At 57.9% G+C, this 56,553-nt stretch carries 55 protein-coding genes and 1 tRNA gene (2 of these 56 only partly in view); 21 read left to right on the top strand and 35 right to left on the bottom strand.

All coding sequences use genetic code 11. The features are described from left to right. Window positions 1-458 carry the 3' portion of a TetR/AcrR family transcriptional regulator gene (locus tag GLP52_RS04520; RefSeq protein ID WP_237272647.1) on the top strand. 160 nt of this gene lie to the left of the window's left edge, so the window shows 458 of its 618 coding nt (coding positions 161-618); its start codon lies beyond the left edge, outside the window; its stop codon occupies window positions 456-458. Between the two features lie 5 nt (window positions 459-463). On the opposite strand, the gene GLP52_RS04525 is transcribed toward GLP52_RS04520, so the two are convergent. From GLP52_RS04525 to GLP52_RS04540, 4 genes are all read right to left on the bottom strand, one after another. Beyond that, entirely contained in the window at window positions 464-1,444 is a 981-nt protein-coding gene (locus tag GLP52_RS04525) for an LLM class flavin-dependent oxidoreductase (RefSeq protein WP_237271670.1), read from the bottom strand. A 177-nt stretch (window positions 1,445-1,621) separates the two neighbouring features. Continuing rightward, on the bottom strand, window positions 1,622-2,122 hold the full coding sequence (rpsI, locus tag GLP52_RS04530) for a 30S ribosomal protein S9 (protein WP_093732203.1): 501 nt from the start codon (window positions 2,120-2,122) through the stop codon (window positions 1,622-1,624). Between the two features lie 2 nt (window positions 2,123-2,124). After that, complete coding sequence (gene rplM, locus GLP52_RS04535) at window positions 2,125-2,586, bottom strand: 50S ribosomal protein L13 (protein ID WP_093732202.1); 462 nt, start codon at window positions 2,584-2,586, stop codon at window positions 2,125-2,127. 162 nt (window positions 2,587-2,748) lie between these two features. Beyond that, window positions 2,749-4,179, bottom strand: a complete 1,431-nt coding sequence (locus GLP52_RS04540; protein WP_237273425.1) for an aminotransferase-like domain-containing protein — start codon at window positions 4,177-4,179, stop codon at window positions 2,749-2,751. Window positions 4,180-4,277: 98 nt separating this feature from the next. On the opposite strand from GLP52_RS04540, the gene GLP52_RS04545 reads away from it, so the two are divergent. Next, entirely contained in the window at window positions 4,278-4,508 is a 231-nt protein-coding gene (locus GLP52_RS04545; RefSeq protein ID WP_093732200.1) for a DUF1127 domain-containing protein, read from the top strand. Window positions 4,509-4,595: 87 nt separating this feature from the next. Here GLP52_RS04545 and GLP52_RS04550 read toward each other — a convergent pair whose 3' ends face one another. Beyond that, on the bottom strand, window positions 4,596-5,015 hold the full coding sequence (locus GLP52_RS04550; RefSeq protein WP_093732199.1) for a PaaI family thioesterase: 420 nt from the start codon (window positions 5,013-5,015) through the stop codon (window positions 4,596-4,598). Between the two features lie 57 nt (window positions 5,016-5,072). Here GLP52_RS04550 and GLP52_RS04555 point away from each other — a divergent pair, with 57 nt between their 5' ends. The 3 genes from GLP52_RS04555 to gluQRS all read left to right on the top strand — a co-directional run bounded on the left by GLP52_RS04555 (window position 5,073) and on the right by gluQRS (window position 8,352). Continuing rightward, window positions 5,073-5,858 (top strand): enoyl-CoA hydratase, encoded by a 786-nt coding sequence (locus tag GLP52_RS04555; RefSeq protein WP_237271672.1) that lies wholly within the window; start codon window positions 5,073-5,075, stop codon window positions 5,856-5,858. Between the two features lie 308 nt (window positions 5,859-6,166). After that, window positions 6,167-7,519 carry a methylenetetrahydrofolate--tRNA-(uracil(54)-C(5))-methyltransferase (FADH(2)-oxidizing) TrmFO gene (gene trmFO / locus GLP52_RS04560; protein ID WP_237271673.1) on the top strand — a complete coding sequence of 451 codons (1,353 nt, stop codon included), beginning with the start codon at window positions 6,167-6,169 and terminating at the stop codon, window positions 7,517-7,519. Then, window positions 7,516-8,352, top strand: coding sequence for a tRNA glutamyl-Q(34) synthetase GluQRS (gene gluQRS, locus GLP52_RS04565; protein WP_237271674.1), 837 nt, complete (start codon window positions 7,516-7,518; stop codon window positions 8,350-8,352). The genes trmFO and gluQRS overlap by 4 nt, the downstream gene beginning before the upstream one ends. A 3-nt stretch (window positions 8,353-8,355) precedes the next feature. Here gluQRS and hisI read toward each other — a convergent pair whose 3' ends face one another. Further along, the gene (gene hisI, locus GLP52_RS04570; RefSeq protein ID WP_093732196.1) at window positions 8,356-8,721 is read right to left on the bottom strand and encodes a phosphoribosyl-AMP cyclohydrolase; all 366 of its coding nucleotides are present in this window, start codon (window positions 8,719-8,721) and stop codon (window positions 8,356-8,358) included. Between the two features lie 75 nt (window positions 8,722-8,796). Here hisI and GLP52_RS04575 point away from each other — a divergent pair, with 75 nt between their 5' ends. Beyond that, window positions 8,797-9,252: an iron-sulfur cluster assembly scaffold protein gene (locus tag GLP52_RS04575; protein WP_237271675.1), complete on the top strand. Its 456-nt coding sequence runs from the start codon at window positions 8,797-8,799 to the stop codon at window positions 9,250-9,252. Window positions 9,253-9,512: 260 nt separating this feature from the next. Here GLP52_RS04575 and GLP52_RS19445 read toward each other — a convergent pair whose 3' ends face one another. The 5 genes from GLP52_RS19445 to sciP all read right to left on the bottom strand — a co-directional run bounded on the left by GLP52_RS19445 (window position 9,513) and on the right by sciP (window position 15,133). Beyond that, on the bottom strand, window positions 9,513-9,641 hold the full coding sequence (locus tag GLP52_RS19445) for a hypothetical protein (protein ID WP_005853439.1): 129 nt from the start codon (window positions 9,639-9,641) through the stop codon (window positions 9,513-9,515). A gap of 98 nt (window positions 9,642-9,739) precedes the next feature. After that, entirely contained in the window at window positions 9,740-11,830 is a 2,091-nt protein-coding gene (gene recG, locus GLP52_RS04580; protein WP_237271676.1) for an ATP-dependent DNA helicase RecG, read from the bottom strand. Continuing rightward, window positions 11,827-13,947: an NAD-dependent DNA ligase LigA gene (ligA, locus tag GLP52_RS04585; protein ID WP_237271677.1), complete on the bottom strand. Its 2,121-nt coding sequence runs from the start codon at window positions 13,945-13,947 to the stop codon at window positions 11,827-11,829. Before ligA ends, recG begins: the two co-directional genes overlap by 4 nt. A gap of 85 nt (window positions 13,948-14,032) precedes the next feature. Beyond that, window positions 14,033-14,752, bottom strand: coding sequence for a response regulator transcription factor CtrA (ctrA, locus tag GLP52_RS04590; protein ID WP_093732192.1), 720 nt, complete (start codon window positions 14,750-14,752; stop codon window positions 14,033-14,035). A gap of 96 nt (window positions 14,753-14,848) precedes the next feature. Continuing rightward, window positions 14,849-15,133, bottom strand: a complete 285-nt coding sequence (gene sciP, locus GLP52_RS04595; protein WP_093732191.1) for a CtrA inhibitor SciP — start codon at window positions 15,131-15,133, stop codon at window positions 14,849-14,851. Window positions 15,134-15,281: 148 nt separating this feature from the next. Between sciP and mnmA the strand changes: the two genes are divergently transcribed. Next, a complete protein-coding gene (mnmA, locus tag GLP52_RS04600) occupies window positions 15,282-16,424 on the top strand; it encodes a tRNA 2-thiouridine(34) synthase MnmA (RefSeq protein ID WP_093732190.1) in 1,143 nt (380 codons plus the stop codon). A gap of 144 nt (window positions 16,425-16,568) precedes the next feature. Here the strand turns inward: mnmA and lpxB are convergent, their stop codons facing one another. From lpxB to pyrH, 13 genes are all read right to left on the bottom strand, one after another. Then, entirely contained in the window at window positions 16,569-17,720 is a 1,152-nt protein-coding gene (gene lpxB / locus GLP52_RS04605; protein WP_237271678.1) for a lipid-A-disaccharide synthase, read from the bottom strand. Continuing rightward, entirely contained in the window at window positions 17,717-18,508 is a 792-nt protein-coding gene (locus tag GLP52_RS04610) for an LpxI family protein (RefSeq protein WP_093732188.1), read from the bottom strand. Before GLP52_RS04610 ends, lpxB begins: the two co-directional genes overlap by 4 nt. Next, window positions 18,508-19,290 (bottom strand): acyl-ACP--UDP-N-acetylglucosamine O-acyltransferase, encoded by a 783-nt coding sequence (lpxA, locus tag GLP52_RS04615; protein ID WP_093732187.1) that lies wholly within the window; start codon window positions 19,288-19,290, stop codon window positions 18,508-18,510. Before lpxA ends, GLP52_RS04610 begins: the two co-directional genes overlap by 1 nt. Next, window positions 19,290-19,748 carry a 3-hydroxyacyl-ACP dehydratase FabZ gene (fabZ, locus tag GLP52_RS04620; protein ID WP_138923362.1) on the bottom strand — a complete coding sequence of 153 codons (459 nt, stop codon included), beginning with the start codon at window positions 19,746-19,748 and terminating at the stop codon, window positions 19,290-19,292. Before fabZ ends, lpxA begins: the two co-directional genes overlap by 1 nt. A 68-nt stretch (window positions 19,749-19,816) precedes the next feature. Continuing rightward, on the bottom strand, window positions 19,817-20,368 hold the full coding sequence (locus GLP52_RS04625) for an OmpH family outer membrane protein (protein ID WP_093732185.1): 552 nt from the start codon (window positions 20,366-20,368) through the stop codon (window positions 19,817-19,819). Between the two features lie 7 nt (window positions 20,369-20,375). After that, complete coding sequence (bamA, locus tag GLP52_RS04630; protein ID WP_237271679.1) at window positions 20,376-22,646, bottom strand: outer membrane protein assembly factor BamA; 2,271 nt, start codon at window positions 22,644-22,646, stop codon at window positions 20,376-20,378. 250 nt (window positions 22,647-22,896) lie between these two features. Further along, on the bottom strand, window positions 22,897-23,019 hold the full coding sequence (locus GLP52_RS19450) for a hypothetical protein (RefSeq protein WP_272903347.1): 123 nt from the start codon (window positions 23,017-23,019) through the stop codon (window positions 22,897-22,899). A 120-nt stretch (window positions 23,020-23,139) separates the two neighbouring features. After that, the gene (gene rseP, locus GLP52_RS04635; protein ID WP_237271680.1) at window positions 23,140-24,492 is read right to left on the bottom strand and encodes an RIP metalloprotease RseP; all 1,353 of its coding nucleotides are present in this window, start codon (window positions 24,490-24,492) and stop codon (window positions 23,140-23,142) included. A gap of 4 nt (window positions 24,493-24,496) precedes the next feature. Continuing rightward, window positions 24,497-25,669, bottom strand: coding sequence for a 1-deoxy-D-xylulose-5-phosphate reductoisomerase (gene dxr, locus GLP52_RS04640; protein WP_093732183.1), 1,173 nt, complete (start codon window positions 25,667-25,669; stop codon window positions 24,497-24,499). A gap of 10 nt (window positions 25,670-25,679) precedes the next feature. Further along, entirely contained in the window at window positions 25,680-26,477 is a 798-nt protein-coding gene (locus GLP52_RS04645) for a phosphatidate cytidylyltransferase (protein WP_093732182.1), read from the bottom strand. Window positions 26,478-26,500: 23 nt separating this feature from the next. Then, complete coding sequence (uppS, locus tag GLP52_RS04650; RefSeq protein WP_237271681.1) at window positions 26,501-27,244, bottom strand: polyprenyl diphosphate synthase; 744 nt, start codon at window positions 27,242-27,244, stop codon at window positions 26,501-26,503. Between the two features lie 63 nt (window positions 27,245-27,307). After that, complete coding sequence (gene frr, locus GLP52_RS04655) at window positions 27,308-27,871, bottom strand: ribosome recycling factor (protein WP_093732180.1); 564 nt, start codon at window positions 27,869-27,871, stop codon at window positions 27,308-27,310. Between the two features lie 99 nt (window positions 27,872-27,970). Further along, entirely contained in the window at window positions 27,971-28,699 is a 729-nt protein-coding gene (gene pyrH / locus GLP52_RS04660; RefSeq protein ID WP_093732179.1) for a UMP kinase, read from the bottom strand. A 99-nt stretch (window positions 28,700-28,798) separates the two neighbouring features. Here pyrH and miaA point away from each other — a divergent pair, with 99 nt between their 5' ends. Continuing rightward, window positions 28,799-29,689: a tRNA (adenosine(37)-N6)-dimethylallyltransferase MiaA gene (gene miaA / locus GLP52_RS04665; RefSeq protein WP_237271682.1), complete on the top strand. Its 891-nt coding sequence runs from the start codon at window positions 28,799-28,801 to the stop codon at window positions 29,687-29,689. 103 nt (window positions 29,690-29,792) lie between these two features. Then, window positions 29,793-30,581: a helix-turn-helix transcriptional regulator gene (locus tag GLP52_RS04670; RefSeq protein ID WP_237271683.1), complete on the top strand. Its 789-nt coding sequence runs from the start codon at window positions 29,793-29,795 to the stop codon at window positions 30,579-30,581. A gap of 110 nt (window positions 30,582-30,691) precedes the next feature. Here GLP52_RS04670 and GLP52_RS04675 read toward each other — a convergent pair whose 3' ends face one another. Together GLP52_RS04675 and GLP52_RS04680 are read right to left on the bottom strand one after the other, a co-directional pair. Then, window positions 30,692-31,219 carry a hypothetical protein gene (locus GLP52_RS04675; RefSeq protein ID WP_237271684.1) on the bottom strand — a complete coding sequence of 176 codons (528 nt, stop codon included), beginning with the start codon at window positions 31,217-31,219 and terminating at the stop codon, window positions 30,692-30,694. A 174-nt stretch (window positions 31,220-31,393) separates the two neighbouring features. Next, the gene (locus GLP52_RS04680) at window positions 31,394-31,978 is read right to left on the bottom strand and encodes a lytic transglycosylase domain-containing protein (protein ID WP_167354507.1); all 585 of its coding nucleotides are present in this window, start codon (window positions 31,976-31,978) and stop codon (window positions 31,394-31,396) included. 222 nt (window positions 31,979-32,200) lie between these two features. On the opposite strand from GLP52_RS04680, the gene GLP52_RS04685 reads away from it, so the two are divergent. Then, on the top strand, window positions 32,201-32,728 hold the full coding sequence (locus tag GLP52_RS04685) for a single-stranded DNA-binding protein (protein ID WP_093732175.1): 528 nt from the start codon (window positions 32,201-32,203) through the stop codon (window positions 32,726-32,728). An 86-nt stretch (window positions 32,729-32,814) separates the two neighbouring features. Here the strand turns inward: GLP52_RS04685 and aroB are convergent, their stop codons facing one another. Next, window positions 32,815-33,930, bottom strand: coding sequence for a 3-dehydroquinate synthase (aroB, locus tag GLP52_RS04690; protein ID WP_237271685.1), 1,116 nt, complete (start codon window positions 33,928-33,930; stop codon window positions 32,815-32,817). Beyond that, window positions 33,930-34,520: a shikimate kinase gene (locus tag GLP52_RS04695; protein ID WP_093732173.1), complete on the bottom strand. Its 591-nt coding sequence runs from the start codon at window positions 34,518-34,520 to the stop codon at window positions 33,930-33,932. Before GLP52_RS04695 ends, aroB begins: the two co-directional genes overlap by 1 nt. Window positions 34,521-34,600: 80 nt before the next feature. On the opposite strand from GLP52_RS04695, the gene GLP52_RS04700 reads away from it, so the two are divergent. The 3 genes from GLP52_RS04700 to GLP52_RS04710 are packed head-to-tail and all read left to right on the top strand — an operon-like array spanning window position 34,601 to window position 37,289. Next, complete coding sequence (locus tag GLP52_RS04700) at window positions 34,601-34,750, top strand: hypothetical protein (protein WP_005853380.1); 150 nt, start codon at window positions 34,601-34,603, stop codon at window positions 34,748-34,750. Further along, a complete protein-coding gene (locus GLP52_RS04705) occupies window positions 34,747-36,315 on the top strand; it encodes a hypothetical protein (RefSeq protein WP_237271686.1) in 1,569 nt (522 codons plus the stop codon). The genes GLP52_RS04700 and GLP52_RS04705 overlap by 4 nt, the downstream gene beginning before the upstream one ends. Further along, on the top strand, window positions 36,315-37,289 hold the full coding sequence (locus GLP52_RS04710) for a site-specific tyrosine recombinase XerD (RefSeq protein WP_237271687.1): 975 nt from the start codon (window positions 36,315-36,317) through the stop codon (window positions 37,287-37,289). Before GLP52_RS04705 ends, GLP52_RS04710 begins: the two co-directional genes overlap by 1 nt. Here GLP52_RS04710 and GLP52_RS04715 read toward each other — a convergent pair. Next, window positions 37,226-38,053: a metallophosphoesterase family protein gene (locus GLP52_RS04715; protein ID WP_237272649.1), complete on the bottom strand. Its 828-nt coding sequence runs from the start codon at window positions 38,051-38,053 to the stop codon at window positions 37,226-37,228. The two genes, GLP52_RS04710 and GLP52_RS04715, sit on opposite strands and share 64 nt — an antisense overlap. A 64-nt stretch (window positions 38,054-38,117) precedes the next feature. Between GLP52_RS04715 and GLP52_RS04720 the strand changes: the two genes are divergently transcribed. Further along, window positions 38,118-39,422, top strand: a complete 1,305-nt coding sequence (locus GLP52_RS04720; protein ID WP_093732169.1) for an HlyC/CorC family transporter — start codon at window positions 38,118-38,120, stop codon at window positions 39,420-39,422. A gap of 23 nt (window positions 39,423-39,445) precedes the next feature. On the opposite strand, the gene GLP52_RS04725 is transcribed toward GLP52_RS04720, so the two are convergent. Then, entirely contained in the window at window positions 39,446-40,813 is a 1,368-nt protein-coding gene (locus GLP52_RS04725) for a DUF2254 domain-containing protein (RefSeq protein ID WP_093732168.1), read from the bottom strand. Window positions 40,814-40,987: 174 nt separating this feature from the next. Between GLP52_RS04725 and GLP52_RS04730 the strand changes: the two genes are divergently transcribed. Next, entirely contained in the window at window positions 40,988-41,590 is a 603-nt protein-coding gene (locus GLP52_RS04730) for a nucleotidyltransferase family protein (RefSeq protein WP_237271688.1), read from the top strand. 117 nt (window positions 41,591-41,707) lie between these two features. Here GLP52_RS04730 and GLP52_RS19455 read toward each other — a convergent pair whose 3' ends face one another. Then, window positions 41,708-47,188, bottom strand: coding sequence for a Hint domain-containing protein (locus tag GLP52_RS19455; protein ID WP_272903348.1), 5,481 nt, complete (start codon window positions 47,186-47,188; stop codon window positions 41,708-41,710). 1,373 nt (window positions 47,189-48,561) lie between these two features. Beyond that, window positions 48,562-48,645, bottom strand: a tRNA-Leu gene (locus GLP52_RS04750). Between the two features lie 124 nt (window positions 48,646-48,769). Between GLP52_RS04750 and GLP52_RS04755 the strand changes: the two genes are divergently transcribed. Both GLP52_RS04755 and GLP52_RS04760 read left to right on the top strand, forming a co-directional pair. Beyond that, a complete protein-coding gene (locus tag GLP52_RS04755) occupies window positions 48,770-49,348 on the top strand; it encodes a YqaA family protein (protein WP_237271690.1) in 579 nt (192 codons plus the stop codon). Then, the gene (locus GLP52_RS04760; RefSeq protein WP_093732164.1) at window positions 49,348-49,815 is read left to right on the top strand and encodes a disulfide bond formation protein B; all 468 of its coding nucleotides are present in this window, start codon (window positions 49,348-49,350) and stop codon (window positions 49,813-49,815) included. The genes GLP52_RS04755 and GLP52_RS04760 overlap by 1 nt, the downstream gene beginning before the upstream one ends. 21 nt (window positions 49,816-49,836) lie before the next feature. On the opposite strand, the gene GLP52_RS04765 is transcribed toward GLP52_RS04760, so the two are convergent. Then, window positions 49,837-50,274, bottom strand: a complete 438-nt coding sequence (locus GLP52_RS04765; protein WP_093732163.1) for an Lrp/AsnC family transcriptional regulator — start codon at window positions 50,272-50,274, stop codon at window positions 49,837-49,839. A 111-nt stretch (window positions 50,275-50,385) separates the two neighbouring features. On the opposite strand from GLP52_RS04765, the gene rocF reads away from it, so the two are divergent. Beyond that, window positions 50,386-51,306, top strand: coding sequence for an arginase (rocF, locus tag GLP52_RS04770; RefSeq protein ID WP_237273426.1), 921 nt, complete (start codon window positions 50,386-50,388; stop codon window positions 51,304-51,306). 22 nt (window positions 51,307-51,328) lie between these two features. Next, window positions 51,329-52,378 carry an ornithine cyclodeaminase gene (locus GLP52_RS04775; protein ID WP_237271692.1) on the top strand — a complete coding sequence of 350 codons (1,050 nt, stop codon included), beginning with the start codon at window positions 51,329-51,331 and terminating at the stop codon, window positions 52,376-52,378. Window positions 52,379-52,392: 14 nt separating this feature from the next. Here GLP52_RS04775 and GLP52_RS04780 read toward each other — a convergent pair whose 3' ends face one another. Both GLP52_RS04780 and dksA read right to left on the bottom strand, forming a co-directional pair. Beyond that, on the bottom strand, window positions 52,393-53,562 hold the full coding sequence (locus GLP52_RS04780) for an FAD-dependent monooxygenase (RefSeq protein ID WP_237271693.1): 1,170 nt from the start codon (window positions 53,560-53,562) through the stop codon (window positions 52,393-52,395). A 113-nt stretch (window positions 53,563-53,675) separates the two neighbouring features. Beyond that, window positions 53,676-54,110: an RNA polymerase-binding protein DksA gene (gene dksA / locus GLP52_RS04785; protein ID WP_093732159.1), complete on the bottom strand. Its 435-nt coding sequence runs from the start codon at window positions 54,108-54,110 to the stop codon at window positions 53,676-53,678. Between the two features lie 152 nt (window positions 54,111-54,262). Here dksA and GLP52_RS04790 point away from each other — a divergent pair, with 152 nt between their 5' ends. Continuing rightward, a complete protein-coding gene (locus GLP52_RS04790) occupies window positions 54,263-55,102 on the top strand; it encodes an AAA family ATPase (protein WP_237272651.1) in 840 nt (279 codons plus the stop codon). 337 nt (window positions 55,103-55,439) lie between these two features. Then, a protein-coding gene (locus tag GLP52_RS04795; protein WP_093732158.1) for a DUF2927 domain-containing protein crosses the window boundary here: on the top strand, window positions 55,440-56,553 show its 5' portion. It continues 251 nt past the right edge of the window; 1,114 of the gene's 1,365 nt are visible here — the first part of the coding sequence; its start codon is at window positions 55,440-55,442; the stop codon falls past the right edge of the window.

Below are 56,553 nucleotides of genomic sequence, written 5' to 3' on the forward strand. Positions count from 1 at the left end.
GCGAAGACCTGATCGCCGAAGGCGCGCTGCAAGGGTATGATATCTTTGCCGAACTGATGGAGGCGGCTTATCAATCCGGCCAACCCTCGGCGTTAAAGGCGTTCGAAGCGACAGGCCGTGCCTACCTCGCATTTGCCCGCGATTACCCCGGCCATTACATCGCAATGTTCGAAAGCGGTATCTCGGTCAACCGCACGACCGATCTGGCCGCTGCAGCGGCGCGTGCCAGTGGGGTGCTTGAGCAGGCCGCGAGCGATCTGAGCCAGCATATCCCTTTCGAAAAACGACCGCCGGCATCCATGTTCTCGGCCCATATTTGGGCACTGAGCCACGGCGTGGTAGAACTTTTTGCGCGCAACTCTCCGGGTCGTGCGTCACCGTTTCCAGCAGATGAACTGCTGGAAAGCGGCATCGGCATTTACCTTCGGGGCCTCGGCCTGATCGGCCCCGACGACTGAACGGCTTATCCGGCCAGTATTTTGGCGGCAATCTCGAACGACTTGAGGCGCGCGGCATGGTCATGGATCTGCCCTGTCAGGATCAGCTCATCAGGTTGATATTTCTCAATCATCTGCGACAGTTGACGCTCTACGCTTTCGGGGCTGCCAACCGCCGTGACCCGCAGCGCCTGATCGACGGCCTGCCGCATCTGAACGCCGACCTCGGCATCAATATCACGGACCGGACGCGGCAGCTTGCCCGGAGTGCCGGTGCGCAGACGCACGAACGCTTGCTGCATGGATGTGCGCAGGTAAGCGCCCTCTTCATCGGTATCGGCAGCGAATACATTCGCCGCGAGCATGAAATGAGGTTTTTCACACTGGGCGGATGGTTTGAAATCGCGGCGGTAGATCGCCACCGCATCCTCCAGTGCGTCTGGCGCGAAATGCGAGGCAAAGGCATAGGGCAGACCAAAATGCGCAGCCAATTGTGCACCATAAAGCGACGACCCCAAGATCCACACCGGCACATGGGTGCCCTGACCAGGATGGGCCAAGACGCGTGCACCGGCAGGGGCGTCGCCCAGATAGCCGATCAGCTCGGCGACATCTTCGGGGAACCGGTCGCCCCCCTGCATCCCACGCCGCAATGCATGATACACCGCCTGATCACCGCCGGGCGCACGGCCAAGGCCCAGGTCGATCCGGTCACCATGGATCGTGGCCAATGTGCCAAATTGCTCTGCAATGGCCAAGGGCGCGTGGTTGGGGAGCATGACCCCCCCCGCGCCGACGCGGATAGTCGATGTATGATCAGCGACATGCCCGATCAATACCGATGTCGCAGCCGAAGCAATACCTGGCATGTTGTGATGCTCTGCCATCCAGTAGCGATGGTAGCCCGCGGCCTCGGCACGTTTGGCCAGATCAATCGTGTTTGCAATGGCTTGGCGGGCATCTGACCCTTCCGGCACGGGGGAAAGATCAAGAACTGAAAATTGCATGGGATGGCTCCGTTTTTACGTATCCTTTACCTAAGCACGCTGCCTTGAAAACAAAACCACCTCGCCCGCTTCATTTTGCGAAATAAACTCTCCCCGAAGGGTCGGCTGGCCCCATGCTCAAACGAAAAAGGCCGCCCCATACCGGAGCGGCCTTTTCCAAATACTGTAAAGTAAAGCTTAACGCTTGGAGAACTGGAAGCTCTTACGCGCTTTAGCACGACCGTACTTCTTACGTTCAACAACACGGCTGTCGCGTGTCAGGAAGCCTGCCGCTTTCAGCGCGCCGCGCAGCGAGGGATCATAAAGCTGCAGTGCTTTGGAAACACCGTGCTTTACCGCGCCCGCTTGACCGGACAGACCGCCACCTTTCACAGTTGCAACAACGTCAAACTGACCGTCGGTGCCTGTGATGGTGAAGGGCTGTGCCAGGATCATCTGCAGAACGGGGCGTGCAAAATATTCGTTTTGCGGCTTGCCATTTACGATGACTTTACCGGAACCTGGTTTGATCCAGACGCGGGCAACCGCATCTTTACGCTTACCGGTTGCATAGGCACGGCCAAGCGCGTCACGAACGGGCTCGCGCGGGGTCATGTCAACTTCTGTACCCTGAACGCCACCGATGTTCTCGGTTACGGCCGCTTCGAGGCCTTCGAGTGTTTTGATTTCATCAGCCATGCTTATGCACTCCGCGTGTTTTTAGAGTTCATGGATTTCACGTCCAGAACCTCGGGGCTTTGCGCCTCGTGGGGGTGTTCGGAACCGGCGTAAACGCGCAGGTTGGTCATGATCTGGCGGCTCAGGCGGTTGCCGGGCAGCATGCGCTTGACCGCTTGGGTCACTACACGCTCGGGGTGCGCACCTTCAAGGATCTGAGCTTTGGTCCGCTCTTTGATCCCGCCGGGGTGACCTGTGTGCCAGTAGAAGTTTTCTTCACGCTTCTTGCCGGTCATCTGGATTTTCTCGGCATTGATGACGATGACGTTGTCGCCGCAATCCATGTGAGGGGTGAAGGAAGGCTTGTGCTTGCCGCGCAGACGAGTGGCAATGATCGATGCAAGACGGCCAAGGACGACGCCTTCAGCGTCGACGATGATCCATTTCTTGTCGATATCTGCCGGTGTTGCAGAAAAGGTTTTCATGTAGGGAATTCCCGTTAGTTTGGTGAAAGGGTCCGAAACCGAACCCCGCTATCTGATTGCTGGGTTATAAACACGCCCCTCGCCACGTCAAGCGTGGGTTCGGCTAATTTAGTGTTTGAAAACAACGGTCTATAAATTAGGTATTATTTTACCCCACGAAAGTTACACGCTTAACTGCTCTGGCGGGGAGTCCAGCAGGTGACGCAGCCGCATGATCGCATCTTCGAAGCTGTGCAGCGCGACGCCGGCGTTGATCGCAAGGCGCACAGCATGAGGAGCGCGGGCGTCACGGCAAACAAATTCTTCGGCTGACCGGATTTGCACGCCTTGCCCCTCTGCCGCCTGACAGAACGCCCCTGCCCGCCAGCCAACAGGCAGGCTCAGCCACAAGAAGGGTACATTGATCCGCCACGCCACATCATAGCCGCCCAGAATATTGACCGCGCTTTGCACATAGGCGTTAAAGCCCTGTCGCGTGCCTTCCGCGATCGCATCAATGTCCGGATGCACAAGCAATTTTGCGCATAGATCAATAAGCGGGGTCGCGAGGCCGAAGCAGTTGTATTCAGCCACACGGCGCAGATCGGACGTGCGCTGACGCGGGCCAATGGCAAAGCCGATGCGCAGCGCGGGTGTCAGGGTTTTAGCCAGCGATGATACATACCACCCCCGCTCGGGCGCCAACATTCGGTAGGTGGGCGCGCGGTCTACCCGCATCCGATAGCAGTCATCCTCAACGATCTGAATGTCATGCCTACGCGCCACCTCGACCAGCGCCTCGCGGCGGGCGACAGGGGTGAAGCCGGCGGTTGGGTTATGTACTTCGGGCGAGGTGCAGAAGATCTGGACGTCATGATTTCGCGCCGCTTCATCTAACGCTTCGGGGATCACGCCGTCTTTGTCCATCGCGATCGGGACAACATCAGCCCGCAGCAATTCCCCCGCCCGTCGGAAGCCAGGGTAAGATAGCGCCTCTATGGCGATGGCGGGCCGGCGTCCTTGCAGAATGGATTGAAACACCAGCGACAGCCCGTTTTGCCCCCCATGAGACAGGATCACATCCGCCTCAGTGAATGACCCCAGCGGTGTCCCGGCCAGCCATTTAACGACCGCTTCGCGTGCGGGACGGGCGCCGGTACGGCTTGGGTAATGCATCACACCCGATGCCGGATCCTGTGCAACCTCTGCCATCAATGTGCGGATCAAGGTGGCCTGCCCTGCGGAGGGCAAGTGAGGCGAGAACATATTCACCGCGTAAGTGTCGGCGGGATAATTCTTGGTACCTTGGTGCACATGGTGGGCGATGACGTCCATTTCGATTGGACTGTTGCGGTCGGGTTTCTTGGGCGGCAGGGCAACAAAGGTGCCGCGCCCGACTTCTGCCTGCAACATCCCGCTGTCAGTCAGCATGGTATAGGCGCGCGCCACGGTCCCCGGCGTTACGCCCAGCTTCCATGCCAGCTCCCGGACCGGGGGCAGCTTTTCACCCGCCGTCAGGCCCCCATTCGCGATGCCGTTTCGTATCATTGTAACAACGGCTTTGTATTTAGGTCCTGGCCCATCAATGCGCTCGGGATGCCAAATTGTACCCATTACAATGTTTTCCTTTTCAAAATGTATCGTATTTTGTACCCCTTCATTACGACAGAACGCAATATTGTGTCAATACAATTCAGAAATAGGAGATTCTCATGACACAGACCCTGACCCTTTCCCACGATACAGTGGCGATCCTGAACCAGCGCAGCACGCCGTTCGCTGCTGTTCTAGCGGTCAAATTTGCGGTTTGTGTTACGAAAATGGCATCGCGTCGCCATACCCGCAAAGCGCTCGCTCAGCTTGAGCCGTGGCAGTTGGCAGACGTGGGACTTACACCGCGACAGGCTCATGATGAGTCTATTCGGGTGTTCTGGAAGGCGTAACGTCCCTGTGGCGCAGTCCAGACCTCTTCACTCGGGCCGGTATATACCGGCCCTTTTTTCGATTGTACCAGTTAAAAATTGATACAATCAGCGTGGCGGAATCGCATAGGTAAGCGAGGCCCGCGCGACTGGCTCTTCCAGCGCGTCGGAATAAACCAGCACATCGCAGATCGACAGCAGCTTACCAAGCTTGAGCAGCCGCGTTTTGGCGATCAGATCAGTATTCGCCGCAGGCTTGCGCATAAAATCGATGGAACAGTTCGTCGTCACTGCCAGCGCTTTTGGCCCGATCCGTGCAAGTGTCATCAGATAGGCACTTACGTCCGCAAGCGCAAAAATCGATGGGCCCGACACGGTTCCGCCGGGGCGCAAGTGGCGGTCGGCGGTCAGCAGGCGCGTCGTTAGATCCGTCTCTCCCACGTGATCAATCGCAAAGTCATCGGCAACCTGCTTGAACACGTCCTTCATAAAAACCGAAAGCGCATCGGCATCCATCATGATCGGCATACTTGTCCTCCCTCATATGTCGCGGTTAGGCTCTGGTAAAAGCGGGAGGGGTGCAAGATGACAATCGTTGAAATGGAATGTGACGGTGCGGTAGCACGGTTAACGATGAACGCGCCGGCACGGCTGAATGCGCTGTCAGACGAAATGCTGGCCGCGTTGCAATCGCGCCTGGACGAGATCGCGCATCGCCCCGATATAAGGGTTGTCATCCTCGCCGGCGCGGGCAAGGCATTTTGCGCCGGTCATGACCTCAAGCAGCTGACGGCATTGCGCACGACGCGCGATAACGGGGCCGCGGGGTTCAAGGATCTGTTCGACCGATGCGCCCGCCTCATGGCGCGCATCCAGTCCCTGCCCCAACCCGTGATCGCTCAGGTCCACGGTATCGCAACCGCCGCAGGATGCCAGCTGGTGGCGACCTGTGATATGGCCGTCGCGGCCGACGACACGCGTTTTGGCGTCAACGGGGTGAACATCGGCCTTTTCTGTTCGACCCCGATGGTCGCGCTAAGCCGCAATATCCCGCGCAAGCAAGCGTTCGAAATGCTGACAACGGGCGCGTTTGTCGACGCCACCCGTGCCCGCGAGCTTGGGTTGATCAACCGCGTCGTCGCGCCGGACCAGCTCAGGGTTGAAACGACGGCTCTTGCTCGGCAGATCGCGGACAAATTGGGCACGGCCGTGAGGATCGGGAAACAGGCCTTCTATGCGCAGCTCGCCCTGCCGGTTGCGCAGGCCTACGTCTATACCGGCGACGTTATGGTAGAGAACATGCTTAATCCTGATACAGCCGAAGGTATCGCTGCATTTCTGGAGAAACGCGCGCCGGAGTGGGATCAGTAGGCCAGAAACAGACTGTTTCCAAAGCCTCGCAGAATGCTCACATTTTCGTGCTTTCAATTCAGGCGCTTTTGTGGCACAAATAAGACAAGGCCGATGCCTTGATGATTTTGGGTCGCCGATGGCGGAAGGTCCCTCCAGGTCAGCCTCTCACTGACCGACCGTTCCCGCAGCGGCGACCCCAAAAATCCCCCCCCTCCTTGATATGCGATGAATTCAGGTGGCTGTGTCGACCGCGGCCTGAGCCATGTTTCACCTCGCAGACACCACTGGCTATTGCGCCGCGCCAGCCCCTGCCCTACATCGCAGGCATGACACATACACTCCATATCATCGGCGGCGGCATGGCCGGATCAGAGGCCGCTTGGCAGGCTGCAAACGCAGGCATTCAGGTTGTGCTGCATGAAATGAGGCCAAAGGTTGGCACATTTGCGCATCAAACGGGACTATTGGGAGAGATGGTTTGCTCCAACTCCTTCCGTTCCGATGACGATGAACAGAACGCTGTGGGCCTGCTTCATTGGGAAATGCGCGCTGCGAACGGGTTGATCATGGCCACAGCGGAAAAGCACCGCCTGCCTGCGGGTGGTGCCTTGGCGGTGGACCGCGATCCTTTTGCGCAATCAGTGACGGATGCGCTGATGGCGCACCCCAATATTTCTGTCGAATACGGAGAGATCACCGACCTGCCCCGCGACGGCCACTGGATTATTGCGACCGGCCCGTTGACCTCGGGTGATATGGCGCAATCTATTGCAGCCCAAACCGGTGCCGAGGCGCTGGCCTTTTTCGACGCCATCGCGCCGATTATCTATCACGACAGCATCGACATGAGCAAAGCGTGGATGCAGTCGCGCTATGACAAGGGCGAAACCGAGGAAGAGCGCACTGCTTACCTCAATTGCCCGATGACCAAGGATCAATACGAGGCGTTCATCGACGCGCTCTTGGCCGCCGATAAAACCGAATTTAAAGAAGGCGAAACCGCCGGCTACTTTGACGGCTGTCTTCCGATCGAGGTGATGGCCGAACGCGGGCGCGAAACCCTCCGCTTTGGTCCGATGAAGCCCGTAGGCCTGACCAACCCCCATGATCCCGAAACCAAAGCCTATGCCGTGGTGCAGTTGCGCCGTGATAACAAGCTGGGAACATTGTATAATATCGTCGGCTTTCAAACCAAGATGAAATACGGGGCCCAGACAGAGGTGCTGCGGATGATTCCGGGGCTGGAAAATGCTTCCTTCGCCCGCCTTGGGGGCATTCACCGGAATACTTTCCTCAATTCGCCCACCTTGCTGGATGAACAGATGCGGCTTCGCAGCCAGCCGAATGTGCGCTTTGCGGGCCAGATCACCGGCGTCGAAGGGTATGTTGAAAGTGCCGCAATGGGATTGCTTGCGGGGCGTCTTGCGGTGGCTGAAATCAACGGCGAGGCAGCAACCCCGCCGCCTCCGACGACGGCGACAGGCGCATTGATCACCCACATCACCGGGGGTGCGGATGCAAAAACCTTCCAGCCGATGAACGTCAACTTCGGTCTGTTCCCACCGGTCGAGGGGCTGAAAGCGGGACGCCGCGGGCGCAAGGATCGCTATAAGGCCTATACTGATCGTGCCAAAGTCGACTGGCAAGACTGGCTGGACAGCAGCGCCCCCACTGCATGAGCTTTTGCACCCGGTTTGCGCCATCACCCACCGGGCCGCTGCATCTGGGGCACGCCTATTCTGCGCTGATAGCTCACGATATAGCGCGCGCACAGGGAGGTAGATTTCTCCTCCGGTTCGAGGACACGGATCTGGAGCGGTCAAAGCCGGAGTATGTGCGCCAAACGCTGGACGATCTGGCGTGGCTTGGCATCACATGGGATGCGCCTCCCTTGATGCAGTCGGCGCATCTTGATATTTATAATCAAAGCGTTGAAGGGCTTACTTCACGTGGCCTGACATACCCATGCAGGTGCAGTCGCAAGGATATCGCCTCCGCATTAGCAGCCCCGCAAGAAGGCGCGCCGCATGCGGTTTACCCCCAAAGCTGCAAAACGCGCAGCATGGTTGAACGTGGTGCCGGCGATGCCGTCCGCCTTCATATGGACCGTGCACTGAAACAAGCTTCGGTTGAGCTGGGTTTCATCGAAGACGGGCCCCTGCACTGTGGCGTACATCCCATTGATCCGGCTGCACTTCTGGATGAAATCGGCGACATCGTAATTGGTCGAAAGGATATCCAGACCGCAGCGTATTTCCTCGCCTCGGCCATCGATGACATCCGCCAGAATATCACCCATGTGGTCCGCGGCGTTGATCTTTTTGAATTCACGCAGGTTCAGATTTTACTGTTGGATTTGCTGGGTCACACGCCGCCGCGCTATCACCATCACGATCTTATTCGTGATGATGATGGCAAGCGACTGGCAAAACGAGACGATGCGCGCGCGATCTCTGTCTATCGGAAAGATGGCGCGTCTCCGGATGATATTCGTTTAATGATAGGTCTTTAGAGGCTATTTATCATCCATCACATCAAGCGTGATGCGTTCAACGCCATCTTCGACAACCGTATAAAAGCAGGTCCGCCGCCCTGTGTGGCACGCCGCACCGGTCTGGTTTACCTTGACCAGCAAACAGTCGCGGTCGCAATCGATGCGCAGTTCAACCAGCTCTTGCACATGGCCGCTGGTATCACCCTTGATCCAGAACGATTGCCGTGACCTGCTCCAGTATGTGACGCGTCCGGTATCCAGCGTCTGGCTTACGGCCTGTGCATTCATCCATGCCATCATCAATACCTCGCCCGAAACCGCATCCTGCGCGATTGCGGGGATCAGCCCTGCTTCGTTGTATTTCAAAGTGCTGGTGTCAAAGTCCATGGCCAAGCCTTCAGTTTATTTTTGCATCATCCACGTGAAAGCTTATGTAGGGATTAACTGCGGAAAGGAACAGCCATGAGTGACGACACAGACCTGATCAAGCTCTATTCAGCGCGGATATTGGGGCTTGCGGCTGATATTCCGCATGTGGGCCGTTTGGACGAACCAGACGCCAGTGTGACACGCCGTTCGCCCCTTTGCGGATCAACAGTGACCGTCGACGTGGTGGTCAAAGACGGAGAGTTGATCCAAATGGGACAAGACGTCAAAGCCTGCGCGCTTGGCCAAGCCTCTGCCGCTGTGACTGGGGCTGCCGCTGTTGGTGCTTCCCTTGGGCAAATTCAAACGGCGCGGGATCAGCTCAAGGCGATGTTAAAAGGCAAAGGCCCTGTGCCAGACGCGCCCTTTGACGGGTTCGAGGTGCTGACCCCCGCTGTCGCCTATAAAAACCGTCATGCGTCGATCTTGCTTTCGATAGAGGCATTGGCCGAAGCGATGGAACAAACCCAAACGGTCGTGCAGAACGGATAAGCTGTATTGCAGGGGCACCAGCCGCTCAGTTGCTGCACCCTTATCGTTCATTTGCCGCTATATAACTGCCGAAAAAAAACGCCGCACATCCCGATAGGATGGCGGCGCAAGGATGCGATGACCGTGAAGGCTCGTTTTGATCCGCGTCAGAGGGGACAACTCTGGCACTGGGACGAAGATATTGCGGACTTCGCCAACGCATAAAGTTTGGGACAGATGCGCGGGCTAGATCAAAACGACACGGGGTACGCAGGCAGAAGTCAAACGAAGGCGGGAAGGTGCAGGCCGACCACGAGAATAACAACCAAGGCAGCCGCCCCTGCGGCGTCTTGTAACAGCGTGTCTTTCGACCGTTTAGCAATGGCTTTGACTGTAAGGATCGTGGTCATGTGCGTTCTCCCGTTTCCGTTGCCTATTTGTTCTCATTTTCACGCTCCCGTGTAAAGAACTTTATGAGAACAAAGGAGAACAAAATGGGATCTACCCGTTAACCCACTGATATTAAACGTATCGCTTCATCCTGCCGCATCAGCCACAAAAGCAGACGTGCTGACGTACCGCGGGGGGTCGTCAAATCAGGGTCCACCGCCAGCAACGCCCGCGCATCTGATTGGGCCACCTGCATAAGAGCGGCCTGCTTTTCTAGGTCTGCAACCCTGAACCGTGGCACGCCCGATTGCGCCGTCCCGATCAGATCGCCGGTGCCGCGCATCTTCAGATCGGTTTCCGCGATTACAAAACCGTCCTCGCTTTCGCGCAGAACCTCGAGCCGCTGACGGCCGGTTTCGCTGAGCGGGGCCTGATACATCAGCAAACAGGTAGAGGCCGCCTGCCCGCGCCCCACACGGCCGCGCAACTGGTGTAGCTGTGCCAGACCAAAGCTTTCGGCGCGTTCAATCACAATGATGCTTGCGTTTGGCACGTCGACGCCAACCTCGATCACGGTCGTAGCAACCAGCAGCTTAGTCTCCCCCTTCTGAAAGGCGCGCATGGCGGCATCTTTGTCCGCAGGGGGCATTTGCCCGTGGACCAATCCAACAACGCCCTCGCCCAAGGCAGCGCGCAGGTGTTTGAACCGCGCCTCTGCAGCGATGAGATCGCTGACCTCGCTTTCCTCGACCAGCGGGCACACCCAATAGCATTGCCGTCCCTCGTTGATTGCGGCGCGCAAACGCGTAACGACCTCCTCCATCCGGTCGGTCGCGATCAGAGCTGTGCGAATGGGTTTCCGACCGGGGGGCTTTTCGTCCAGCACAGAAACGTCCATGTCGCCATATTGCGCCAAAGCCAGCGACCGTGGGATTGGCGTGGCGGTCATGACCAAGACATCAACCGCCTGCCCCTTTCGTCCAAGCTCAAGCCGCTGGCGTACGCCAAAGCGGTGCTGTTCATCGACCACCGCAAGGCGCAAATCGCCAAAGGCGACATCCGCCTGAAACACCGCATGGGTGCCGACCAGGATCTGGATCGCGCCACCTTCCAACGCTGCAAGCTTTGCCCGTCGTTCAGCCCCTTTGTCGCGTCCGGTCAAAAGTTCAAGCACCACACCGGCTTGCTCCGCCAACGGGCGAAGCCCTTCAAGGTGTTGACGCGCAAGGATTTCTGTCGGGGCCATCAAAACACCTTGCCCGCCGGCCTCGACAGCGCACAAAAGCGCCATAAAGGCGACCAAAGTCTTGCCCGCTCCCACGTCCCCCTGAAGTAAGCGGTTCATCCGCGTGCCATACGCCATGTCATTTGTAATCTCGCCAATGGCGCGGGTCTGCGCAGCGGTCGGCGCATAGGGCAACGCCTTGAGCACGCGCTGCTGAAGCGTGCCGTTGCCAACCGTCTCGCGCCCGGCCTTACGCCGGTCTTTGGCCCGCGCGAGGGCAAGGGTCAGTTGATGGGCCAGCAATTCATCATAGGCCAACCGCGCCCGTGCCGGCGCGGCAGAAGACAGATCGGCCATGTCGCGCGGCGCATGGGCCTGCTGCAAGGCGTCGGCGAAATCGGGCCAGTCTTCTTGTTTTTTCTGATTGGGATCAATCCATTCGCCAACCTCTGGCGCACGCGACAGCGCGGCACGGGTGGCTTTGTACATCAGCTTTTGCGTAATCCCGCTGGTCAGCGGATACACCGGTTCAAACGTTGGAATGTCGCCGGCCTCTGCTTCGGGAACGACGAAATCAGGGTGGACCATCTGGGGGATGCCGTCAAAGAGCTCCACCCGTCCCGACACGATACGGCGCGACCCTTCGGGCATCTGCCGTTTCCAGTAATCCCCACGGGCATGGAAAAAAACCAGCTGAAAGGCGGTGGCGCTGTCCTCGACATGAATACGGTAGGCACCGCCTTTATTCGCCGGCGCGCGATGCGCCCCAACGGTAACAGCGACCGTCACCGTCGTGGGCAAGATCGCATCTTGAACCGAGCCTTGGAGCCGCCGGTCGATGCCGGAATAGGGCAATGTAAACAACAGGTCACGCGGTGCCATCACGCCAAGTTGGGCGAAGTTCTGCGCGGTTTTCGGCCCGACCCCTTCAAGCGTTTCCAGCTTGGAAAACAAAGGGAATAGCGCTTCGGGGCGGCCCGTCATGCGTCTGCGATCAGCGCAAGCCAACCGTCCTCATCCATCGTCTGAATGCCTAGATCAGCGGCCTTTTTCGCTTTGGACCCGGCCCCTGGGCCCGCCACCAGAATATCCGTTTTAGCGCTGACAGAACCCGAGACCTTGGCCCCGAGCCGTTCCGCCCGCGCCTTGGCCTCTGCGCGGGTCATCTTTTCCAGCGTGCCGGTAAAGACGACGGTTTTGCCTGCCACAGGCGACCCGTCAGTATCTGGGCGCGCCACATCCTGCACCGAAAGTTGGGCGACCAGACGGTCGATCGATGCGCGCTCGGCCTCTTGGGCGAAAGTGTTGACCAAAGATTGCGCCATCACCTGGCCAACACCATCTACTCCGATCAGATCACTCCAGGCCGGCCCGTCACCTGTTTTGGCCTGCTCCATGGCGCGCTCGAACGTTGTCCAGCTACCGTAATGTTGTGCGATGAGATTTGAGGCCGCTTCCCCGACATGTCGGATACCAAGCGCAAAGATCACGCGGGACAGTGGTATTTTCCGCTTATCATCGATGGCTTGGAACAGCTTGTCAGCGGATTTTTCTCCCCAGCCATCACGGTTTTTCAACTGCTGCATGCCGCTTGCAAAGCGGGACTTCAGCGTGAAAATATCCGCAGGCTCTGCAATCCAGCCGTCGGTATGGAACTGTTCGACCTGTTTTGCGCCCAAGCCGTCAATGTCAAAGGCACCCCGAGAGACGAAATGTTTCAGCTTTTCAACTGCTTGCGCCGGACAAATTAGGCCGCCCGTGCAACGCCGCACAGCGTCGCCTTCTTCGCGTATGGCGTCACTCCCGCATTCGGGGCAAAGCGTGGGGTAGGCGAAAGCGTCGGCGTCCTCGGGTCGTTTGGATAGGTCCACATCCGCGATCTTGGGGATCACATCGCCCGCGCGGTACACCTGCACCCAATCGCCGACGCGCACATCCTTACCTTCGCGTATCGTGGCCCCTTTGCTATCCAGCCCTTTGATGTAATCTTCGTTGTGAAGCGTGGCGTTCGACACGACGACGCCGCCCACGGTTACAGGTTGTAGTCTGGCCACGGGTGACAACGCACCGGTGCGCCCGACCTGAATGGTGATATCCTCGAGCCGGGTCCAAGCAAGTTCGGCGGGGAATTTATGCGCAATCGCCCAACGGGGGGTTGTTGATCGAAAGCCAAGCCGATCTTGCAAAGCAAGGTCATTCACTTTGTAGACCACGCCATCGATATCATAGCCAAGCGTCGCACGTTGCTCTTCGATCTTGCGGTAGTGTGCGATCATTGCTTGCGGACCGTCGCACAGGGTGGTCAGGGGGTTGGTGTCAAATCCGAAGCCTTTCAGTCGCGCGATTGCCTGATACTGCGTTTCGGCCAATGGTTCAGACAACGCGCCCCATGCATAGGCAAAAAAAGCCAAGGGCCGCGCGCGGGTCATTTCAGCATCCAGCTGACGTAATGACCCAGCAGCAGCGTTGCGGGGGTTGGCGAATACCTTACCGCCATTTGCAGTCTGGCGGGCGTTCAGCGCGTCAAAGTCATCGTGCCGCATATAGACTTCGCCGCGCACCTCAAGCAGGTCCGGTGCGCCCTCGATCCGTGTCGGGATTGTTCCGATGGTGCGCGCATTCGCAGTGACATTCTCTCCCACAGCCCCGTCGCCGCGCGTGGCGGCCTGAACCAGATCGCCCTTCTCATAGCGCAACGACAGCGAAAGCCCGTCGATCTTTGGCTCAGCCGTAAACGCCAATGGTGCCCCCGGGGGTAGCCCCAAGTACTTTCGAATGCGTGCGCTAAAATCGACAACGTCATCGTCTTCGAACGCATTCCCCAAGGACAGCATCGGCACATCATGCCGTAGTTTGCTGAACCCTTCCGCTGGCGCAGCACCAACCTTGTCGCTCGGACTGTCGGCGCGTTTAAGGGTTGGAAAACGGCCCTCGATCGTCGTATTCCGTAGCTTCAGGCGATCGTATTCCGCGTCCGACAGTTCTGGCGCATCCTGCGTGTGATACGCCTTATTCGCACGGCTCAGCAGGTCAGCCAGCCGCGCCAATTCGGCCTTTGCATCCTCCTGAGAAAGATCCTGAAGTGCGGTTTTATCAGTCACGGTTTGCCCCAGCCTACTGTTTCGACTGAGGGCTAGATACGCAGGGAGCCACCCGACGTCTACATTATTTCCCTAACTTGAGTGACTAGCCGCCAACCGCCAATCTCTCCGGTTCGGGGAAGCCCATGCTGATCGGATCGCGCAGCACATAGCCACGGCCCCAGACCGTCTCGATATAGTTTTCTCCTCCGGTCGCAATGTTCAACTTTTTACGCAATTTGCAGATAAAAACATCGATGATTTTCAACTCCGGCTCGTCCATTCCCCCGTAAAGATGGTTCAAAAACATTTCTTTCGTCAATGTGGACCCTTTGCGCAGACTCAAAAGCTCGAACATCTGATATTCCTTGCCCGTAAGATGGACCGGTTTGCCCGCCACGGTCACCGACTTGGCGTCAAGGTTAACTGACACCCGTCCGACATTAATGACGGACTGCGAATGGCCCTTCGACCTACGGATGATCGCGTGAATACGGGCGACAAGCTCTTCCCGGTGGAACGGTTTGGTCAGATAATCATCCGCGCCAAATCCAAACCCTTTGATCTTGTTTTCTGTATCATCAGAGCCCGAGAGGATCAAAATGGGCGTCTCAATCTTGCTCAGGCGTAATTGCCGCAAGACGTCGTGCCCATTCATATCGGGCAGATCCAGATCAAGCAGGATAAGGTCGTAGTCATACAGTTTCGCCAGATCGATCCCTTCCTCCCCAAGGTCGGTGGTATAGGTGTTGAGATTGGCATGGGTCAGCATCAGCTCGATGCTCTTGGACGTGGTTGGGTCATCTTCAACCAGCAGTATTCGCATTTTCTCACTCCGCTTAAATGAATTGGGTGTAATATGCACCGTGACCAAAAAGGTTTAACCACTCGTTAATAGTGCTTAAATAGTTAAGCTAGCAACTTAAAGTTGTCTATACTTTTGTAGCGCTGTGGCGCGCAACGCCGTTTCCCCATGATCAGAAACAGCACGTACCCATTCCACAAATTCATCGCGTCCCACCCCGTATCGTTCTTCTGCGTCAGCTTCGGTGATCAACCCATATAGAACGCCGCGCACCACGGCGGCTTTGCGCGATGCCACCCAGCGGCGTGTGTTACAGTCAGGCAGATCAGCGAGGCTAAAACTGGACCCGTCGGGCAATGTCACAGCTCTGGGACGTCCGACTTTTTTCAGATACACAATCATTCCCTTTCTACCCCTTACCAACACCGGCCACGCGACCGGTCATATCGTGTGCAAGCTAGGTCGCGGCGCGTTAACGACTGGTGAAGTCACCCCTTGAGAGTATCGCCAATTTTCCTATATTAAGCCTCAAACCTCCCGGAGTATGACCATGCCGCTTGACCGCACCCCGCCGCTTAATTCGTTGGGCTTTGCAAAAGCCCCTGCCGACACCCGCGTCGTTGTGGCGATGTCTGGTGGCGTCGATAGTTCTGTCGTGGCCGCGATGCTGGCCGAGGAAGGCTATGATGTCGTCGGGGTTACGCTACAGCTTTACGACCACGGTGCCGCGCTGGCGCGCAAAGGGGCGTGTTGTGCCGGAATCGATATCCATGACGCGCGCCGCGTCGCGGAATCCATGGGCTTTCCACATTACGTGCTCGACTATGAAAACGTGTTCAAGGATGCGGTGATCGACGAATTCGCTGACAGCTATCTGGGGGGGGCCACGCCGGTGCCCTGCATCCGCTGTAACGAACGGGTCAAATTCAAGGACCTGCTGGAAACAGCCAAGGATCTGGACGCCGATTGCATGGCCACTGGTCACTACATCCAACGCAAGATGGGGGCAGACGGGGCCGAACTGCATTGTGCGGCAGATGCCAACCGCGATCAAAGCTATTTTTTGTTCTCCACCACGCCCGAACAGCTCGATTATCTGCGCTTTCCCCTAGGGCACCTGCCCTCCAAGAATGACACACGGGCGCTTGCCGCAAAATACGGCCTTAGCGTTGCGGACAAACCGGACAGCCAGGATATCTGCTTTGTCCCAAATGGCGATTATGCGTCAGTGATCCGCAAGCTGCGCCCCGAAGCGGCCAATCCCGGTGATATTGTCGATACTGATGGCACTGTACTTGCCCGGCATGACGGGGTGATTAATTATACCATCGGGCAACGTCGCGGGCTTGGTATCGGCGGGTTGGCCGACCCGCTTTACGTGGTTAAGCTTGACGCGGATAAGGGGCAGGTCATCGTGGGGCCAAAATCGATGCTGGCCACCCGCACCGTCCCTGTAAGAGAGATCAACTGGTTGGGTGAAACCCCGTTAATGTCCCAGTCCGAATGGCCCATTGCCGTGCGTGTCCGCTCAACGCGCCCGCCCATTGATGCAATTCTGCGCCCCATCTCTGATACCGAAGCCACGGTAGAGCTGCTCACCCCCGAGGAAGGCATTTCCCCCGGTCAGGCCTGTGTGTTCTACGACCCCGAAAGCACCCGTATTTTCGGCGGCGGATGGATCCACAAGGGCTGAACCCCTTCCAAATGGCTTAAAATCCCGGGGAGTTTGAGGGGCGGAGCCCTTCATTTGTGTCGTGAGTTTGAGGGGCAGCGCCCCTCATTTACGTCGCGCGTTCGAGGGGCAGCGTCTCTCTTTCAGCGACAATTAGGTGGATACCTACAACCGCGACAGCACCGCTCGCGCTGCGCGTAGGCCAGGTGCGTCGCCGCCCTTGCCTAAACGCTCCATCGTTAGCGCCATAGCGTCTTTTTGTTCTTCGGGATGGGCAAAGACATGCTCCAAACCGCCGGCGATCTTTTGGGGCGTGCAATCGGGGCCTAGAAATTCCGGCACCACCCGCGTGTCAGAGACGAGGTTCACCAGCGTTACTGTATCAATCAGCGCCATCGCCTTGATCAGACGGAAGCTGAGCCAGTTCATCCGATAGGCGATCACCATAGGCAAAGACGCCGCCGCCAGTTCCAGCGAGACAGTCCCAGAGGCCGCTAAAGCGACATCGGCCGCAGCAAAGGCTGCGCGTTTCATCGCGGCACTGCCTGCACGCGTCCCGACGCGCGGGTCAAGGACGATGGGGCGCACGGCCCAGTCTTTGGTCTGTGCGATCACCGCTTCGGCGACAGGACCTGCCGCAGGAATGACGACCCGTGCGTCGGGATGCGTGTGGGCAAAGCCCGCGACGGCGTCGCCAAAGACGCCCGACAGCCGCGCCACCTCTGACCGGCGCGAGCCTGGCAGCACCAAAAGCAGGGGGGCGTCACCAATCTCATGGGCCTGCCGGAATGCAGCGGCTTCACGGTGCGATGCGATTTTTTCTCCGACCACCGGATGACCGACGAAATCACAGGCCATGCCTTCGGCCTCCATCAACGGGGGCTCAAAGGGGAAAAGCGCCAGCACATGATCAATAAACTGTGCCATCTTCTTGGCCCGACCGGGGCGCCATGCCCAGACCGTCGGAGCTACGTAATGCACGGTGCGGATAGTCGACACGGCCTTAACCCGCTTGGCCACGCGGAGCGAGAAATCGGGGCTGTCGATGGTGATCATCACATCGGGCTTGGCGTCCACGACGGCCTGCGCCGTCTCGTTGATCCGTGCCATCAGTGATCTGTACTTGGGCAAAATCTCGGCGATCCCCATGACCGACAGTTCCGACATGTTGAAACGGCTGGCCAGCCCCTCGGCCGCCATATCCGTCCCACCGATCCCTTCGAATGTGATGTCAGGGCGCAGCGACTTTAGTCCCGCCATCAACGCGCCCCCCAGACGGTCGCCCGACGGTTCACCCGCGACGATAAACACCTTCATCCTGCGGTCCTAGCCCATAGTACGAGGTTCACTTCATCTGCCAGCCTCACGCAAACCTCGGGTTCAAGCACGATCAGGGCACCGGCTTCGATCACCACCCCTGACAGCCCTGCCTCATGGGCGCGGCGCAGCGTGTCCGGGCCAATGGTTGGCATATCAACCAGATGGCTCTGGCCCGGTTTCGGTCCTTTGAACAGGATTGCATCAACGCCACGCGCGCGTGTGGGCAACGTAGACAGCAGGTGATCGGTCCCGCCGATCGTCTCTATGCCCATGACCTGTCCTTGGCCGACAACGCAACATTGGCCGACATCCATCGGGGCGAGACAACGTACCAACGCGGCACCGCGGGCGGCGTCGTCATTCATCTGCGCATCCGGCTGACGCTGGCTGAATACGCCTTCGCCTGCCATCAGGTCAGGCACTAGTTCATGTGCGGCTACAACGTCAAAGCCCGCTGTCTCGAAGATATCAACCAAGGCGCGCAAGGCACCGTCATCACCAGCGGCAAGCGCCTTTTGGAACGCCGGCACCAAAGGCAGCGTTGCGGCATCAAGCTTTGAAGGATCGAACGACGGGCGTGTAACCGCGCCACAGAAACAAACCCGCGTGATGCCGCGCGTGCGAAGCGTAACCAAAAGGCTGCCAAGCGTCTCAAGCCGAAACCCCAGATCGGGCACCAGCCCCACTGGTGCAGTCCCCTCGTAGGCGCAAACCAAAGGCGCGTCGGACAGAGATGACACCACCCGTTGAGGCAGTCCGCCGCCTCCTGCGATCAGCGCCAGCATCAACCCGGCGTCAGAAAATGGCGACCTGTGTCGGCGAGAACGAAGTCGACGATCTCGCGCACGTAATCGCTGCCGGTTTCCTCGCCCAAGCGGCGTGCGCGGTCGTGGAAAGTGCCCTCGCCCTGCGCCAGCATCTGAAACGCCGCCCGCAACGCTGTGATATCCGCGCGGGTGACACCGCGCCGTTTGAGCCCGACAAGGTTCAACCCGTCCAGCACGCCACGCGGCGCTTGCACCAGCCCGTAGGGGATCACGTCATTGGTCACCATCGTCACGGCACCGATAATAGCGCCACGCCCGATGCGCACGAACTGGTGGATACCCGCAAGCCCGCCGATCAGTACGTCGTCTTCAATGATGCAATGCCCTGCCACGGCGGCATTGTTCACCACGATCACCCGATCGCCAAGGATCGCGTCGTGTGCAATGTGACAGCCTGCCATGAACAGCCCGTCGTCGCCGATCTTGGTCAGGCCACCCCCACCTTCGGTCCCGCCGTTCATGGTGACATGTTCACGAATCCGGTTGCGTTTCCCGATCACCAGCCGGCTGGTTTCCCCCTTGAACTTAAGGTCTTGAGGGATTTCGCCGATCACCGCGAACGAAAAGATCACCGTGCCTTCACCAACTTCCGTGTCGCCGGTGACGATAGCGTGGGATTTCACCTCCACGTCGTCCTGCAGCACGACCTGGGACCCGATCACGCAGAACGGACCAACCTTGGCAGAGGCCGCAATCTGCGCGCCCTCTTCGATCACCGCACTTGGGTGGACATTGCCCATCAGGACAGGTCCATCATCGCTGTAAATTCAACTTCAGCGGCCATCTCACCCTCGACCGACGCGACGCCGCCGAACTTCCAGACCTTGCCGCCCGGCTTGCCGCGCAGGGTGGTCAGCTCCATCCGGACGACGTCCCCGGGAATGACCTTGCGGCGGAATTTGCACTTGTCGATGGCCATGAAATAAACCTTCATGTCCTTGTCCGCCATTTCGAGCGTGACGCCAACCATCACAGCCGCAGTCTGCGCCATGGCTTCGACGATGGTGACGCCAGGCATGATTGGCATACCGGGAAAATGCCCCTGAAAATGCGGTTCGTTCATCGTGACGTTCTTGATCCCGACGGCGCTTTGCGTGCCTTGGATATCGACCACTTTATCGACCAGCAAAAAGGGATAGCGGTGCGGAATGATCCGTTGGATCATCTGGATATCGGCACTTGGCAGGGTGTCGGTCATTGCATGTCCTGTCTGTTAAAAGCTGTATTGTGGCTACCAATTCTGGCCGCCATGGGCAAGCGGGGGGATCAGTTCTTGCCGCTGCCGACCGACGCATCCAGCCGTTCGATGGCCTCGTCGGTGATGTCGATGGCGTTGGCGCTGACAAAAACCGATCGACGTTCAAGGATCACAGCGGCCCCTGCTTCGCGCATCATTTGTTCCAACACCGGTCCTGCCGCGGCCAGAAACACGTGGCGCTCTTTTTCGACCAGCTCATTCAGTGCACGCCCCTTGGCTGCCTGAGACGCTCGGGTTTTCTGAACTTTTTCGTCAAATGCATCTGCAAGTCCGCTGAAGGCATCGGGACTAAGCTTGCTCCGCTGGTCCGTAAGCTTGCGTTCTTCGGCCTTCAAGTCCGCTTCGATCAGACGGTTTTCAGCAGAGATTTCAGCACTTTGGGTTTCGACGTCGTCCGCGACGCGCAAACCAAAGGCGCTTTCGGTAAAGACGCGGTCGGAATCAATGGTCAGGATCGGGCTTTGCACCAAGCGGCGTTCAGCCTGTTGCTGTGCAAAAACCGGCACCGCCCCAAGGGGCAGCACCGGCAGAAGGCAGATCAAGAGTGCCCGCAGCTTCATATTGACCTCAGAAGTCAGTCCGCAGGGTCACTTCGAACTTCTGTTCTTCGTCGTAGTCTTCTTTTTTCAACGCTTTAGACATGTTGAATTGCAAAGGACCGACCGGTGTATCCCAAAAGAGCGAGACCCCGATCACATGGCGGAACGACCCTGATTCACCAACGATGGACGACCCTGTGGGGATCTCTACATCATCCAGGTTCCAGACATTACCGACGTCATAGAAAACGCCGCCGCTGATCCCGTATTCCTCGGGCAGCCCCAGTGGGAATTCCGCCTCTAAGCTACCGACGACAAACAGGTTACCGCCAATCGAATCGTCCGACCCGTTGCTTTGATCACGCGGGCCGATGCCGCCTGTTTCAAAACCACGCATGATCGACGGACCAATCACAAAACGGTCTGACACGCGGTTGTTGCCTTCGCTCCATGCCAGTGCGCCACCTTGCAGCGTGGCGCGCAATGTCACCTCTTCGTTGAAGATGCGTTTTTCGCCGATGGCCTTGGCTGTGGTTTTTACAAACTTGGTGTCACCACCGATGCCTGCAAAATCCTGACCGAACTGCAGCAAAACGCCCGAGGTCGGGTCCAAACCGGCGCGACGGGTATCATAGTTGTAGTTATAGCCGACCGAAGACGTCACCTGACGGCCCGCCGCAATGTCATTTGCAACAACAAAACCCGTAGTGGTGTCGTCACGCGCGGACATCTCGAGATCGTCGTAGGTATAGTTGAGCCCCAAGCGCCCGTTTTCACTGACGGGGAAAGACAGCGTTGGCTGCACAACGATACGCTCTGTGTCGAATGAGTTATAGGACGAGCTGGTTTCGGCATAATCGAGGTTCAGCCCGAATGCGACGTCGCGACCTAGCAGGCTGGGTTCTACAAAGCTGAACCCATAGCGCTGCGCGGCTTCGGCGGTGCTTACGGTGAGCTTCAGTTTTTGGCCGCGCCCAAGGAAGTTATCCTCCGCAAAGCTAACCGCGATACCGATCCCGTCGCTGGACGAGAATGAACCACCGAAATTCAGCGAGCCTGTAGGCTGTTCAACGACATTCACGTCGACCACGACCTGTTCGGGGGAAGACCCCTCGCGGGCGTTGACTTCGGCACCTTCGAAATAGCCAAGAGCACGGATACGCTCGGCGCTTTCACGGATCTCGCGTGGGTTGAACGGGTCGCCCTCAACGCTGTCAAACTGTCGGCGAATAACACGGTCAAGCGTGGTGGTGTTGCCTTCGATATCGATCCGTTCAACAAAAACGCGTGGACCCCGCGAAATGCGGTATTCGACGTTCAACGTAAGATCGCGATCGTTGCGGGTGATCACAGGTTCGACACGAAGAAAGTCGACGCCATCGCGAATGGCTTTGCGTTCCATCCGCGCGATGTCGGTTTCCACCAGCGACGGTGAATAAACGGCACCCGATTTGGTTTTGACCACACCACGGTAGTCATCCGCATTCACGCCATTGATTGTCGAGGTAACGGTGAGTTCGCCAAATTTGAACTGCTGCCCCTCTTGGACATTGAACTGTACGAAATACCCGTCACGCTCTTGGGTAAGCTGCGCGTTCGCCGCGGCAATACGCATATCGACATAGCCGCGTGACAAATAGAAATCACGTAGCATCTGCTGGTCAGCTTCGATGCGTTCGGGAACAAATGTATCACGTTTGATCAGACGACGGAAAAGGCCGGCCTGCTTGGTCCCCAGAACACGGCGCAGACGCCGGTCGGAATACTCGCGGTTGCCAACAAAGCTAAGACGCTCGATCTCGACGTTGTCACCTTCGAAGACTTCGAAAACCAGATCGACGCGGTTCTGGTCGCGCTTGATGACCTTGGGCTGAACACGGGCAGCAATGCGGCCGTCGTTGCTATAGGCTTGGGCAATGGCGTTTGCGTCTTTTTCCGCTTGGGTCGGATTGAAGACACGGCGTTCGTCTGAATCGACAACCGATGCCAGCGCTTCGTCGTCGATACGCGCGTTGCCTTCAAAGCTGATGCGGTTGATCGTGGGGAATTCCACCACGGTGATGACCAGCGTGCCGCCCCGAGGTTCGATGGCGACGCTTTCGAACAGGCCGGACGCCTGCAATTTCTGATAAGCGTCGTTTAATTCACCCGCGCTAATGGCGCGTCCGCGTGCGATTCCGGCCTGACCAAGAATGGCGCTGTCACCGATGCGTTCGTTGCCGTCGATCTGAACCGTATTAAACTGATAGCTCTGCGCATCGGCATGTGGCGCTGGCACCAGCCAAGCGACTGATAACATTACGCAAAACGAAGCACCCCGAAGGGATTTCGCAAAAGGAGTGAAAACCGCTGTCTCAGTGGGTTTATTCCACCTGTCGTTGTGCATCATCTGCCCTACCCGCTGTCAAAAAACTCTTTCGTACTGACTAGACAGGTTAAGACGCATTGTCAAAACGAAGAGGCCGCCAGACACCTATATAGAGTGTCCGACGGCCTATTTAATCACGATACAGTGCGGCGGCGCCCATCAGCAGCGCGTTTAAGACGCCTTATGCGCCAACCCATGCGCCCGCGGTCAACGCAATCAGCAAAAATCCGAAATACAAAGCACGGTCCCAGTTCAGGTCCATCAACAAGCTCAGTCCGCGATAGTTTGTTTTAAGTGCCATCATAATCTTACCCCTTATTACCCTAGGGCTAAAGATGACAAAGGATTACGGCACAGCTTGGGCCAAATGTGGCAAAAGTAAGATTTTCGCCTCTTTTACCGCCGCATATCGGCAAATTATCGCTTACGGGCAGAACAGGTCATTCCCCAATGCGAATACCATCAGTCCAAGCACCAGTGTCAAACCAATGGTCATCAGCACACGCAGGGCACCATCGCTTGGGGGTTTGCCGGTGACTGCCTCGTAGGCGTAAAACACCAGATGTCCGCCGTCCAACGCAGGGATCGGAAAGAGGTTCAACAACCCCACTGCCGTCGACAGCACGGCGATGAAATAGATAAAGCTTTGTGCCCCTTGCGATGCCATCGCCCCCGATGTCTGCGCAATGCCGACCGGCCCGCTAAGATTACAGGTGCTGATATTGCCCACGATCATGTGTTTGAGGCCCGACAGCGATCCATTGATGATCCGGCCCGTGTTTTCCACCCCGCCCCAAAGCGCGGAAAGGACGCCGGGATTAGTGGTGGCTGTATCAAAGGCGGTGCCACCGACGATACCAATGCGCATCTGCGACTTAAAGCTGCCGTCGGGCTGGGGCTCGTCCGTCACTTTGGGACGCAGCGTTATGTCGAGCATTTGCCCATCGCGCCAGATGTCAAGCTCAAGCGGCGCACCGTCCGAGGCTTCGACCGCGGTCTTCAACTGGCGGAACGCGAAGATTCCGGCCCCGTCGACCGCTGTGATCACGTCACCGCTTTTTAGGCCAGCCTCGTAGGCGGCGGATTGCGGCATGACCTGCTTTATCAGGGACGGCATGACATAAGGCCCGTCCACGGTCACCACCGCGCCCTCGCGATTGACTTCGTAAGGCAGCGGCTGGCTAAGCGGGATGCTAGCAAAAGCGTCGGCATAGGCGGTCGCGTCTGTTATCGGCGGTAGGGCCACCCCCCCGATAGAGACAATCTCGTCGCCTGTGGCCAGATCATTCTGTTCAAACGGGAGCGGGTACAATTCACCGACGGTCATGGGGTCGCGAGGCACGCCCACCGACAGCCCGATGGCTGCAAATACTAGAATGGACAGGGCAAAGTTGAACACCGGCCCCGCCGCAACCGTTGCTGCACGGGCCCACAGCGGCGCGCCATGCATTGTTGCGCGCAAGCGCTTGGGGTCGGTCTCGGCTGCTTCCATTGCGGCGACGTCCTTTCCCGATGCAGCATCCGCATCCCCCGCAAACTTAACATAGCCGCCAAAGGGCAGCGCCGCAATCTGCCAACGTGTGCCGCGTTTATCGACGCGACTATACAGCACCGGCCCGAACCCGAGAGAGAAGACGTCAGCATGGATACCCGACCAGCGACCAACGATATAATGGCCGTACTCATGAATCGCGACGATCACCGATAGGGCGATAACAAAGGCCAGAAGCGTCCAGATCAGCCCGCCAAACTGCGGAATCAATGCGAAAATATCCAAAACTCTACCCTGCCCTTTTTGTTATTGCGGCCCATGCGGCCTGTCTTGCCAGATGGTCCACTTGGGCCACGTTATCAAGAGTGATGGCCGCGTCGATCACCCCATTGTCAGGGAAAAGTGTTTCCATTGTGTCTTCGACAATCTGTGCCATTTGCGGAAAACGCAGTTTGCCGTCTACAAAGCCATCCAGCGCCACTTCTTTAGCGGCGTTGAACACCGCACCGGCCATTCCGCCACGCGCCATCACCTCCCGCGCGAGGCGCAAAGCTGGCCAGCGGGTGTCGTCGGGCGCACGGAACTCAAAACTGCCGATTTTGGCAAGGTCCAGCCGCTCGACCGGCAGATGTGTGCGGCTCGGGTGGTGGAGGGCAAAACCGATGGCATGGCGCATGTCCGGCGGGCCGATATGCGCCATCAACGCGCCATCGTTAAACCCTACAAGCGCGTGGATCATCGACTGCGGATGCACCAAGACTTCGATTTGCTCCGGTGAGACTCCGAAATATTCACGCGTTTCAATGACTTCCATGGCTTTGTTAAACATGGATGCACTGTCGATCGTGATCCGCTGCCCCATATCCCAATTCGGATGGCTAGAGGCCTGCTCTAGCGTCGCATCAGCGAGCTTTTCCAACGGCCAGTCGCGGAACGCCCCCCCGCTGGCGGTGATGATGATCCGCTCGACCGCCGTCATGTCCTCGCCAATCAAGGCCTGAAAGACAGCGGAATGTTCGCTATCCACCGGCAACATGGTCGCGCTGTGGGCAGCAGCGGTTTCCAGCATTAGCTGACCGGCACAGACCAGCGATTCCTTATTGGCCAATGCCAGTGTTGCGCCTTGCTTCAGCGCGGCGACCCCTGGTGCAAGTCCGGCGGCCCCGATGATTGCAGACATAACCCAATCGGCGGGTCGTGTGGCGGCATCATTGATCGCTTGGGTCCCGGCGGCGGCCTCTATCCCGGTGCCAGCCAGTGCGTCGCGCAGGTCTTCCAAAAGGTGGTCATGGGCAGTGACCGCAATTTTCGCGTTCAACCGCTGCGCATCCTTTGCCAGTTGCGCAATGTTGTTTGCCCCCGTCAGTGCCACGACCTCATAGGTATCGGGCGCACGCGCAATCAGATCAATGGTGTTCTGCCCGATAGAGCCGGTAGCCCCGAAAATGCTAATCTTCTTCATGCGGTGCGGATCAGCTGAGCGCGGGTGTAATAGTTAGGAATTGGCCGATGATCAGCAGAAAAAGTGCTGCGCCCAACATGCCGTCGAACCGGTCCAGCAGCCCACCGTGACCCGGGATCAGGTTAGAGCTGTCCTTGACGCCCAAGCGACGTTTCATACCGGATTCAGCAATATCGCCCATCTGCGACGCCATCGACATCGCAATCGACACGCCCACAAGCTGTAAGCCGACACCTGTATTGATCGAAAACAAGAAACCCACGGCCGCCGCGCCGATCCAGCCAGCGGCAGTGCCCGACCATGTCTTTTTAGGGCTGACCTTGGGCCAGAACTTTGGCCCGCCAATGGCGCGACCAGCGAAATAACCGACAACGTCGGTGATCACCACAACCAGCACCAGCCACATCAGCCAGCCAAAGCCATAATCATCGCGCACCTGCGTCAGGCCAAAGCCCGCCAGCATGATCATCACGGTGAAACACATAAAGATGGTGCGGTGTTTTTCGAGCTGCCCAAAGCCCACCAGCGCTGGTGCGAGCAAGACTGGCAAAGCAAACCCAACGGGCAGGTAAATGGACGCAAGCGATGCCGCCCCTACCAATAGCCCCATTTGCATGCGTGCACCGCGGTTTGACGGGTTTAACATGCCCACCAGTTCCCACGCCATCACACCGCAAATCAGTGCGACCAGAACGTGAAATACGGGCCCGCCCAGATAGATGCCGCCCAAACCGACGACGATCATCGCCAGCGCTGAACCAACGCGCGCCGTGAGGTCGGACCAACGCTCCGATGAAGGTGTCGTCATAGTGATTTCCTTTCGTCGTGCGATCATGAGGACACAGCGCCAAAGCGCCGGTCGCGATTGCCGTAGGCCGCGCAAAGATGTCCGAACTCCGCCTTGGTAAAGTCCGGCCAAAGCGTATCAATGAATTCATATTCAGCATACGCCGATTGCCACAGCAGAAAATTCGAAATGCGCGCCTCGCCACTGGTGCGGATCACCAGATCGGGGTCCGGCAACACGTGGGTATCCAGATAGCGTGGCAGCGTTTCTTCGTCTACGTCATCGGGGTGTAGCAGGCCCGACGCCACATCCTGCGCCAGACGCTGCGTGGCCCGCGCGACCTCGTCGCGGCCACCGTAGTTCAGGGCAATTGTCAAATGGGTCAACGTATTTTCAGCAGTTTCCGCTTCGAGCATGTTCATCAGCTTAACCAGCTTGGCGTCCAGACGCACACGGTCCCCGATAAAGCGCACCCGCACACCCTTGGCCTTTAACGCTCTGGTTTCTTTGGTAATATAACGGCGAAACAGGCTCATGAGGCCCGCAACTTCGACTTGTGTCCGCTTCCAATTTTCAGTCGAAAACGCAAAGATCGTCAGATATTCGACGCCGAAATCGGGGCAGGCCTCGACGATCTCTCGCACACGTTTGGCGCCGGCGTGATGCCCGAACAGACGTGGACGCCCCCGCTGGGTTGCCCAACGGCCATTTCCGTCCATGATGATTGCAACATGGCGCGGTGCCCCTGGGACAAGCTGGGTGGTCTGGTCGGTCGCAGCAGGCATCATGTATCCTTATCGAGCAGCAGGCCGATGCGCAAAACCGAAGGCAACGCACATCGTGAGATCCGCTTAAACCTGCATGATCTCTGCTTGTTTCGTCTCAAGCTGCTCGTCGATGAGGCCGATGAACTTGTTGGTCATGTCCTGAACTTCACCTTCCCAGACTTTCTGGTCGTCTTCGGACATGCCGTCGGCCTTGGCTTTCTTGATCTGGTCCATGCCATCGCGGCGCACGTTGCGGATCGAAACGCGTGCGCTTTCGGCATATTGACCAGCAACCTTGGTCAGCTGTGTCCGGCGCTCTTCGTTCAGCTCGGGGATCGGCAGCATAATGATGGTGCCGTTCAGCTGAGGGTTGATCCCCAGACCGGATTCACGGATCGCTTTTTCGACTTTGCTGACCAGACCCTTGTCCCACACGTTGATGGTGACCATCCGGGGTTCGGGTACGTTGACGGTACCCACTTGGTTGATCGGCGTGCTGCTGCCGTAGGCATCGACCATCACCGGCTCCAGCATGGAGGCGGACGCGCGGCCTGTGCGAAGGGAGGCAAATTCGGTACGCAACGACGCAATTGCGCCGTTCATGCGCCGCTCAAGATCGTCTGTGTCCAGCATAAAATCGTCTGACATGATGTCCCCGGTGGTTTTGTAACTATCTAAATTTGAACCGATATAACGCGATCGTGCCCCTCTTGTATAGAGAGGCACGCATCTATCGCAGGTTGGGCGTTAACCCTGCACCCGTGTATACGTCCCCTCGCCCGCGAGAATCCCCTTAAACCCTCCAGGCTCGTCCAGCGAGAAGACGATGATCGGCAGGCTATTGTCGCGTGCCAAGGCGATGGCAGAGGCGTCCATTACTCCAAGGCGCTTTTGCAAGACATCGTCATAGGTCACATCGTCATAGCGCACGGCATCGGCGTGCTTCGCGGGGTCTTTATCATAGACGCCATCGACCTTAGTGCCTTTAAAAATCGCTTCGCAGGCCATTTCATTGGCGCGTAGCGTTGCGGCTGTATCGGTGGTGAAATAAGGGTTGCCAGTGCCGGCGGCAAAGATGCAAACACGCTTTTTCTCAAGGTGGCGCACAGCGCGGCGACGAATGTAGGGCTCGGCCACTTCGTTCATGGTGATCGCCGAGATAACCCGCGTGTGGATCCCCAGTTCTTCGAGCGCCGATTGCATCGCCAGCGCGTTCATCACTGTGGCCAGCATTCCCATGTAATCAGCGGTCGTGCGTTCCATCCCTTGAGCAGACCCTTGCAGACCGCGAAAGATGTTGCCGCCGCCGATGACCATACAAATTTCGACGCCAAGGTCATGAACCGATTTGACCTCGTTCGCGATGCGTTGCACCGTTGGCGGATGCAGGCCAAACCCCTGATCGCCCATCAATGCTTCGCCTGAGATTTTCAGCATAACCCGCTTGAATGTTACTTTTGACTGGCTCTCGGGCATGGGGGCACCTTTCGGGGTATGGGAGGGGTTTTCATTGCGCCGTAAAATGTCGCAAATAGCGCAAACATTCAATGCTCCGTCAGAGGTTCACGCAAAGAAATGCCAGAAGCCCCGCTATCGCGCGTTTTAGACGTCGTATCCCGCATGAACCCCGCGCAGCCTGTGCTTATCGCGGGGCCCACGGCGTCGGGTAAATCGGCGCTGGCACTGGCGATTGCGCAAGAACAAGGCGGCGTGATCGTGAACGCGGATGCCAGTCAGGTTTACGACTGCTGGCGTGTCATCTCTGCCCGCCCGCCTGCCGACGAAGAGGCGTTGGCCCCGCATCTTATGTACGGACATGTCGCGGCCCACGACCCCTATTCCGTCGGTCACTGGCTGCGTGAGGTTACCGAGGTTCTGCAGCAACCGGCACGTCCGATTATCGTGGGCGGTACCGGGCTTTACTTTGCTGCGCTGACCAAAGGACTGGTGGATATACCCCCGACCCCCGACAGCGTGCGCAAGATCGGCAACACGATGACCCGCGCGACCATGATCGACACGCTTGATGACGTGACAGCCAGCCGGATCGACCTGCAGAACCCGATGCGGGTGCAGCGCGCGTGGGAGGTGCAGCAAACCACAGGACGCGGGCTGGCCGCGTGGCAGGACGCGACGCCTCCGCCGACCTTGCCGATGGATCGATGTCAGGCCATCGCGGTCAGCGCATCGAAAGACTGGTTGAACGACAGGATCATCCGCCGTTTTGACCAAATGCTGGACCAAGGCGCTTTGGACGAGGTCGCTGCCGTACGTCCCGTCTATGACCCGACCCTGCCCGCGCATCGCGCCATTGGCGTGCCCGAGTTGATGCGCTATCTTGACGGTGCGCTGTCGCTTGAAGAGGCACGGCAAGAGGCCATCATCGCAACCCGCCAGTATGCCAAGCGGCAACGCACATGGTTGCGCCGAAACACAGCGGACTGGCTACACTATGTGCCAGGATGACACAGAGCCGTCGAACCAGCATAATTATCCTTTTCTGCCTTTATCTTTACCTATCTCTGTATAACCTTCGTATTCACTTGTCTTATGCCGCTAGGGCCATGCAATGACTGCGAACATGATCGAACTGCTGACACTCGCGCAACTGTCCCAAGGGCAAGACTGGCGCGTGCATCTGTGCCACGATCGGCCGGCAAATATACTAATCTGGATTACGCGCGGCCAAGGTCTGTTGCAGCTTGACGGGCAGCGCCGTGGCCTTGGGGCGCATAACGCCGTGTTCATCCCCGCCGGCGCGCTTTTCGCGCTTGATCTGGGGCGACAGGGTATCGGTCAGGCGGTTGTGATCCCTGAAGGCTCGGACTTACGGCTGCCGCAGATGCCACGCCATCTTCGTATACGTGATGTTCAGGCGCAGACAGAACTCACTGGCCTGATCGAGGCCGCGCAGCGCGAGCAACAAACCAAACGGCCGCTTTTCCACGACGCCCTGGAGGCGCAAGCCGCGCTTATGTCGGTCTGGTTACGGCGGCAGATATTGCAGGACGAACACATTCCCAACCGACCCAATGCAGGGGCACGGTTGAGCGCGCGATTCTGCCGGCTTGTCTCTGAACGCTATCGCAGCGGCGCGCCGATGTCGCACTACGCTGAAACGCTTGAGGTCACGCCGACTCACCTGTCTCGTGCGGTAAAATCCGCAACGGGACGAACCGCAGCAGATATACTGACCGAACGCGTCCTGCACGAGGCGCGGCACCTGCTTGGCTCAACACAACACCCCGCACAGGATATCGCGCGGCATTTGGGCTTTGGCTCGGCGGCTTATTTCACGCGCTTTATACAACAGCATACCGGCAGCACCCCATCACGACTTCGCGCAGAGACTGCTTGAGGTGATGCACGCATAGCCCGAATTCCAGTCTTTCGTCCGCTGCTCGCAGAACGGAAAAAACGGCCACCGCTCTCGCGATGGCCGTTTTCGCCTGATCGAGGCAGGGTGGCTTATTTGCTGACGCCGCTACCTGCGGTGTTCAGATTGCCGACCTGTTCGGCCACCTCATCGGCAAACCCGTTAATCATGACATCGTAGAATACACCTTCAGTTGGCGTCACTGCGACGTAGCCCTCGGGCACGACCTGATCCACCGCATAGGCTGCAATATTCACGGGGAAGCTCAACGCGCCGATCGAACCATTAGGCGATGAGATATCTACGACACCCTCAAGCTCGTTGAACTCTTGGCCGTCGTTCAGCATCGTGGCACCATCCAGCGACACTTTGCGGACGTCAATTTTGATGGTTGGGTCGCTTGCGTCATCGCTGCCCAGAACACGGGCAGCCACGGCAGCTTTCAGATCGTCGGTGATCTGTGGATAGTATTCCATCGCATTCGCGTCTTGCGCTGCGCTGATCGACGAGTCTACGTCAATTGCCGAGAAGGATACGGGCTCGTCCGCAAACGCGGCGGAGGACAGTGCGGCGAGGCTTACACCTGTCGCCAATGCGATCGATTTAACTGAGTTGAACATGCGAATGCTCCTTATCTTTCTGATGCGCGCCGATCGTAGAAGACGACCTGCTGACGCTGTGGAAAGGGAACACGGCAATTGAGAGTTAGGTTCCGATGGGCACCGCCTCGGAACGGCGAATAATAGCGCACGAGATATTTTATGCCCTATAATTCAATAACTTAGATCCCCCAATCAAAGGCCGGCAATGACCTTAACGTAGTTTTTGGTTTCGGCATAGGGCGGGATACCACCGTATTTTTTCACTGCACCGGGCCCGGCGTTGTATGCGGCCAGCGCCAAATTCCACGAGCCAAACGCCCGATACTGCCGCTTGAGGTACCGCGCCCCTCCGTCAAGGTTCTGATACGGATCGGTCGGGTCGACACGCAGATGACGCGCTGTTTCCGGCATCAGTTGTGCCAAACCAAGCGCGCCCTTGTGGGATTTTGCCGTGGGGTTCCAGCCGCTTTCTTGCTGCACAAGACGCAAGAACAGGTCTGTCGGGATACCGTGGCGCATCGCGGCTTCGCGGGCCATACCAAGGTAGACACCCTTGTACTTGCCGCGGTATTTTGGCGTATCCCATTTGGTCGGCGTTACCACGCCCTGCGGCTGAAGCCGGACCGAGGCCGCATATTGTTTCGAAGCACGCGTGTCCAAGATCTTGGTCTGGGACGCGAAAAGCTTGGTCCGGTTCTTAGAAGAAAAGACGTCAGCAGCAACCGGTGCTGGACCCACTGCAAAGCAGCACAGCGCCGCCGTTAGCAAATTTCGCATATTGTCTTTGCTCCGCGTAGCTTCAATTCCGGCAGACCATAGCAAACTCGCTCACGCGTGCCAGCTTTTTCATGATCCCGCTCACATCAGCGTGGGCAATCGGCTTCGATTATCCTGCCTCCCCCCTGTTTATCGCAAACCCTGCTAGGTATAACGTCGGCCAATCCTAGGCGCGCGCGGGATTCGCGCGTGGCTCTTAATCTTGCAGCAAATGGGGGCATCATGGCCGGCTCAGTTAATAAAGTGATCCTAATCGGCAATCTGGGACGCGATCCCGAAGTGCGCTCGTTCCAGAACGGCGGCAAAGTGTGCAACCTGCGCATCGCTACCTCCGAGACATGGAAAGACCGCAACACGGGCGAGCGTCGCGAAAAAACCGAATGGCATTCGGTTGCAATCTTTCAGGAAGGGCTTGTGCGCATCGCAGAGCAATATTTGAAAAAAGGCTCCAAGGTGTATATCGAAGGCCAGCTGCAAACCCGCAAATGGCAGGACCAGTCCGGTCAGGATAAATATAGCACCGAGGTCGTGTTGCAGGGCTTTGGCGGCACGCTGACCATGCTCGATGGCCGCGACGGTGGTGGTTCCGGTGGCGGTGGTGGCAACTATGGCGGCGGCGGTGGGGGCTATGACAGCGGCCCATCCGATCAAGGTGGCTATGGCGGCGGTTACGACAGTGGCCCATCCGGCGGCGGCAACGATGGCGGCCGCAGCTCTTCGCGCGATCTGGATGACGAAATTCCGTTCTAAGCCAATCCAGTACAAGACATAGTTAAGGCGGGGAATTCCCCGCCTTTTCTGTATCCAGACCGCAGGGTCAGCGCATCTGCACTTTGCTATCCGCGCTCGGCCAAAGCATCAGACAAAAGCCTGCGAACGGCGTCGGGCGGCACATCCGCTGTTACGAAAGCCTCGCCAATACCGCGGGCAAGAATAAAGCGGAGCTTGCCGTCGATGACCTTTTTGTCCTGCCCCATCAAATCCACCAGATGATCTGCATCGGGTAAATCGCCGTCGATATCGCGCAGGTCGGTCTTCATTCCTATTGTACGCAAGTGGGCACGCACGCGGCTGGGATCTTCTTGCGCACAAAGCCCCAATCTTGCCGAAAGCTCGAACGCCATCGCGCACCCGATGGCCACGCCCTCGCCGTGCAACAACCGGTCAGAGTAGCCCGTCGCCGCCTCTAGCGCGTGACAGAAAGTGTGACCAAGGTTCAACAGCGCGCGATCGCCGTGCTCTTTCTCGTCGCGTAGCACGATATCGGCTTTCATCTGAACCGACCGCCGCACCGCTTCGACCCTCAGCGCCATATCGCCTGCCGCCATTGCGGGGGCATTTTCTTCGAGCCAGTCAAAGAAAACGGCGTCGCCAAGCAGCCCGTATTTGACCACCTCACCATAGCCGGCAAGGAAATCACGCGTTTCTAGCGTGCCCAGAACGGCCGTATCAGCCAAAACCAGTGAGGGTTGGTGAAACGCGCCCACAAGGTTCTTGCCCTGCGACACGTTGATTCCAGTTTTGCCCCCGACAGAGCTATCGACCTGTGCCAGCAGTGATGTCGGAATTTGCACAAACCGCACGCCACGGCGCAGGATCGCGGCGGCAAAGCCGACAAGATCGCCAATCACCCCGCCGCCAAAGGCGATAACGATGTCGTTGCGTTCGACTTTCTGGTCCATCAGCCAATCGACAGTGCGGGTCAGCTCTGCCCAGCATTTTGTCTTCTCACCCGGTGGCAGCGCCAGCGCCTCTACCGTAATGCCGGCGGTCGACAGACCGGCGCGCAACGTATCAAGGTGGTGTGCTGCGACTGTCTCGTCAGTGACCACCACCACACGTCTACGCCGTAAAAGAGGCGCAATCAGTGTGCCTGCCTCGGCCAACAGATCAGGGCCGATAACCACGTCATATTCGCGACCCTCAAGGGCGACATGAACCGTTTCTCGCATCACAGCACCTCAAGTACATCTGGGCGATCCGCCAGCGCATCCACCACGCGCTGCGCCATCGCATCAATCGACAGCGCCGGTGTGCTGACGACGGTCATATCCGCAAGCCGGTAGATCGGCACGCGTTTTTCAAAAAGCTCGGTCAGGGTGCCGCGGGGGTTTGCGGTGCGCAACAGCGGGCGCGAGGTTTTATACCTCACGCGGTTCCACAGCAGGTCAAGATCAGCGTCCAGCCAGACGGACAGGCCACGCGCCGAGATATTGTCGCGGTTGGCCTCTGCCAGAAAGGCCCCGCCGCCGGTGGACAGGATACCCGGTGCCTTATCGAGTAGACGCGAGATCACTTCGGTCTCGCGCTTGCGAAAGAAGGCTTCGCCGTCGCGTTCAAAGATCTCGGGCACGGTCAGATTGGCAGCGGCTTCGATTTCGTGGTCGCTGTCCACAAACGGAACACCGAGTTTAGTGGCCAAAGCGCGACCCACCGCAGTTTTACCTGCGCCCATCATGCCGACCATGACAACCGTCTTTTTCAGGTGGTACCGGGGTGGGTTTTGCGCCGTATCGGCTGGGGATTGCTGAATTTCGCTCATTCTTGTGTGAATGACGTGATCTTGCCTAAAAGGCCATATATAGAATAGTCAAAATATGCAGAACAAAGCAGGCGGAATTCATGGGCAAACTCATCAAGTTTCTGATTTACCTCGCAATTATCGGGTTTATCGGCCTTGCGGTCTATGCCTATGTCGGGCCGTTCTTTGGCGCGGACTTTGCCCCCCCTCAGGTTGAAATCCGCGAATCCGTGACGTTGGAGCAGCAATGATCCTATTTGTCAGGCAGCTAAGCGTTTTTTGCCTGATTGCCCTGCCCCTTGGTGCCGCCGCGCAAGCCGCGCCACAGAACGCACCTGATGCGCCCCTTTCTGTGATCGACTGGCTGGGTGAACGTCCCAAACCGCCACGTCCCAGCCGCAAACCCCCTGTAAAGCCCGCAGAGGCCCCCGTAGCGCGCAGCGCGCTGCCACCCGCCGTGACCGTTGGGCCCTTGGGCAAGGGCGGACCACGTTCCATCGGACTGGTGCCAACAAAGGTCACTGGTCTGCCGCAGGATTTGTGGGTGGGCAGCACCGCCGAGGATATCGCGCATCAGCTTGACCGCTTGCCAGAGCTGCATCTGCCTGTTGCCCATTCATTGCTGTTTACCCTACTGCTTGCGCAAGCGACCGCCCCGCAAGGTGACGCAAAGCAGGGCGATACGCTCGCCCTCGCCCGCGTGCGTACCTTGATGGAGGCCGCAGCCCTTGATCCGGCAATGTCGTTGATCGAACAGGCCGGCGTCGATACCTCCGTTGCTCACTTTGATCTGTGGATACAGGTTAGCCTGTTGCTTGGCACAGAGGATCGCGCCTGTCTGCGCCTGAAAGACAAACCTTTTCTGACCACAGATTACGGCGTGCGTATCCTGTGCGCCGCGCGGTCAGGGGAATGGGACACGGCGTCGCTGACCCTGGGCTCTGCCCAAGCGCTGGCGCTGCTGCCCGAGAATGATCTGTTGCTGCTCGACCGGTTTCTCAATCCCGACCTTTACGAGGGTGCCGCGCCGTTGCCCGGCCCGCGCGAGATGACCCCGCTCAAGTTTCGTCTGCTTGAAGCTATCGGAGAGCCGCAGCCGACCCGTAATCTACCGCCCGCCTATGCCGTCGCTGATCTGCGCGACATCGCAGGGTGGAAGGCGCAGCTGGAAGCCTCTGAACGGCTGACCCGTATCGGTGCCCTGCCCGATAACCGGTTTCTGGGCATCTACACCGACCGCGAACCCGCGGCTTCTGGCGGCATCTGGGACCGTGTCGACGCCTTGCAGCGGTTCGACAGTGCCATGTCCTCCGGTAATCCAGAGGCGATTGCCAAAACCCTTCGCCCTGCGTGGCGTGCTATGCAACAGGCCGAGACGGAGGTGACATTTGCCACGCTCTATGCCGAAGGTTTGCAGGGCATGAAACTCACCGGTGCCAGTGCTGCGTTGCGCGATCGTGTCCTGCTTCTTTCGCCACTATACGAACAGGTCGCCGGGGGTGATACGCAATCGGCAGAGATCGCCTTTCTCGCGCAAATCGCACGCGGCGAAGCCCCAAGCGCTACCCCCGATATTCCCCATGCTCAGGGCATCGCGAGCGCATTCAGCACCCCCACGCCGCGCAGCGGGCTGGTTGAACTGGCGAAAAACGGTCAGCTGGGCAGTGCCATTTTGCATACAATTGCTCTTTTGGAAGACGGTGCCCGCGGGGACACGGCTGCCCTGCGCGATGCCATCTCTACCCTGCGTGCCCTAGGGCTAGAGGATGCGGCCCGCCGTGCGGCACTGCAGACGTCCTTGCTGGAACGTGAGTGATGCAAACTGACCTGCTGCATTGGATATCGACCTTTCTAGAGGCGCAAGCGGCTGAATTGGGTGCTGCAACGAATACACAGCTCGCCTATGGTCGCGACCTCAAGGATTTCGACAGTTTTCTTGCCCGCCGCTCCTTGGATTTCGCGCTTTTGGGCCGCAAGGACATCGAAGCCTATTTGATCTGGTGCGATGCGCAGGGCCTTGCCAAATCGACCCGTGCGCGACGGCTATCGGCTATCAAACAGCTGTACCGCTTTGCTTTCGAGGAAGGCTGGCGCACAGATAACCCCGCGATACAGATTGCGGGACCGGGTCAAGACAAACGCCTGCCCAAAGTGCTGTCCGAATACGAAGTCGACCTGCTGCTCGACGCGGCGCATAATTCTGGCCGGAACATGTCGGACCAGTTGCGCAACACCTGCCTGATGGAGCTTCTTTACGCCACGGGCATGCGGGTGAGCGAGCTTGTCAGCCTCAAGGCCAGCGCCGCACGGGGCGACCCGCGATTGCTGTTGATCATGGGCAAAGGTGGTAAGGAACGGTTGGTACCTCTGTCTGAACCGGCGCGACAGGCGCTTGCGGAATGGCTGGTGCAGCGCGACAAGACCGAGGAAGCGGCACATGCCAAAGGCAAGCCCGTGTCGATCTACCTCTTTCCCAGCCGTGGCAGTAGCGGATACCTGACGCGGCACCGGTTCTATCTTTTGATCAAGGAATTCGCGCTTGCCGCCGGCGTAGAGCCCTCAAAGGTCACGCCCCACACGTTGCGCCATGCTTTTGCCACCCATCTGTTGGCCAACGGCGCAGATCTACGGGCCATTCAGACCATGCTCGGCCACGCCGATGTTGCTACGACCGAAATCTACACCCACGTGCTAGAGGCGCGCCTGTCCGAGCTGGTGCTGGAAAATCACCCACTTGCCAAGGCAGCGCGGCGCAATTCGGGCGGCAAGACATCCTCAGACGGCCAATAACCTGTCAGTAGCGCACTATGATATCCTTGCGTTAAGCCAGCCTGTTCCATCGCAGACGCCGCGCCAACGTGGTCATAGTCAAGCGTGTGGAATGTGACCCGTCCCGAGTTCAATACGGCAAAACGGGTCTGCGGCGCACCGTCATTGGGCGGCATACCGATAACACCGGCGTTAATCCAAGCCCCCCGCGGGGTCTGGCGCTCAAATGGCACACCACAATGCCCTGCAATGATCCTGTCGATGGGCCCGATGCTGCGTTCAACCGCTTGCCATTCTTCGTCGAACACCGCCTCGGACGAGACTGGCCAGATAAAGCGGGCGATATCATGGTGCCCGCCGTGGATCACGGCATAGCGTTTTCCGGCGTGGACAAAACTAATGATGTCGGGCGCCTGCCCCATCCATCTGCACTGCACGTCAGAGATCCGCGCACTGGCGTAGCCGTACCAGCCGACAGACAGCAGATCACAGGCGCTGCCGTCCTCGAACCCGCAGCCACAATCCATCGCCCCGGCGGCGAGTTGCTTTTCACAGTTTCCAGCGACGACAGGCACACCGCTGGACCGCATCCTTTCGCTGACCGCATAGGCGTCAGCGCAATAGGCCACCACATCGCCGGTGCAGATCATCCGTTCCGGCCCAACCCCTAAGGCCCGCGCACGCTCAAACAGCGCCTCAAGCGCCTGCAGGTTCGAATATGGCCCGCCGAACAGCACAATCGGCCCGTTCAATTGTCCCAAATCTTGATGGTTCACCCTGCTCATCCCTTGAATGAAACCGCACACACGCCCATAACCCTAAGAGCAAACGGATAAGGTATAATCACAAATGGACACGGCCCCCGCAATCCTAGACGGCGCATTTTGGATCAGCTGCGGTATCATCTTGTTTCTTCTGGTGCTTTCCGGCTTCTTCTCGGGGTCTGAAACGGCGCTGACGGCTGCATCGCGGGGCAAGCTGCGCGGGCAAGCAGACAAAGGGTCCAAGGGTGCTGAACGGGCGCTTCGGATCACCGAAGATAACGAGCGGCTGATTGGCTCTGTCTTGCTGGGCAACAATCTTGTGAACATTCTTGCAGCCTCGCTTGCGACGGCGCTGTTTACGCGTGTCTTCGGTGAATCCGGTGTGGCGCTGGCGACGCTGGTGATGACCCTGCTTGTGCTGATATTTGCCGAGGTGCTGCCTAAGACCTATGCGATCACCAATGCAGAAACCGCCGCAGCCGCTGTGTCGCGCCCCATTGCGCTGGTGGTGTTGGTCTTCAGCCCCGTTGTGTCGGCTGTCCGCTTTTTGGTCCGTGGTATCTTGCGTTTATTCGGCGTGACGATCGACCCTGACAGTAACATCCTTGCCGTGCGTGAAGAAATTGCTGGTGCGCTGCAAATCGGCCGATCCGAAGGTGTGGTCGAAAAAGAGGATCGCGATCGTATTCTTGGGGCATTGGACCTACGAGAACGTATGGTCGAAGAGGTCATGCTCCACCGGTCGGGGATCGAGATGATCGACGCCGCGAATGACCCGTCACAGATCCTTGAACAGATCCTTGAAAGCAATCACACCCGCCTGCCCGTCTACCGCGACGACCCAGAAAACATCATTGGTGTGATCCACGCCAAGGACGTGCTGCGGGCCATGTACGAGCATATCAATGATGCCGATGACGACGCGCCGTTCAAGTCTTTCAAAATCGCCGATATCGCGGTGAAGCCCTATTTTGTGCCAGAAACGTCTACGCTTGACGAACAAATGCGCCAGTTCCTCCGCCGGCGTACCCATTTTGCACTCGTGGTAGATGAATACGGATCGCTGCAAGGGCTAATCACGCTCGAAGACATTCTGGAAGAAATCGTCGGCGAGATCACTGACGAGTTTGACCCAGACGCAGATCACGGGGTCACCAAGACCGAAGACGGGCAGTTTTTCGTCGACGGGGCCATGACCATCCGCGATCTGAACCGCGCGACAGAATGGGACCTGCCTGATGATGAGGCAAACACCGTCGCCGGTCTGGTGATTCACGAAGCGCAGATGATCCCGACGCCCAGTCAGGTATTTTCCTTCCACGGGTTCCGGTTCGAAGTCATGGCGCGTGACGGTAACCGCATTACCCAGCTGAAAATCCGTCCGCTCTGATTAGCGCGAGGCGCACCGAGGCGTTAGGTTGTATCTGTGCCGTTGTCCATTTCAGGTGCATCGTCCTGTTCCGGGCTCTGCCGCAAGGTCTTTGTGACCGCCTCGCGCACGGCATCGCTCGCGCTTTCCATCAATTGTGCGCGGTCCGGTTCAAACTCGATAGCATAGAGGGCCCGACGCAGGTGACGTTCAGCCGAAGTACGCGCCGCATCGCGCAGCCCCTTGTCGGGGTGGCGCATCAATCCGTTCAAGGTCGTTTGCAGGCGTTGCTGCACCTCTACGACCGTGCAGCCATCCCGCGCCAGCGCGCCAAAGGCGTCTTGGACCAGATCCGACGCCTTTAGGGGTTCGACGTAGATATGGTCCAAAACCTCGTCTCTCTCTTGTGACGTTTCGTCCTCGTAGTCCGTCAGAACCCGCCCGATCCGTGTAATCATGTCGATCGCGGTGCCGGGATCGTTTACGCCAGGTGACAGCGCCTTTGAGGCGACCTCTCCCATCACGATCAGGCCAAAACGGGGATCTTGGTCAAAGGTCCGCAGGTCGCCGATGATAACGCTAGCCTTGATCCCCGCGCTTAGGGTTTCGTCGGTGTGTTCGTCGTCGATGGGGTCGCCCACGCGGTCGATCATCATCAACGGTTCATTTACGAACACAAAGCTACCGATGTTGCGTCGAAAGTATATTTTCACCCCATGGTTTGCCGCGACGGTGTTCAACGCTTCCGGGTAGAGATGCTGGATATAGCCATTCTCGTCGGCCGTGAACGGTTCGGCACTGTCGGGAATATCACCGGTCAGCGCATTGGCCCCAAGGCAGGGGTTCTGCAGTCTCTCGCGGAAAGTCTGCCGGGTCTGTTCTTCGACCTGGCGTGACGTATCGATCAAGCTGCCAAAGGACTGCAGATGAAGCACCCAGCGGATCAGACTGAACACAATAACGATCAGAACAATCACGGTCATAATGAACAAGACAAACGATCGTTTATCGTCGAACACCCCTAATTCGCGCAGGATAATCGCGATCAACGCATAGACATAGGCGCCGATGAAGACCGCCAAAGTGTTCTGCGTTGTACGGTCCTTTACGATCAGACGGTGCACCCGCGGCGTCCATTGCGTGGAACTGCTGCGATACACGGTGACCATAACACTTAGCGAAAAGGTGGTCACCGCGAGCATCGCGTTGGCAATAATCGACAAAAGCCGGTCTGCAGCACTGCCCGTCAGGTATGTCGCGAGTGACTGTGGTATCCACCTTTCAATCAGCGTGCTGACCAACAAAGAAAACACCGCCAAGAGCCCCATAATCAGAACCCGCACCCAAAGTTTGCGGCTGTATTCGCGGCCTTTACGGATCAGCGTCGAGGGAATTAAAAATTCAGGTGTCATATATACATTCCGCGCTTGGGCTACCGAGCTTCCTAAACTTGCGCGCAGATCACTTGGCTTTTACACTCAATACGCAGGTCACCCGACTGGTTCATACTGGTTAGCATGAAAAGTTGAGGCAGCGAATAGGCTTACGTCTTCTAGACACCACACTATTTTTATCAGGGACTCCGGATGCGAGACGACATTCCCATCATCTTGCTGGCCGCGGGCCAATCCTCGCGGATGCGGGGGCGCGATAAGCTGACAGAACTGATTGACGCTGAGCCGCTTTTGCGACGGCAGGCACGGATCGCACGCGCTGTAACAAAGGCTGCAGTGATCGTAGCACTGCCACCCGCGCCCCATCCGCGCTATGATCTGCTGCGCGGTTTGGATGTCACACTGCTGCCGGTGCCAGACGCAGCGGAAGGGATAAACGCATCGCTGCGCGCGGGGTTTGCGGCCTTGCCGAGCAGTTCTCTGGCTGCGATGATCCTGCTGGCCGATCTACCGGAACTCACCGAAGGTGACCTTAGGTATGTGATGCAGTCCGTTGATTTAAAAACGAAGTATACGATATGGCGCGGCGCGACCTCTGATGGAAAAGCCGGACATCCGACGGTGTTTGCCGCGTATCATTTCAACCGCATTTTGCAGATGTCCGGTGATACAGGCGCCAAAGAGATTATCGCACAGGCACAGGCAGAGACGCTGACCGTGCCCCTACCGGGGAACCGTGCGCGGCTGGATCTGGATACGCCCGAAGCCTGGGCCGCTTGGCGCGCCGCTCGCTGACCCCTGCCTTTCAACGATAAAGCTAAAAACGACAAAACGGGACAGTCTCCTGCCCCGTTCATCGCCGTGCACCCCCTTTTGTGGGGAACACGGATGTTGCTGCATTCAGCCTGACGCTTACTTCGTGAGAAGTTTCGCTTCGTGCTTTTTCAGCGTGCGGCGCGCGGCGACATAGCCGTCCACCCCTTCGCGTGTCGCCAGTTCCGGGAACAGCTCCAGAATCTCGTTGCGTTGCGCGTTGCCCACCCCTGCAAGGCTCATATCGCCCGGCTGGAAGCTTTCAGTCCATGTACCGTCGGACAGGATCACCTCGTGTTGGTCGAACATCATGTGGATGTAGGTCGTCCCCGAGGTCTCGACGATATCAACGCCTTCAAGACCAGTGAGGTGTTTCGCCGCGACGAGGACTTCACGTTCTTCGAAATAAAGCGCCGTTTTGTCGTTGGCCACCAGAACGCGGTGGTTGGGGCTGACGAGCATGTCTCGCTCGGGCAGGTTGTTCCCCAAAGCACCCTGACGGATTAGCACCGGCAACAGATGCACCTTACGTGCCAGCTCATGACCGGACATTTCACGCGCACCAACCCAGCGGATTTCCTGAATGCCATTGTCGCGGGTAATGACACGGTCACCGACCTCCAGTTCTTCGACCCGACGCTCGCCTTTGGGCGTCGCGATCAAGGTACCCGGTGTAAAGCAGGGAATGATCTCTTCGATATTGGTAAAGTCCAACCGGCCGGTTTCGGTGCCTGATGCATCCGTGAAGACAATCGTGCCGTCGATACCGTCGTTATCGCTGCCGTCATCGATTGTGTCATTTGCATCGGTATCGTCGGTGATATTCTCAAGACGATATTTCCCACCGTTCAACGATCCACGCAGGTCAATGACGTCATAGTCGGTTTCGACATCACCGCTACCGCCCGCAATGGTGTCGCCCCCATTCACATCGGAGAAGGTATCACGACCGTCGTCACCGCGCATACTGTCGTTGCCCGCGCCGCCGATGATCGTGTCGTTACCGTCGCCGCCGAACAGGCTGTCATCGCCACTGCCGCCGGACAGGAAATCATTCCCCTCGTCGCCCGAGAGCTGGTCATTGCCGCCATCGCCGTTCAGCGAATCGTCGCCGGAACCGCCGTTGAGGGTATCATTGTCAGCCGCACCAACGATCGTGTCATTTCCAGCCCCGCCATCGATGCTGTCGTTGCCAAAGCCGCCCGAGATATCGTCATCACCGTCGCCACCGTCGATTGTATCGTCGCCTTGCGCCCCGTTGATGGTGTCGTCGCCTTGCCCCCCCAGAATGGTGTCATTGCCTCTGCCGCCATCAAGGCTGTCATTGTCGATCCCGCCGTCGATATAGTCGTCGTCGGCACCGCCAAGAATGGTATCTTCGTCGTCGCCACCAAAGATCACGTCTTTGCCGCCGCCGCCTTCGATGTAATCCTTGCCGTTATCCGGCTGCGGATCAGTTGCGTCTACTTCTTCTGAGATGAAACCGGGATTGGGTCCGGTCTCGTAGTCGCCATAGATCGTATCATTGCCAGCGTCACCATACAGCTTGTCGGATCCATGACCGCCGATGATAAAGTCATCGCCCCCATCACCGTGCACCTCGTCGTCGTCAATGCCCGCGTCAATAGAATCCTCGCCCGCGCCACCATAGATCGTGTCCGCGTCGTCTCCAGTAAGGATCGTATCGTTTCCGTCACCGCCATCGACAAAGTCGCGACCATCTTCCGTGTTCGGATCGCCTTTACCATAGAATGGGTTCGGATAGGACGCGCCGGTAATCGGGTTAATCAGGAACGGTTGGTCATTCTTGTAGTCAGAGAACGTATCCGTACCCGCATTGACATAATCATCGCCGTCGCCAGCATGGATACTGTCCGCGCCTTGAATATCGGTGATGGTGTCGTTGCCGCCGCCGCCCAGGATCGTGTCATTGTCGACACCGCCTTCGATTAAATCATCGTCCGCGCCACCGTCGATATAGTCGGCATCATCGCCGCCATCGATGGTGTCATTGCCGCGTCCACCAATCAACGTGTCCCTATCATCGTAGGGATTGGTATCCTGATCTTTTGGCGTGTCAATGAGGGGGATGTCAGCATCCGGTACGCCGATCACACCCGAATTGTTGCCGATCAGCACATCGTCACCCGATCCGCCAACAAGGGAGTCGCTGCCCTCGCCACCGATCAGGCTGTCATCATAGCCACCACCGTCGATGGTATCATCGCCGCCTTGACCATCAATCGTATCATCGCCGCTACCGGCGTTCACCACGTCGTTCCCGTCGCCGGTCAAGACATGTTCGTCACCGCCAGAGCCTGTGACCGTGTCATCACCGCCACCCAGTTCGAGCTTCTCGATCTCCGAGAACTCAGTATTGCCCGAGCCGTTGGTGAGTGTCCCTTCCTCGTCACCTGTGAAAGTGACTGTCAGATCATCATCCACTGCCGTGCTGTCGATCACGTCGCCGTTGGTTTCGCCGCTTTCGCCGCCGATGATAACGTCGTTATCAATGCCATCAGTCAGCGTGAAGGTGTCGTCGCCCGACCCGCCGTCAACGGTATCGTCGCCAAGACCGCTGTCGATCGTGTCGTCGCCGCCGTTGCCAAAGATCGTATCGTTGTCACCGTCGGTACCGTCGATCTGGTCCCCCTGCGCGTCGGTATATTCCGGCAGCATGGTTTCGCCGCTGTCCAGACCATCAACCGGACCGGCCATCTCCTCGCCGATGATGTGTTCGATCTCGGTGAACTTGAACGATCCAGCAGAGCTGCCATCGGCATTGTAAAGGTCAACAGTACCGTTCTGACCATTGCCGTTGCTATCTGGTTCCAGATCACGCAAGCGGAAATTGAGGCCAGTCAGATCAAGCGTGTCATCGTCGGTATTCAAGTCCGGGTCTGTATCGAAGCCGCCTGCGCCGCCGTCGACCTCATCGCCATAGTTGCCGCCAAAGATGGTATCCTTGCCTGCGCCACCGCTGATCTTGTCTTTGCCTTCGCCGCCGGTCAGCTGGTCATCCCCGTCACCGCCGATCAGCGTATCGTCGTCATCGCCGCCAAACAGCGTGTCGTCGCCTGCGCCACCGTCGATAAAGTCGTCGCCCTCGTCGCCCATCAACAGGTCATTGCCCGCGCCATCGTCAACGCTACCTACGGGTGCGTCAAAATAGACGTCGGTGATGTTGATGCCCGCGTGATTGCCGTCCGAAAGGTTCTGAACCATCGTGTGGGTAATCTCGAGGTATTCGACCGGGCCTTCGATGTTCACCAAGGCAGAGTGGTCGGGATCGGTATCGGGGCCATTACCCCCGCCGCTGATCAGGGTTTCGTAACCGCCAACGCCGTCTTGGTTATGGGCATTGATGCCGCTGCCTGCATCGACCTTGATCGGCGTGCGTGTCCCATCGGGACCAACCGCCACGATTACGACTTTCGACGCGTTATCAATGTCATTGATGCGGAAGCTGATGTTGGTCACATCCTTGGAGAAATCCAAACGATATGTCGCGCTCTCGCCATCCTGGTTCGCCAGCGAGGCCAAAGAGCTGTTGGCATTGGTCGCCTGACCGTCGCCAGTGATCGAATGCACCTTTTGCTGGTCCGTCGAGAATGTCGTCTCGGGTGTTTTATTGCTGCCCGTGACCGAGAAGGTCACATTGACGTTGCCCGTGTCCTGAACAAAGCCACCACCCAGATTGTCATTATTGTCGACAGCAGAGGTATCGTGGGGGTCAGGTGCCTTGTCCCACTCAAAGCTCTCGCGCTCTTTCGTGCCGCCAGATGATCCATCATCGGTGTTGTTGTCACCGTAGATCGTATCCTTGCCGCTGCCACCGGAAATGGTGTCATCGCCGCCGTTACCTTCGAGGTAATCGTCGCCTTCGTTGCCTTCGATATCGTCGTTGCCACCCTCGCCAAAGATCGTGTCATTACCGGCACCGCCGGTCAGCACATCGTCGCCACCGGCCAGCCCGTCTGTCGGCGATGTCGCATCGCCGGGCGTGGTGTAGGTGTTCGCAATGTGGTCGTATTTGATCGACGGCAGGTCAGAGCTGTGGCTGACGAAATCATAGGATTTACCAACCTCAAGCGGTTTGTCTGTCACGATCCCGACGGCATCCGTACCGTCAAAGTTCATCACGTAAACGGTCACATCCTGCGAGGAATCCACGGCGTCCGAGGGACGCACAACATAGGAATATTCGGGGATGAATTTATCCCCTGCGTATTCGGTGTTGCCGTTCAGCTTGGTGGTTTGAACAAGGGTCTGCGTACCATCGTTGTCATTCAACGAGTCGTCCCCGTCCTTGACGCCAACAGCTACCGGGGCCGAATTATCGTTAATAGTAAATGATTTACCCGCCAGATCGCTGGTGCCGGTATCGCTATCGCGGAACGGGCTAGAGCCGCCAGCGACGGTGACATTCGACAAGTCCCACGTCAAAACAGTGTGATCTGCACCTGTTACAGGATCGACCCCTTTGGACACAGGCTCCGCCTTGGTCAGGCCAGCGCTGTCGCCAAAGATGATGTCATCCCCTTCGCCGCCGTCCAGAGTGTCGTTGCCAACGGTGCCGTCATCATCGGGCAGCGCGGCCACGGGGCTGTCAAAGAACACGTCGGTCACGTTCACGCCTGAATTGCCGCTGGTCGCACCTGTGTGAATGAATTCAATGCGCGATACGGGGCCGTCGATCGAGACGTTAACCGAATATTTGCTATCAGAGGGGTAGTCGTCGCCACCTTTGCTGGTTGCGGTATCGACACCGAATTTGCCATCGCTGTCAGTCAGTTTCACACCGCTGGAGCTGCTGTTCGCAATCAGGTCGACATCGATCATATTCCCTGACGCATCATAGGCCAGAACCTTAACGGCACCATTGTTGTCGATATCATTCACGTTGAACGATACGTTGCCGACGGCCTGATCGAAACGGAGCTCGAACTTCGTCTCACCGGTGCAGTTTGCCAGCGATTCAAAGGAGCTCTCGTCGTTGATTACTTCGGAACCGCTATCGATGTTGCCGGTAAACTGGTCACGATCGCTGAATTCCTGCGAGGCATTATTATGGGGCGAGAAGCTTTTCAGATCGAACGTTACATTGACGGAACCGGTGTTCTGGGTGAACCCGCCCTTGAGGGAATCATCGTCATCGATCTCGGACCCGTCGCCGGAAGGATCTGGTGCCTTGGACCATTCGAAGCTCTCGCGGTTGTCGCCATAGGTACCCTTGGTCGCACCGTCACCGATCAGGATGTCATCACCGCTGCCACCTTCGACCAAATCATCGCCCGACCCTGCCACGACTGTGTCATCGCCTAAACCCGCCTTAACGGTATCGTTCCCGCCGCGCGCAAGGATGATGTCGTCGTTGTTGGCATAGCCAAACACCGCATCATTTGCATCAACGCGGTCACCATGGGGGTCGTCTGTATAGCTGGCATCGATCAGGTTGTCTTGTTGGTTACCATCCACGATCCCGTTCGGCCCCTCGCTCGGAGCCTCGGTCGCCGTTTTTTCGGCCTCGGCGGTGCTGGTTTTACCAAAAAGCCATAGCTTGTTCAAAAAGATGGTCATATCAGTCGTCTCCAAAATTTGTTCGGGCACGCTGCGGTGGGTACCGTCAGCCCAAAATAGTAATGTGCCCGTTCACGGGCGAAGCTCATCAGTTCGTGGTGCGCCAGAAAGGCGCGAGATATTTAATGTCAGACGCGGTGCCGCCCTGTCCGCTACGCCACGGCTGGGCGCGTAGCGGTGCAGGACAATAAGCGCGGCGCCCATTGTCTAAATTTGTAATCAACTGGGTATGGGGCATTTGTGTTCTTGACGTGATCCGACGGCGGCGGTTTGGGGATTTAAAAAAGGCGAAAGCGGCGCGCCTGCCGCAACGCAGCGTTGCGTCCTCGCCTTTAACCAGCCGGTCTGGCTTTCGCGTTAGGTAGACATGTGATCCCATCGGTCTCTCCCGTTTTCCACCGATATGGCGGGCCATCGCAAAATGGCGAACACTAACCCCCTAACAACGCTTCGCGGCCATTGACGACGCGCAAAGAACTTTACCGTTCTGGAGGGAGAGACAGCCAAACAAGGCCGCCCTCTGCCGAGCAATCGACAGTGGTGTATCCAACGATCTCCGAAGAGCCGAGCGACACATCTTCCCCGCACAACTTGCGCGTTCAATGCGGTCGCCCCCGAAACCTAAAAACTTTGCCCCCCAGTTGGGCAGGCCCATAAATACGCCTCGGTCAGCTATGTAGAAAGAGGAAAGTGGCAAGAAAGTGCTGATACGCCACTTTTCGGTCATGTTTCGTCAGGATGAAATGAATGGCTGCACACGCAAAGGTAGTGCATTGTTTCCAATTCATCTGAACGGATACTCATCCAACTGCCGAAAATATCGAAAAATAATAGAGAACCGAACTATCGTTCCGGAGTAGATATTTATTGTTTCGATATCTGATACAGAAAGCACCGCGTGCCCACAAATTCAACTATACCGATATGCGCCATTTCTAAAAAGCACAGAATGGAACCAATAGGGTGTACCAGCGAGGATTTCTTCAAAAAATGTAGGTAGTGTTTGCTGACACGTCCGAATCATCTGCTGGGCGAAAGAGTAGTCAACGGCTCAAACGATACGGGAAATTCACCTTAAAACAGCCCGTTTTCAATACGAGACTGTGATCGTGCAGCGGCATCGAACAGCCGCATTTCCCGACTGCAAAGCAATAATTACATCATTTTTGACGCAAAATTATCTTTGCAGGGCCATTGGATCGACCTCAGGCGACATGACAACCAGCCTGCTAAGACTGCGATTGTTGTACCAGTCCAGCACAATCCCACCATCGGCACAGAAGTCGAACGAACGCGCGACTCGAAAGCAGTCCGATACGAAACCACATCACTGGTCGAAACTCTATTTCACGGAAAACCCTGTCGAAACAAGGTGGTACCCAAGGCCGGACTCGAACCGGCACGCCTCGCGGCGGGGGATTTTGAATCCCCTGCGTCTACCATTCCGCCACTTGGGCACAATGGGGGTCTGTTACCGTGCAACGCGCCCCGCGGCAAGAGCAATTTTACCGCTTTTGCTTGACCCCGTTCGATTGTTCTGGTGTTGCCAGTTGACGGACAACCTTTACCGGAGAAATCAGTATGATCCGACGGCTTTATGACTGGGTTCTTGGCCTGGCGAACCATCCACACGCACTTTGGGCGCTTGCGGTTGTCGCGTTCCTCGAAAGCTCGGTTTTTCCTATTCCACCGGATGTGTTGATGATCCCGATGATCCTCGCGCGCCCCAGCCGGGCGTGGTTGATCGCAGGGGTTGCGCTTGTGGCGTCGGTTTTGGGCGGCATGTTGGGCTATGCCATCGGGGCGCTCGCGTTTGAACAGTTGGGACAGCCGATCCTCGCCAGCCTCGGCAAAGGCAACGCGATGGCTGAATTCTCGACGCGGTTTAATGATGTCGGTTTTTGGGCCGTACTTGGCGCAGGGATCACGCCCTTCCCGTACAAGGTGATCACAATCATGTCTGGCTGGACAGGGATGCCGCTGGCGACCTTTATCGTCACCTCTATCCTCGCGCGTGCGCTGCGCTTCTTTATCGTCGCGGGGCTGCTGTGGAAATTTGGCGCACCGATCCGTGACTTTATTGAACGCCGCCTGCCATTGGTGTTTACCGTATTTGTCGTGCTGCTGTTTGGCAGCTTCTTTCTACTGAGGTATCTGTGATGACCCGAAACTTCTATGTCTTGATCGCCACGCTTGGCTCTGCGGCACTGTTACTGGGGGCCTTTGGGTTCCAGCACATCGGCGGCTACGCCCCGTGCCAAATGTGTCTCTGGCAGCGTTGGCCCCATGCCGCGGCGATTGTCATCGGGGTGATTGTACTATTCGGCGCGCCGCGTGCATTGATCTGGCTTGGGGCCCTCTCGGTGGCCATTACTGGCCTCATCGGCGTCTATCATGCGGGGGTCGAATGGAAATACTGGCCCGGTCCGTCGTCCTGCACCGGTGGCGGCATGGATCTGGGCACCATGAGCGGGAGCGACCTGCTGTCCACAACAGCGCCTTCCGGTCTGGTCATGTGCGACGCTATCGTCTGGCAGTTGTTCGGGCTTTCCATGGCAGGATGGAACGCCGTCGCATGCGCCGTACTGCTGGCGTTCTGGGTCTCTGCGGCGCGCAGGTCTCGCTAATATATCCGGCAGGTCGCCGCGCTAAACGGCGACCTGCCCCGCCTTGCGAGTCTTCAGCAACAAGCTGGTTTCGCTGGCGACCACCCCATCAAGTTTGCGGATACGGGCCAGAACCTCGTCAAATTCCTCGAGCGTTTTGGTCCCGATTTCAACTATCACATCCCACCGCCCATTGGTCGAATGCACCGCGCGCAGCGGCGCCATGCCGGCAAGCGTACGCGTGATACGTTCCGTCCCGCGGCCTTCGATTTCGATCATCATCAAGCCGCGCACGGGATCGGCCCTGACATCCGACCGTGTCACGACGGTAAACCCCAAAATTTCTCCGTTTTGTTGCAAGCGCGCCAGTCGCGCACGCACCGTTGTGCGCGACAACCGTAAGGCGGCGGCAAGATCAGAAAGCGAGGCTCGCGCGTCATCGCGCAGGGCTGCCAAAATTGCTTCGTCCGTATTGTCCATAGTGTTTGCCTAAATTGGATAATTATTCTCCGATTTGGTCACTTTAGTTGATTGTTGCTGATCATACCAACCAGATAATCTGCATGAAACTCGGAATAAAGGACCGCTTGTATGACTGGACAAAACTGCATTCTTCTTGGCGCGCCGCTGGACAGTGGCAAGCGTCGTTTGGGCTGTTTGATGGGCCCCGACGCATATCGTACAGCTGGACTGGCACGCGCCCTGACCGATCTGGGCCATGATGTCACCGATCGCGGCAACGTGGCCCCCGCAGCGTTCACCCCCGGTCAGCACCCCAAGCTGCACGCGCTTGAAGAGACCATCGCTTGGACTCATAGTCTGGCTGACGCCACCCAAGCGGCCCTGCAAGACGGCACACCCATCATCATGGGCGGCGATCATGCGCTGGCGTCCGGCACCGTTCTGGGCGCGATGCGCCATGCGCAGGCGCAGGACCGTCCGCTGTTTGTGCTTTGGCTGGATGCCCATAGCGATTTCCACACGCCCGAAAGCACCGACAGCGGCAATCTGCATGGCACGCCATTGGGCTATGTCACAGGCCGCGAAGGCTTCGACGCGTTCCCTGCTCTGCCCTATGCCCTGCCGCATGATAATATCGCGATCATCGGGCTGCGGTCCGTCGACGCCGCGGAACGAGCTGCGTTGCAGGAAACCACCATCCAGCGCGTCGACATGCGCGAGATTGATGAAACCGGGATCGCCACGCCACTGAACACCTTCCTCGAAAAGGTCGCGGCCGTGAACGGGATGCTGCATGTCTCGCTTGACGTGGATTTTCTTGATCCGTCCGTTGCACCTGCTGTTGGCACAACTGTCCCTGGCGGTGCGACGGTACGCGAAGGTCATCTTGTCATGGAGATGCTGCACGACAGCGGGCTCATGACCTCGCTTGATCTGGTCGAACTGAACCCGTTTCTTGATGAACGGGGCCGCACCGCGCAGCTGATGGTTGATCTGGCTGCCTCTGCCTTTGGCCGCTGGGTTTTCAACCGCCCCACCCGTGCATATTGATTTGACTGAAAGGCTCCCTGCCATGACCAAGCTGACCCCCTCCGACAAAGCGCTGGTGCCCTTTGTATCCGTCGACAACATGATGAAGCTGATCCATCACATCGGGTTAGAGCCCATGCTGATTGGCCTCGGCGACTATATTGAGGCTGACTTCAAACGATGGGAGCTTTTTGACAAAACGCCCCGCGTTGCCAGCCACTCGGAACAAGGTGTGATCGAACTGATGCCGACCTCGGATGGTGAGGTGTACGGGTTCAAATACGTCAACGGTCACCCCTCGAACACCGCCGACGGCTTGCAGACCGTGACCGCCTTTGGCCTGCTGGCAAATGTCGCCAATGGATATCCGGTGCTGCTGTCCGAGATGACAATGCTAACCGCACTGCGCACTGCGGCGACGTCGGCGGTGGTGGCGCGGCTGCTGGCCCCCAAGGGCGCGCATGTCATGGCGATGATTGGTAACGGGGCGCAGTCCGAATTCCAGACCCTCGCGATGAAGGCCATTGTTGGCATCGACGAGGTGCGTTTATATGACATCGACAAAGACGCCACCGCCAAATGTGCGGCGAACCTGCAAGGGCTGGGGATTAAGGTCGTCCCCTGCGACACCGCCGAAGAGGCCATGCTGGGCGCGCAAATCGTCACCACCTGCACCGCAGATAAACAATACGCCACCATCCTCACCGATAATATGATCGGGAGCGGCATCCACATCAACGCCATCGGCGGCGATTGCCCCGGCAAGACAGAATTGGCCCCCGCGATCCTGCACCGCGCAGGGATCTTCGTGGAATACCCCGAACAGACCCGTATCGAGGGCGAGATCCAGCAGCTAGAATCGGACCATCCTGTTACGGAAATCTGGCAGGTGCTGACCGGTCAGGCGCAGGGGCGCACGGATGACAAGCAGATCACCCTGTTCGACAGCGTCGGCTTCGCGATCGAGGATTTCTCGGCCTTGCGCTACGTTCGAGACCAGATCAAAGCGACTGATCTATTTGATCCCCTTGACCTGCTGGCCGACCCCGAAGATCCGCGTGACCTTTTCGGAATGCTTCAACGCGCCAAGTAACTGGCAAAACGGGGCTATCTCGGCGCGGTCACATCATGGTGATATAGCCAGTTGAACGCGCCGACCATCGCCCCGGGGGCAAGGGTGCTGGCCACCTTCAACCCCAGATGGGCGGCTGTCCGTACCGCACCGGGGCGCAGGTGATAGCGCGTGGCATTGCCTGCCGCCGCTTTGACGACACGGGTAATACGCGGTTGGCGCAGGCTTTGATAACGGGTTAGCGCTTGTTCTGCAGAGTGGTTCAGAACGCTGTCGGCCAGCACCCATGCATCTTCTAGCGCCATATTGGCCCCTTGGGCGAGGAACGGCAGCGTCGGATGCGCAGCATCGCCAAGCAACGCGACCCCGCCCTGATGCCAAGTCTGTGCCACGGGATGTAGATGCAGCCCCCAAAGCGTGCATGTCTCGACCGCGTTGATCATTGCCTTCGCACGACCGCCAAAGCCTGCGAACGCCTGCTTTAGATTGGCCGGATCGTCAAAGCAGCTCCATCCTTCGGCAGCCCATCCGTCCCGCTCTTCCACCGCGACCAGATTCACCAGTCGTCTACCACGTAAGGGGTAGCTTACCAGATGCCGCCCCGGTCCCATGGTTACATGCGCCTCGTTCGGATGGTCAAAGGTATTGGGTACGACAGCCCGCCATGCCACCTGTCCGGTGAACTCTGCCTGATCTGCGCCATTCAAAACCGCGCGCGCGCGGCTATGAATGCCGCTGGCATCCACGATCAGCTCGGCCCGTCGGTGCGATCCGTCTGTGAGGCGCAGTTGCGGCGTGGCACCGGGCGTCACCTCTGCCACCTCGACGCCCAGCTCAATCGACACATTGCCTCGTTTGGCAGCCCCCAGAAGGATGTCCACCAGATCCGCACGATGCACAAACATATATGGGTACGCACCCTGCCCGCGCATCAGGTCAAGCCGTGCGACACGCGTGCCTGTCTTATAGTCCTGCAACACGACCGCCTGCCCCCGCACGGCGGCGCGTTCGGTCAGCTTGGATTCGAGCCCCATGGCGCGCAGTACCGCGATGCCGTTTGGACTGATCTGCAAGCCTGCGCCAACCTCGGTAATCGCGGGGGCCTGTTCAAGTAGAGTGACGGCCATGCCCCGACGTGACAATGCCGCCGCTGCGGCCAGCCCGCCGATCCCACCACCTATTACAATTGCGTTGCTGATACCCATGTTACCAAGCCTGTCTTGTCAGCTTCATACACAAAAGCGCCGGGCTCTCACCGCGGCGCTTTCATTATTATTCTCATACGAATGCCATCATGCGCGACACCGTCTTCAGGCGATCAATCGTCGCGGTGGACTTTCTCGCGGCGTTCGTGACGCTCTTGCGCCTCGAGGCTCATTGTTGCGATTGGACGCGCGTCGAGACGCTTCAGCGAGATAGGTTCACCCGTGACAGAGCAATACCCGAATTCACCTTCGTCAATGCGGCGCAGCGCCCCGTCGATCTTGCTCACCAGCTTGCGTGCGCGGTCCCGTGTGCGCAGTTCAAGCGCACGGTCTGTCTCTTCGGAGGCCCGATCGTTTACATCTGGGATATTCCGCGTGCCGTCCTGCAAGCCTTCGATGGTATCGCGGCTTCCTGCCAGCAGTTCGGATTTCCAATTCAGTAGCTTGCGTCTGAAGTATTCAACTTGCCGATCATTCATGAACGGTTCGTCTTCAGCGGGTGTATAGCCATCCGCCAAAAAAACTTCCTGCTTCATATCATTCCCCATCGCGGTCTTTAATCCCTGTCATGAAGGCGCGTCTCCCGACATCACTCCCGTGGCGTGCATCTAACGCAGCGTTAGCGGATTGTCACTACACAATGCTTATGTTTGTTGGTTTAAGGGCCAAGAATAGCGCGTTGAAGAAGGTTGAAAACAAGATGAAATTCCAAGGTACTCAAGATTACGTTGCCACAGATGACCTCACGATTGCGGTAAATGCGGCCGTGACGCTGGAACGCCCTCTGCTTGTAAAGGGCGAACCGGGTACAGGTAAAACGGAACTTGCGCGTCAGGTTTCGAATGCGCTGGGCTTGCCGATGATTGAATGGAACATCAAGTCCACGACCCGAGCACAACAGGGCCTGTACGAATATGACGCCGTCAGCCGGCTACGCGACAGCCAGCTTGGCGAAGAGCGCGTGCATGATGTAAAGAACTACATCCGTAAGGGCAAGCTGTGGCAGGCCTTCGAAGCGGAGGGCAAAACCGTGTTGCTGATCGACGAGATCGACAAGGCGGACATTGAATTCCCCAACGACCTCTTGCAAGAGCTCGATAAGATGGAGTTTTTCGTCTATGAGACCGGCGAAACGATCAAGGCGGTGAACCGCCCCATCGTGATCATCACCTCAAACAATGAAAAAGAGCTGCCCGACGCCTTTCTGCGCCGCTGCTTCTTCCACTATATCCAGTTCCCCGAGATGGACACTCTGCGCAAGATCGTCGAGGTTCACCACCCTGGCATCAAGGACGCCTTGTTGACCACCGCATTGACCCAATTCTACGACATCCGCGACCAGCAAGGCCTGAAGAAAAAGCCGTCGACGTCCGAAGTTCTTGATTGGCTGAAACTTCTATTGGCCGAAGATCTGGAGGCGTCCGATCTGAAAAAAGACGGCAAATCTGCCCTGCCCAAGCTGCACGGCGCGTTGTTGAAGAACGAGCAGGATGTGCATCTGTTTGAACGCCTTGCCTTTATGGCCCGCGCGCAAAAGTGACCCGAAAAGGGCGCGGCACGCCGCGCCCTGACGCGCCTGATATTGTCCGCTGCCCCGTTATTTCATGGCGACCAGCGAAATAGCTTTAATAGCTTTACTTGTGACGTTCCGGCAACGATGGTCACAAGCCTGCCTTATTTGTTAACATTTTTCTCTAAATTGACATGCTTGCTCCCTAGAATGGTCGGGATAGCGGGCGAAAAAACACCTGTAATCAGCTCAAAAGGGCAGTCAGGTTTATGATGCATATGATTTTCGCACTGTTCGTGCGCACCGCGTTGGATATCGTTAAAGTCGCCCGAACGGTCTTTACGTCTGTCGCAGCGGGGGCGCGTCCATGAAAAAGATCCTCCTGTTGCCCCTCGTGCTAGCGGTCAGTGCCTGTGTTCCGGCCTCGCACCCCGGTGTGGTCACCCGCGCCGCGATGGAGCCCGCCTCGACGTCCTCTTTGCCCGCGATGAAACGGTTCACTGTGCATCAATCGCTGCCCGCGCCGCGGTCCAACAACGATTTATCACTTGATTTCATCGAGCTGTCGTTCCGTATGGAAAGCGGTAAAGAGCTGCCCGTTTTCACCCGTTTCGAAGGCCCCGTCAGCGTGCGCGTCATCGGTGCGCCGCCGCCGACCCTCGGCCCTGACTTGACCGCGCTGATGAACCGTTTGCGGCAAGAGGCCCGCATCGACATCAGCCCGACAACCAACCCGGCAGCCAATATCACGGTCGAAGCCGTCAGCCGTCGCACCATCAGCAAGGTGCTGCCGCAAGCCGCCTGTTTTGTGGCCCCGAATGTCAGCAGCCTTGATGAATACAAGAAAGTCCGCCGCACCGCGCAGACCAACTGGTCCCTGCTGAAAACCCGCAGCCGCGTGTCGATATTCATCCCCAATGACGCCAGCCCGCAAGAGGTCCGCGACTGCCTGCACGAAGAGCTGGCCCAAGCCCTCGGGCCGCTGAATGATCTTTACCGCTTGCCGGATTCAGTCTTCAACGATGACAACGTGCATACCGTGTTAACCGGCTTTGATATGACAATTCTGCGCGCTTATTACGATCCTGCGCTGCGGTCCGGCATGACACGGGGTCAAGTGGCCAACGCCCTGCCCGGCATTTTTGCACGGATCAATCCCGGCGGCACCTCGACCCAAGCACGGTTTGTGACCCGCACCCCACGCGAATGGAACGCCGCCGTTCAAGGCGCTCTTGGACCCGGCCGGTCCAGTGGTCAACGTCAGGACGCTGCCTATAGCGCCATTAAGATCGCGCAAAGCCTCGGCTGGCAGGATCACCGCCGCGCCTTCGCCCATTACGCAATGGGCCGCGCCTTGCAATCTGGTGACGCCGAAGCCGCGCATGAACAGTACAAGATGTCCGACCTTTTCTACGCGCGCACCCCCGGAACGGACCTGCACCGCGCCTATGTCGCGACGCAACTGGGGGCTTATGCTGTGT

It is taken from the genome of Sulfitobacter sp. M22 (assembly GCF_021736025.1).
Lineage (GTDB): Bacteria > Pseudomonadota > Alphaproteobacteria > Rhodobacterales > Rhodobacteraceae > Sulfitobacter > Sulfitobacter litoralis.

Bases quoted from the DNA above. Each gene is read 5' to 3' on its own strand.
- GLP52_RS04525 (WP_237271670.1), bottom strand. From the start codon at position 1,444: ATGCAATTTTCAGTTCTTGATCTTTCCCCCGTGCCGGAAGGGTCAGAT.
- rpsI (WP_093732203.1), bottom strand. From the start codon at position 2,122: ATGGCTGATGAAATCAAAACACTCGAAGGCCTCGAAGCGGCCGTAACC.
- rplM (WP_093732202.1), bottom strand. From the start codon at position 2,586: ATGAAAACCTTTTCTGCAACACCGGCAGATATCGACAAGAAATGGATC.
- GLP52_RS04540 (WP_237273425.1), bottom strand. From the start codon at position 4,179: ATGGGTACAATTTGGCATCCCGAGCGCATTGATGGGCCAGGACCTAAA.
- GLP52_RS04545 (WP_093732200.1), top strand. From the start codon at position 4,278: ATGACACAGACCCTGACCCTTTCCCACGATACAGTGGCGATCCTGAAC.
- GLP52_RS04550 (WP_093732199.1), bottom strand. From the start codon at position 5,015: ATGCCGATCATGATGGATGCCGATGCGCTTTCGGTTTTTATGAAGGAC.
- GLP52_RS04555 (WP_237271672.1), top strand. From the start codon at position 5,073: ATGACAATCGTTGAAATGGAATGTGACGGTGCGGTAGCACGGTTAACG.
- trmFO (WP_237271673.1), top strand. From the start codon at position 6,167: ATGACACATACACTCCATATCATCGGCGGCGGCATGGCCGGATCAGAG.
- gluQRS (WP_237271674.1), top strand. From the start codon at position 7,516: ATGAGCTTTTGCACCCGGTTTGCGCCATCACCCACCGGGCCGCTGCAT.
- hisI (WP_093732196.1), bottom strand. From the start codon at position 8,721: ATGGACTTTGACACCAGCACTTTGAAATACAACGAAGCAGGGCTGATC.
- GLP52_RS04575 (WP_237271675.1), top strand. From the start codon at position 8,797: ATGAGTGACGACACAGACCTGATCAAGCTCTATTCAGCGCGGATATTG.
- GLP52_RS19445 (WP_005853439.1), bottom strand. From the start codon at position 9,641: ATGACCACGATCCTTACAGTCAAAGCCATTGCTAAACGGTCGAAAGAC.
- recG (WP_237271676.1), bottom strand. From the start codon at position 11,830: ATGACGGGCCGCCCCGAAGCGCTATTCCCTTTGTTTTCCAAGCTGGAA.
- ctrA (WP_093732192.1), bottom strand. From the start codon at position 14,752: ATGCGAATACTGCTGGTTGAAGATGACCCAACCACGTCCAAGAGCATC.
- sciP (WP_093732191.1), bottom strand. From the start codon at position 15,133: ATGATTGTGTATCTGAAAAAAGTCGGACGTCCCAGAGCTGTGACATTG.
- mnmA (WP_093732190.1), top strand. From the start codon at position 15,282: ATGCCGCTTGACCGCACCCCGCCGCTTAATTCGTTGGGCTTTGCAAAA.
- lpxB (WP_237271678.1), bottom strand. From the start codon at position 17,720: ATGAAGGTGTTTATCGTCGCGGGTGAACCGTCGGGCGACCGTCTGGGG.
- GLP52_RS04610 (WP_093732188.1), bottom strand. From the start codon at position 18,508: ATGCTGGCGCTGATCGCAGGAGGCGGCGGACTGCCTCAACGGGTGGTG.
- lpxA (WP_093732187.1), bottom strand. From the start codon at position 19,290: ATGGGCAATGTCCACCCAAGTGCGGTGATCGAAGAGGGCGCGCAGATT.
- fabZ (WP_138923362.1), bottom strand. From the start codon at position 19,748: ATGACCGACACCCTGCCAAGTGCCGATATCCAGATGATCCAACGGATC.
- GLP52_RS04625 (WP_093732185.1), bottom strand. From the start codon at position 20,368: ATGAAGCTGCGGGCACTCTTGATCTGCCTTCTGCCGGTGCTGCCCCTT.
- bamA (WP_237271679.1), bottom strand. From the start codon at position 22,646: ATGTTATCAGTCGCTTGGCTGGTGCCAGCGCCACATGCCGATGCGCAG.
- GLP52_RS19450 (WP_272903347.1), bottom strand. From the start codon at position 23,019: ATGATGGCACTTAAAACAAACTATCGCGGACTGAGCTTGTTGATGGAC.
- dxr (WP_093732183.1), bottom strand. From the start codon at position 25,669: ATGAAGAAGATTAGCATTTTCGGGGCTACCGGCTCTATCGGGCAGAAC.
- GLP52_RS04645 (WP_093732182.1), bottom strand. From the start codon at position 26,477: ATGACGACACCTTCATCGGAGCGTTGGTCCGACCTCACGGCGCGCGTT.
- uppS (WP_237271681.1), bottom strand. From the start codon at position 27,244: ATGATGCCTGCTGCGACCGACCAGACCACCCAGCTTGTCCCAGGGGCA.
- frr (WP_093732180.1), bottom strand. From the start codon at position 27,871: ATGTCAGACGATTTTATGCTGGACACAGACGATCTTGAGCGGCGCATG.
- pyrH (WP_093732179.1), bottom strand. From the start codon at position 28,699: ATGCCCGAGAGCCAGTCAAAAGTAACATTCAAGCGGGTTATGCTGAAA.
- miaA (WP_237271682.1), top strand. From the start codon at position 28,799: ATGCCAGAAGCCCCGCTATCGCGCGTTTTAGACGTCGTATCCCGCATG.
- GLP52_RS04670 (WP_237271683.1), top strand. From the start codon at position 29,793: ATGACTGCGAACATGATCGAACTGCTGACACTCGCGCAACTGTCCCAA.
- GLP52_RS04675 (WP_237271684.1), bottom strand. From the start codon at position 31,219: ATGTTCAACTCAGTTAAATCGATCGCATTGGCGACAGGTGTAAGCCTC.
- GLP52_RS04680 (WP_167354507.1), bottom strand. From the start codon at position 31,978: ATGCGAAATTTGCTAACGGCGGCGCTGTGCTGCTTTGCAGTGGGTCCA.
- GLP52_RS04685 (WP_093732175.1), top strand. From the start codon at position 32,201: ATGGCCGGCTCAGTTAATAAAGTGATCCTAATCGGCAATCTGGGACGC.
- aroB (WP_237271685.1), bottom strand. From the start codon at position 33,930: ATGCGAGAAACGGTTCATGTCGCCCTTGAGGGTCGCGAATATGACGTG.
- GLP52_RS04695 (WP_093732173.1), bottom strand. From the start codon at position 34,520: ATGAGCGAAATTCAGCAATCCCCAGCCGATACGGCGCAAAACCCACCC.
- GLP52_RS04700 (WP_005853380.1), top strand. From the start codon at position 34,601: ATGGGCAAACTCATCAAGTTTCTGATTTACCTCGCAATTATCGGGTTT.
- GLP52_RS04705 (WP_237271686.1), top strand. From the start codon at position 34,747: ATGATCCTATTTGTCAGGCAGCTAAGCGTTTTTTGCCTGATTGCCCTG.
- GLP52_RS04710 (WP_237271687.1), top strand. From the start codon at position 36,315: ATGCAAACTGACCTGCTGCATTGGATATCGACCTTTCTAGAGGCGCAA.
- GLP52_RS04715 (WP_237272649.1), bottom strand. From the start codon at position 38,053: ATGAGCAGGGTGAACCATCAAGATTTGGGACAATTGAACGGGCCGATT.
- GLP52_RS04720 (WP_093732169.1), top strand. From the start codon at position 38,118: ATGGACACGGCCCCCGCAATCCTAGACGGCGCATTTTGGATCAGCTGC.
- GLP52_RS04725 (WP_093732168.1), bottom strand. From the start codon at position 40,813: ATGACACCTGAATTTTTAATTCCCTCGACGCTGATCCGTAAAGGCCGC.
- GLP52_RS04730 (WP_237271688.1), top strand. From the start codon at position 40,988: ATGCGAGACGACATTCCCATCATCTTGCTGGCCGCGGGCCAATCCTCG.
- GLP52_RS19455 (WP_272903348.1), bottom strand. From the start codon at position 47,188: ATGACCATCTTTTTGAACAAGCTATGGCTTTTTGGTAAAACCAGCACC.
- GLP52_RS04755 (WP_237271690.1), top strand. From the start codon at position 48,770: ATGATCCGACGGCTTTATGACTGGGTTCTTGGCCTGGCGAACCATCCA.
- GLP52_RS04760 (WP_093732164.1), top strand. From the start codon at position 49,348: ATGACCCGAAACTTCTATGTCTTGATCGCCACGCTTGGCTCTGCGGCA.
- GLP52_RS04765 (WP_093732163.1), bottom strand. From the start codon at position 50,274: ATGGACAATACGGACGAAGCAATTTTGGCAGCCCTGCGCGATGACGCG.
- rocF (WP_237273426.1), top strand. From the start codon at position 50,386: ATGACTGGACAAAACTGCATTCTTCTTGGCGCGCCGCTGGACAGTGGC.
- GLP52_RS04775 (WP_237271692.1), top strand. From the start codon at position 51,329: ATGACCAAGCTGACCCCCTCCGACAAAGCGCTGGTGCCCTTTGTATCC.
- GLP52_RS04780 (WP_237271693.1), bottom strand. From the start codon at position 53,562: ATGGGTATCAGCAACGCAATTGTAATAGGTGGTGGGATCGGCGGGCTG.
- dksA (WP_093732159.1), bottom strand. From the start codon at position 54,110: ATGGGGAATGATATGAAGCAGGAAGTTTTTTTGGCGGATGGCTATACA.
- GLP52_RS04790 (WP_237272651.1), top strand. From the start codon at position 54,263: ATGAAATTCCAAGGTACTCAAGATTACGTTGCCACAGATGACCTCACG.